The 57671-nt window shown below is 52.2% G+C and carries 43 protein-coding genes and 3 pseudogenes (1 of these 46 running past the window's edge); 27 read left to right on the top strand and 19 right to left on the bottom strand.

What is annotated here, in order from left to right; translation table 11 throughout:
- The 8 genes and pseudogenes from asd to A7098_RS24270 form a co-directional block, all read left to right on the top strand.
- On the top strand, positions 1-969 hold the 3' portion of the coding sequence (asd, locus tag A7098_RS17825) for an aspartate-semialdehyde dehydrogenase (RefSeq protein WP_105281194.1). The gene continues 135 nt to the left of window position 1, outside the view; only the last 969 of its 1104 coding nucleotides appear in the window; its start codon lies beyond the left edge, outside the window; the stop codon is at positions 967-969.
- A 271-nt stretch (positions 970-1240) separates the two neighbouring features.
- On the top strand, positions 1241-3424 hold the full coding sequence (gene glgB, locus A7098_RS17820) for a 1,4-alpha-glucan branching enzyme (RefSeq protein WP_000116223.1): 2184 nt from the start codon (positions 1241-1243) through the stop codon (positions 3422-3424).
- Positions 3424-5397 (top strand): glycogen debranching protein GlgX, encoded by a 1974-nt coding sequence (glgX, locus tag A7098_RS17815; protein WP_000192584.1) that lies wholly within the window; start codon positions 3424-3426, stop codon positions 5395-5397. Before glgB ends, glgX begins: the two co-directional genes overlap by 1 nt.
- A gap of 17 nt (positions 5398-5414) precedes the next feature.
- Positions 5415-6710: a glucose-1-phosphate adenylyltransferase gene (gene glgC / locus A7098_RS17810; RefSeq protein WP_000624234.1), complete on the top strand. Its 1296-nt coding sequence runs from the start codon at positions 5415-5417 to the stop codon at positions 6708-6710.
- A complete protein-coding gene (glgA, locus tag A7098_RS17805) occupies positions 6710-8143 on the top strand; it encodes a glycogen synthase GlgA (protein ID WP_001197629.1) in 1434 nt (477 codons plus the stop codon). Before glgC ends, glgA begins: the two co-directional genes overlap by 1 nt.
- An 18-nt stretch (positions 8144-8161) precedes the next feature.
- Positions 8162-10609: a glycogen phosphorylase gene (gene glgP / locus A7098_RS17800; RefSeq protein WP_000993435.1), complete on the top strand. Its 2448-nt coding sequence runs from the start codon at positions 8162-8164 to the stop codon at positions 10607-10609.
- A 227-nt stretch (positions 10610-10836) separates the two neighbouring features.
- Positions 10837-11106, top strand: a pseudogene (locus A7098_RS24275) (phosphate ABC transporter substrate-binding protein); the annotation flags it as partial.
- A pseudogene (locus tag A7098_RS24270) lies at positions 11105-11377 on the top strand (hypothetical protein); the annotation flags it as partial. The pseudogenes A7098_RS24275 and A7098_RS24270, both read left to right, overlap by 2 nt.
- 164 nt (positions 11378-11541) lie before the next feature.
- On the opposite strand, the gene glpD reads toward A7098_RS24270, so the two are convergent.
- On the bottom strand, positions 11542-13047 hold the full coding sequence (glpD, locus tag A7098_RS17790) for a glycerol-3-phosphate dehydrogenase (RefSeq protein ID WP_105281193.1): 1506 nt from the start codon (positions 13045-13047) through the stop codon (positions 11542-11544).
- A 189-nt stretch (positions 13048-13236) separates the two neighbouring features.
- Here glpD and glpE point away from each other — a divergent pair, with 189 nt between their 5' ends.
- The 3 genes from glpE to A7098_RS17775 are packed head-to-tail and all read left to right on the top strand — an operon-like array spanning position 13237 to position 15213.
- Entirely contained in the window at positions 13237-13563 is a 327-nt protein-coding gene (gene glpE / locus A7098_RS17785) for a thiosulfate sulfurtransferase GlpE (protein ID WP_105281192.1), read from the top strand.
- A gap of 44 nt (positions 13564-13607) precedes the next feature.
- Positions 13608-14438: a rhomboid family intramembrane serine protease GlpG gene (gene glpG / locus A7098_RS17780; protein WP_000928723.1), complete on the top strand. Its 831-nt coding sequence runs from the start codon at positions 13608-13610 to the stop codon at positions 14436-14438.
- A gap of 16 nt (positions 14439-14454) precedes the next feature.
- A complete protein-coding gene (locus A7098_RS17775) occupies positions 14455-15213 on the top strand; it encodes a DeoR/GlpR family transcriptional regulator (protein WP_000815101.1) in 759 nt (252 codons plus the stop codon).
- On the opposite strand, the gene rtcR is transcribed toward A7098_RS17775, so the two are convergent.
- Entirely contained in the window at positions 15195-16793 is a 1599-nt protein-coding gene (gene rtcR, locus A7098_RS17770) for a DNA-binding transcriptional regulator RtcR (protein ID WP_105281191.1), read from the bottom strand. The two genes, A7098_RS17775 and rtcR, sit on opposite strands and share 19 nt — an antisense overlap.
- Positions 16794-16979: 186 nt before the next feature.
- On the opposite strand from rtcR, the gene rtcB reads away from it, so the two are divergent.
- Positions 16980-18206: an RNA-splicing ligase RtcB gene (gene rtcB / locus A7098_RS17765; RefSeq protein ID WP_001105509.1), complete on the top strand. Its 1227-nt coding sequence runs from the start codon at positions 16980-16982 to the stop codon at positions 18204-18206.
- Between the two features lie 3 nt (positions 18207-18209).
- The gene (gene rtcA, locus A7098_RS17760) at positions 18210-19226 is read left to right on the top strand and encodes an RNA 3'-terminal phosphate cyclase (protein ID WP_105281190.1); all 1017 of its coding nucleotides are present in this window, start codon (positions 18210-18212) and stop codon (positions 19224-19226) included.
- Between the two features lie 42 nt (positions 19227-19268).
- Here rtcA and malT read toward each other — a convergent pair whose 3' ends face one another.
- Positions 19269-21974 carry an HTH-type transcriptional regulator MalT gene (gene malT / locus A7098_RS17755; protein ID WP_032226671.1) on the bottom strand — a complete coding sequence of 902 codons (2706 nt, stop codon included), beginning with the start codon at positions 21972-21974 and terminating at the stop codon, positions 19269-19271.
- Between the two features lie 623 nt (positions 21975-22597).
- Here malT and malP point away from each other — a divergent pair.
- The gene (malP, locus tag A7098_RS17750) at positions 22598-24991 is read left to right on the top strand and encodes a maltodextrin phosphorylase (RefSeq protein ID WP_105281189.1); all 2394 of its coding nucleotides are present in this window, start codon (positions 22598-22600) and stop codon (positions 24989-24991) included.
- Between the two features lie 9 nt (positions 24992-25000).
- Positions 25001-27085, top strand: a complete 2085-nt coding sequence (gene malQ, locus A7098_RS17745) for a 4-alpha-glucanotransferase (protein WP_105281188.1) — start codon at positions 25001-25003, stop codon at positions 27083-27085.
- A 101-nt stretch (positions 27086-27186) separates the two neighbouring features.
- Here malQ and gntT read toward each other — a convergent pair whose 3' ends face one another.
- From gntT to gntX, 3 genes are all read right to left on the bottom strand, one after another.
- Entirely contained in the window at positions 27187-28503 is a 1317-nt protein-coding gene (gene gntT / locus A7098_RS17740) for a gluconate transporter (protein WP_001131744.1), read from the bottom strand.
- Between the two features lie 342 nt (positions 28504-28845).
- Entirely contained in the window at positions 28846-29421 is a 576-nt protein-coding gene (gene nfuA, locus A7098_RS17735; RefSeq protein WP_000619389.1) for a Fe-S biogenesis protein NfuA, read from the bottom strand.
- Between the two features lie 58 nt (positions 29422-29479).
- Complete coding sequence (gntX, locus tag A7098_RS17730) at positions 29480-30163, bottom strand: DNA utilization protein GntX (protein WP_010348483.1); 684 nt, start codon at positions 30161-30163, stop codon at positions 29480-29482.
- Positions 30164-30200: 37 nt separating this feature from the next.
- Here gntX and bioH point away from each other — a divergent pair, with 37 nt between their 5' ends.
- Positions 30201-30971, top strand: a complete 771-nt coding sequence (gene bioH, locus A7098_RS17725; protein WP_001060058.1) for a pimeloyl-ACP methyl ester esterase BioH — start codon at positions 30201-30203, stop codon at positions 30969-30971.
- A gap of 6 nt (positions 30972-30977) precedes the next feature.
- Here bioH and A7098_RS23990 read toward each other — a convergent pair.
- From A7098_RS23990 to greB, 7 genes and pseudogenes are all read right to left on the bottom strand, one after another.
- A pseudogene (locus tag A7098_RS23990) lies at positions 30978-31118 on the bottom strand (hypothetical protein); the annotation flags it as partial.
- 71 nt (positions 31119-31189) lie between these two features.
- Positions 31190-32083, bottom strand: a complete 894-nt coding sequence (gene rpnA, locus A7098_RS17720) for a recombination-promoting nuclease RpnA (protein WP_105281187.1) — start codon at positions 32081-32083, stop codon at positions 31190-31192.
- Positions 32084-32286: 203 nt separating this feature from the next.
- Positions 32287-32523 (bottom strand): [Fe-S]-dependent transcriptional repressor FeoC, encoded by a 237-nt coding sequence (gene feoC / locus A7098_RS17715; protein ID WP_000157593.1) that lies wholly within the window; start codon positions 32521-32523, stop codon positions 32287-32289.
- Between the two features lie 10 nt (positions 32524-32533).
- On the bottom strand, positions 32534-34855 hold the full coding sequence (feoB, locus tag A7098_RS17710) for a Fe(2+) transporter permease subunit FeoB (RefSeq protein WP_000737001.1): 2322 nt from the start codon (positions 34853-34855) through the stop codon (positions 32534-32536).
- Positions 34856-34871: 16 nt separating this feature from the next.
- Positions 34872-35099, bottom strand: coding sequence for a ferrous iron transporter A (feoA, locus tag A7098_RS17705; protein ID WP_001200455.1), 228 nt, complete (start codon positions 35097-35099; stop codon positions 34872-34874).
- A gap of 573 nt (positions 35100-35672) precedes the next feature.
- On the bottom strand, positions 35673-37994 hold the full coding sequence (locus A7098_RS17695; protein ID WP_105281186.1) for a Tex family protein: 2322 nt from the start codon (positions 37992-37994) through the stop codon (positions 35673-35675).
- Between the two features lie 96 nt (positions 37995-38090).
- Positions 38091-38567 (bottom strand): transcription elongation factor GreB, encoded by a 477-nt coding sequence (greB, locus tag A7098_RS17690; RefSeq protein WP_000856744.1) that lies wholly within the window; start codon positions 38565-38567, stop codon positions 38091-38093.
- Positions 38568-38794: 227 nt separating this feature from the next.
- On the opposite strand from greB, the gene ompR reads away from it, so the two are divergent.
- Positions 38795-39514 carry a two-component system response regulator OmpR gene (ompR, locus tag A7098_RS17680; RefSeq protein ID WP_001157751.1) on the top strand — a complete coding sequence of 240 codons (720 nt, stop codon included), beginning with the start codon at positions 38795-38797 and terminating at the stop codon, positions 39512-39514.
- Positions 39511-40863: a two-component system sensor histidine kinase EnvZ gene (gene envZ / locus A7098_RS17675; RefSeq protein ID WP_001253701.1), complete on the top strand. Its 1353-nt coding sequence runs from the start codon at positions 39511-39513 to the stop codon at positions 40861-40863. The genes ompR and envZ overlap by 4 nt, the downstream gene beginning before the upstream one ends.
- A 76-nt stretch (positions 40864-40939) precedes the next feature.
- Here the strand turns inward: envZ and pckA are convergent, their stop codons facing one another.
- Positions 40940-42562 carry a phosphoenolpyruvate carboxykinase (ATP) gene (gene pckA, locus A7098_RS17670; RefSeq protein ID WP_001309803.1) on the bottom strand — a complete coding sequence of 541 codons (1623 nt, stop codon included), beginning with the start codon at positions 42560-42562 and terminating at the stop codon, positions 40940-40942.
- 376 nt (positions 42563-42938) lie between these two features.
- On the opposite strand from pckA, the gene A7098_RS17660 reads away from it, so the two are divergent.
- Positions 42939-44663 carry a DUF4153 domain-containing protein gene (locus tag A7098_RS17660; RefSeq protein WP_105281185.1) on the top strand — a complete coding sequence of 575 codons (1725 nt, stop codon included), beginning with the start codon at positions 42939-42941 and terminating at the stop codon, positions 44661-44663.
- A gap of 143 nt (positions 44664-44806) precedes the next feature.
- On the opposite strand, the gene hslO is transcribed toward A7098_RS17660, so the two are convergent.
- The 4 genes from hslO to igaA all read right to left on the bottom strand — a co-directional run bounded on the left by hslO (position 44807) and on the right by igaA (position 48990).
- Positions 44807-45685, bottom strand: a complete 879-nt coding sequence (gene hslO / locus A7098_RS17655; RefSeq protein WP_024165248.1) for an Hsp33 family molecular chaperone HslO — start codon at positions 45683-45685, stop codon at positions 44807-44809.
- Positions 45686-45709: 24 nt separating this feature from the next.
- The gene (gene hslR / locus A7098_RS17650; protein ID WP_000660493.1) at positions 45710-46111 is read right to left on the bottom strand and encodes a ribosome-associated heat shock protein Hsp15; all 402 of its coding nucleotides are present in this window, start codon (positions 46109-46111) and stop codon (positions 45710-45712) included.
- A gap of 10 nt (positions 46112-46121) precedes the next feature.
- On the bottom strand, positions 46122-46790 hold the full coding sequence (gene yrfG / locus A7098_RS17645; RefSeq protein WP_001295168.1) for a GMP/IMP nucleotidase: 669 nt from the start codon (positions 46788-46790) through the stop codon (positions 46122-46124).
- A 64-nt stretch (positions 46791-46854) separates the two neighbouring features.
- Positions 46855-48990 carry an intracellular growth attenuator protein IgaA gene (gene igaA, locus A7098_RS17640; RefSeq protein WP_000104495.1) on the bottom strand — a complete coding sequence of 712 codons (2136 nt, stop codon included), beginning with the start codon at positions 48988-48990 and terminating at the stop codon, positions 46855-46857.
- A 321-nt stretch (positions 48991-49311) separates the two neighbouring features.
- On the opposite strand from igaA, the gene nudE reads away from it, so the two are divergent.
- Positions 49312-49872 (top strand): ADP compounds hydrolase NudE, encoded by a 561-nt coding sequence (gene nudE, locus A7098_RS17635; RefSeq protein ID WP_000045734.1) that lies wholly within the window; start codon positions 49312-49314, stop codon positions 49870-49872.
- Between the two features lie 166 nt (positions 49873-50038).
- Here nudE and mrcA read toward each other — a convergent pair whose 3' ends face one another.
- Positions 50039-52591: a peptidoglycan glycosyltransferase/peptidoglycan DD-transpeptidase MrcA gene (mrcA, locus tag A7098_RS17630; protein WP_016159535.1), complete on the bottom strand. Its 2553-nt coding sequence runs from the start codon at positions 52589-52591 to the stop codon at positions 50039-50041.
- Positions 52592-52710: 119 nt separating this feature from the next.
- Between mrcA and hofM the strand changes: the two genes are divergently transcribed.
- The 7 genes from hofM to A7098_RS17595 all read left to right on the top strand — a co-directional run.
- Positions 52711-53490, top strand: coding sequence for a DNA utilization protein HofM (gene hofM / locus A7098_RS17625; RefSeq protein WP_105281184.1), 780 nt, complete (start codon positions 52711-52713; stop codon positions 53488-53490).
- Positions 53490-54029, top strand: a complete 540-nt coding sequence (locus tag A7098_RS17620; RefSeq protein ID WP_105281183.1) for a PilN domain-containing protein — start codon at positions 53490-53492, stop codon at positions 54027-54029. Before hofM ends, A7098_RS17620 begins: the two co-directional genes overlap by 1 nt.
- Positions 54013-54453 carry a DNA utilization protein HofO gene (gene hofO, locus A7098_RS17615; protein WP_105281182.1) on the top strand — a complete coding sequence of 147 codons (441 nt, stop codon included), beginning with the start codon at positions 54013-54015 and terminating at the stop codon, positions 54451-54453. The genes A7098_RS17620 and hofO overlap by 17 nt, the downstream gene beginning before the upstream one ends.
- Entirely contained in the window at positions 54443-54847 is a 405-nt protein-coding gene (locus tag A7098_RS17610; protein ID WP_105281181.1) for a DUF2531 family protein, read from the top strand. Before hofO ends, A7098_RS17610 begins: the two co-directional genes overlap by 11 nt.
- Entirely contained in the window at positions 54759-55997 is a 1239-nt protein-coding gene (gene hofQ / locus A7098_RS17605; RefSeq protein WP_105281180.1) for a DNA uptake porin HofQ, read from the top strand. Before A7098_RS17610 ends, hofQ begins: the two co-directional genes overlap by 89 nt.
- A 400-nt stretch (positions 55998-56397) precedes the next feature.
- Positions 56398-56919 carry a shikimate kinase AroK gene (gene aroK, locus A7098_RS17600; protein ID WP_000818618.1) on the top strand — a complete coding sequence of 174 codons (522 nt, stop codon included), beginning with the start codon at positions 56398-56400 and terminating at the stop codon, positions 56917-56919.
- 56 nt (positions 56920-56975) lie between these two features.
- Positions 56976-57671 (top strand): 3-dehydroquinate synthase (locus A7098_RS17595; protein ID WP_105281179.1); only part of this gene is annotated, 696 nt, incomplete at its 3' end.

Genomic DNA, 57671 nt, shown 5'->3' with positions numbered 1-57671 from the left:
TCCTTTGGCGGTACTACCGGCACACTTCAGGATGCCTTTGATCTGGAGGCGCTGCAGGCCCTCGATATCATCGTAACCTGTCAGGGCGGCGATTATACCAACGAAATCTATCCAAAGCTCCGTGAGAACGGGTGGCAAGGTTACTGGATTGACGCAGCATCGTCTCTGCGCATGAAAGACGACGCCATCATCATCCTTGACCCAGTCAATCAGGACGTCATTACTGACGGATTAAATAAAGGCATCAGGACTTTTGTGGGCGGTAACTGTACCGTAAGCCTGATGTTGATGTCGTTAGGCGGTTTATTCGCCAATGATCTTGTTGATTGGGTTTCCGTTGCAACCTACCAGGCGGCTTCCGGCGGTGGTGCGCGACATATGCGGGAGTTGTTAACCCAGATGGGCCAACTGTATGGTCATGTGGCGGATGAACTCGCAACCCCGTCCTCTGCTATTCTCAATATTGAACGCAAAGTCACGACCTTAACCCGCAGCGGCGAGTTGCCGGTGGATAACTTTGGTGTTCCGCTGGCGGGTAGCCTGATTCCGTGGATCGACAAACAGCTTGATAACGGTCAGAGCCGCGAAGAATGGAAAGGGCAGGCGGAAACTAACAAGATCCTCAACACATCTTCTGTGATTCCGGTAGATGGTTTATGCGTGCGTGTCGGAGCATTGCGCTGCCATAGTCAGGCATTCACCATCAAATTGAAAAAAGATGTATCGATTCCGACCGTGGAAGAACTGCTGGCGGCTCACAATCCGTGGACGAAAGTCGTACCAAACGATCGGGAAATCACTATGCGTGAGCTAACCCCAGCAGCCGTTACTGGCACGCTGACCACGCCTGTAGGCCGCCTGCGTAAACTGAATATGGGGCCAGAATTTCTGTCAGCCTTTACCGTGGGTGACCAGTTGCTGTGGGGTGCAGCGGAGCCGCTGCGCCGGATGCTTCGTCAACTGGCGTAATCTTTATTCATTAAATCTGGGGCGCAATGCCGCCCCTTTTAGTGCGTAATACAGGAGTAAGCGCAGATGTTTCATGATTTACCGGGAGTTAGATAGAGCATTGGCTATTCTTTAAGGGTGGCAGAATACATGAGTATTCACTGCCTTACCTGAAGGGAGGACGACGCAGAGAGGATGCACAGAGTGCTGCGCCGTTCAGGTCAAAAAAATGTCACAACCAGATGTCAAAAATCAGTTGGATGGGGTGACACAATAAAACAGGAAGACAAGCATGTCCGTTCGTATCGATAGAGACGTGATAAACGCGCTAATTGCAGGCCATTTTGCAGACCCATTTTCCGTACTGGGAATGCATAAAACTACAGCAGGACTGGAAGTCCGTGCCCTTTTACCTGACGCCACCGATGTGTGGGTGATTGAACCAAAAACCGGACGCAAAGTCGCTAAACTGGAGTGTCTCGACTCTCGTGGATTCTTCAGCGGCGTCATTCCACGACGTAAGAATTTTTTCCGCTATCAGTTGGCTGTTGTCTGGCATGGTCAGCAGAATCTTATTGATGACCCTTACCGTTTTGGCCCTTTAATTCAGGAAATGGATGCCTGGCTGTTATCTGAAGGTACTCACCTGCGCCCGTATGAAACCTTAGGCGCACACGCAGATACCATGGATGGCGTTACCGGCACGCGTTTTTCTGTCTGGGCACCCAATGCCCGCCGAGTCTCGGTTGTTGGGCAATTCAACTACTGGGATGGTCGTCGTCATCCGATGCGCCTGCGTAAAGAGAGCGGCATCTGGGAACTGTTTATCCCTGGTGCGCACAACGGTCAGCTCTATAAATACGAAATGATTGATGCCAATGGCAATCTGCGTTTGAAGTCTGATCCTTATGCCTTTGAAGCACAGATGCGTCCGGAAACCGCTTCCCTTATTTGCGGACTGCCTGAAAAGGTCGTGCAGACCGAAGAGCGCAAAAAAGCGAATCAGTTTGATGCGCCAATCTCTATCTATGAAGTTCATCTGGGTTCCTGGCGTCGTCACACCGACAACAACTTCTGGTTAAGCTACCGCGAGCTGGCCGATCAACTGGTGCCTTACGCTAAATGGATGGGCTTTACCCATCTCGAACTGCTGCCAATTAACGAACATCCATTCGATGGTAGTTGGGGCTATCAACCGACGGGTCTGTACGCGCCAACTCGCCGTTTTGGTACTCGCGATGACTTCCGCTATTTCATTGATGCCGCACACGCAGCCGGTTTGAACGTTATTCTTGACTGGGTGCCGGGGCACTTCCCGACTGATGACTTTGCACTTGCCGAATTTGACGGAACAAATCTGTATGAACACAGCGATCCGCGCGAAGGCTATCATCAGGACTGGAACACGCTGATCTACAACTATGGTCGCCGTGAAGTCAGTAACTTCCTTGTCGGTAACGCGCTGTACTGGATTGAACGTTTTGGTATTGATGCGCTGCGTGTCGATGCGGTGGCGTCGATGATTTATCGCGACTACAGCCGTAAAGAGGGCGAGTGGATCCCCAACGAGTTTGGTGGACGCGAGAATCTGGAAGCGATTGAATTTTTACGCAATACCAACCGTATTATCGGTGAGCAAGTTCCTGGCGCGGTAACGATGGCGGAGGAGTCTACTGACTTCCCTGGCGTTTCTCGTCCGCAGGATATCGGCGGCCTCGGCTTCTGGTACAAGTGGAACCTCGGCTGGATGCACGACACCCTGGACTACATGAAGCTCGACCCGGTTTATCGTCAATACCATCACGATAAACTCACCTTCGGGATGCTCTACAACTACACTGAAAACTTCGTCCTGCCGTTGTCGCACGACGAAGTGGTGCACGGCAAAAAATCGATTCTCGACAGAATGCCGGGCGATGCATGGCAGAAGTTTGCCAATCTGCGAGCCTACTATGCCTGGATGTGGGCGTTCCCAGGCAAAAAACTGCTGTTCATGGGCAATGAATTTGCTCAAGGGCGTGAGTGGAACCACGACGCCAGCCTTGACTGGCACCTGCTGGAAGGCGGCGACAACTGGCACCACGGTGTCCAGCGTCTGGTGCGCGATCTGAACCACACTTATCGCTATCACAAAGCATTGCACGAGCTGGATTTTGACGCGTATGGCTTTGAATGGCTGGTGGTGGATGACCATGAACGTTCGGTGCTGATTTTTGTTCGCCGTGATAAAGAGGGTAATGAAATTATCGTTGCCAGTAACTTTACGCCGGTGCCGCGCCATGATTATCGCTTTGGCATTAATCAGCCGGGTAAATGGCGTGAAATCCTCAATACGGATTCCATGCACTATCACGGTAGCAATACCGGTAATGGCGGCGCAGTACACAGTGATGAGATCGCCAGCCACGGTCGCCAGCATTCATTAAGCCTTACGCTACCGCCGCTGGCCACTATCTGGCTGGTTCGGGAGGGATAATGACACAACTTGCCATTGGCAATCCCGCTCCTCTTGGCGCGCATTACGACGGCCAGGGCGTTAACTTCACGCTCTTCTCCGCTCATGCCGAACGGGTAGAGCTGTGTGTGTTTGACGCTCAGGGCATCGAACATCGGTATGATTTGCCAGGACGAAGTGGTGACATCTGGCACGGTTATCTGCCGGATGCGCGCCCGGGTTTGCGTTATGGTTACCGCGTTCATGGCCCATGGCAACCCGCCATGGGGCATCGCTTTAACCCGGCGAAGTTGTTGATTGATCCTTGCGCGCGGCAAATTGTCGGGGAATTTAAAGATAACCCGCTGCTGCACGCCGGGCATAGTGATCCTGACTATCGCGACAACGCTGCTATTGCGCCGAAATGCGTAGTGGTCGTGGATCACTATGACTGGGAAGATGATGCCCCGCCGCGCACGTCGTGGGGCAGTACCATCATTTATGAAGCCCATGTCAAAGGCTTAACCTACTTGCACCCGGAGATCCCGGTCGAGATCCGTGGAACCTATAAAGCCCTGGGGCATCCGGTGATGATCAACTATTTAAAACAGTTGGGCATTACCGCACTGGAACTGCTGCCGATCGCGCAATTTGCCAGTGAGCCGCGCTTGCAACGAATGGGGTTGAGTAACTACTGGGGTTACAACCCGGTGGCGCTGTTTGCACTGCATCCGGCGTATGCATGCTCGCCCGACACGGCGTTGGATGAGTTCCGCGATGCAGTCAAAGCCCTGCACAAAGCGGGCATTGAGGTCATTCTCGACATCGTTCTCAACCACAGTGCGGAACTGGATCTCGACGGCCCGTTATTCTCCCTGCGCGGGATCGATAACCGTAGCTATTATTGGATAAGAGAAGACGGCGATTATCACAACTGGACTGGTTGCGGCAATACGCTCAATTTGAGCCATCCAGCTGTGGTGGAGTACGCCAGCGCCTGTCTACGCTATTGGGTGGAAACTTGTCATGTTGATGGCTTCCGCTTCGATCTCGCTACAGTCATGGGGCGAACGCCGGAGTTTCGTCAGGATGCGCCTCTGTTTACGGCTATTCAGAATTGCCCGGTACTTTCGCAAGTGAAGCTGATTGCCGAACCGTGGGATATCGCGCCTGGCGGCTATCAGGTGGGGAATTTCCCGCCGTTGTTTGCCGAGTGGAACGATCATTTCCGCGATGCCGCCCGGCGCTTCTGGCTGCACTATAACCTGTCGCTGGGGGAATTTGCCGGACGTTTTGCTGCTTCCAGCGATGTTTTTAAACGTAATGGCCGTCTGCCGAGTGCTGCGATTAATCTGGTCACAGCGCATGACGGTTTTACGCTTCGCGACTGCGTTTGTTTTAACCATAAACACAATGAAGCAAACGGAGAAGAAAATCGCGACGGAACCAACAATAATTACAGTAACAATCATGGTAAAGAAGGGTTAGGCGGTACTCTTGATCTGGTTGAACGGCGGCGCGACAGCATTCACGCCCTGTTAACAACGTTGTTGCTCTCCCAGGGTACGCCGATGTTACTGGCCGGTGACGAACACGGTCACAGCCAGCATGGCAATAACAATGCTTACTGTCAGGATAACCAACTAACGTGGTTGGACTGGTCGCAAGCAAGCAGTGGCTTAACCGCGTTTACCGCCGCGTTAATCCATCTGCGCAAGCGCATTCCTGCTTTGGCAGAGGATCGCTGGTGGGAAGAAGGCGACGGCAATGTCCGTTGGCTGAATCGATATGCTCAATCTTTAAGCTCGGATGAGTGGCAGAACGGGCCAAAGCAGCTGCAAATTTTGCTTTCGGATCGTTTCTTGATCGCAATAAACGCCACGCTTGAGGTAACAGAGATTGTTTTACCTGCTGGGGAGTGGCGTGCCATTCCCCCATTCGCTGGAGAGGATAACCCAGTGATTACGGCTGTCTGGCCGGGACCTGCACACGGACTGTGTGTGTTCCAGAGATGATAAAAAAGGAGTTAGTCATGATTAGTTTAGAGAAGAACGATCACTTAATGTTGGCGCGCCAGCTGCCATTGAAGTCTGTTGCCCTGATTCTGGCGGGGGGACGTGGTACTCGCCTGAAGGATTTAACCAATAAACGAGCAAAGCCTGCCGTACACTTCGGCGGCAAGTTCCGTATTATCGATTTTGCACTGTCCAACTGTATCAACTCCGGTATCCGTCGTATGGGCGTGATCACCCAGTACCAGTCTCACACTCTGGTACAGCATATTCAGCGCGGCTGGTCGTTCTTCAATGAAGAAATGAACGAGTTTGTCGATCTGCTGCCAGCGCAGCAGAGAATGAAAGGGGAGAACTGGTATCGCGGTACGGCAGATGCCGTTACCCAAAACCTCGACATTATCCGCCGTTATAAAGCGGAGTACGTAGTGATCCTGGCGGGTGACCATATCTACAAGCAAGACTACTCGCGTATGCTTATCGACCACGTCGAAAAAGGCGCACGTTGCACCGTTGCTTGTATGCCTGTACCGATTGAAGAAGCCTCTGCATTTGGCGTTATGGCGGTTGATGGAAACGATAAAATTATCGAATTTGTTGAAAAACCGGCTAACCCGCCGTCAATGCCAAACGATCCGAGCAAATCTTTAGCGAGTATGGGGATCTACGTCTTTGATGCAGAGTACCTGTATGAATTGCTGGAAGAAGACGATCGTGATGAAAACTCCAGCCACGACTTTGGTAAGGATTTGATTCCAAAAATTACCGAAGCAGGCCTCGCCTATGCGCATCCATTCCCGCTCTCTTGTGTACAGTCCGACCCGGACGCCGAGCCGTACTGGCGTGATGTTGGGACACTGGAGGCTTACTGGAAAGCGAACCTGGATCTGGCTTCTGTCGTGCCGGAACTGGATATGTACGATCGCAACTGGCCGATTCGCACCTACAATGAATCATTGCCGCCAGCGAAATTCGTTCAGGATCGCTCCGGTAGCCATGGGATGACCCTTAACTCACTGGTTTCCGGCGGTTGTGTGATCTCTGGTTCGGTGGTGGTGCAGTCCGTTCTGTTCTCACGCGTTCGCGTGAATTCATTCTGCAACATTGATTCCGCCGTATTGCTGCCGGAAGTATGGGTAGGTCGCTCGTGCCGTCTGCGTCGCTGCGTCATTGACCGCGCTTGTGTCATTCCGGAAGGAATGGTGATTGGTGAGGATGCAGAAGAGGATGCACGTCGTTTCTATCGTTCAGAAGAAGGCATTGTGCTGGTTACTCGCGAAATGCTACGGAAGTTAGGGTACAAACAGGAGCGATAATGCAGGTTTTACATGTATGTTCAGAGATGTTCCCGCTGCTTAAAACCGGCGGTCTGGCTGATGTTATTGGGGCATTACCCGCAGCACAAATCGCAGACGGCGTTGACGCTCGCGTACTGTTGCCTGCATTTCCCGATATTCGCCGTGGCGTGACCGATGCAAAGGTGGTATCTCGCCGTGATACCTTTGCCGGACATTTCACGCTGCTGTTTGGGCATTACAACGGGGTTGGCATTTACCTGATTGATGCACCGCATCTCTACGATCGTCCCGGAAGCCCGTATCACGATACCAACTTATTTGCTTACACCGACAACGTATTGCGTTTTGCACTGCTCGGATGGGTTGGAGCGGAGATGGCGAGCGGGCTTGACCCATTCTGGCGCCCCGATGTTGTGCACGCGCACGACTGGCATGCGGGTCTTGCGCCTGCGTATCTGGCGGCACACGGGCGTCCGGCGAAGTCGGTGTTTACTGTGCACAACCTGGCCTATCAAGGCATGTTTTATGCACATCACATGAATGACATCCAATTGCCATGGTCATTCTTTAATGTTCACGGGCTGGAATTCAACGGGCAAATCTCTTTCCTGAAGGCCGGATTGTATTACGCCGACCACATTACAGCGGTTAGTCCGACCTACGCTCGTGAGATCACTGAACCACAGTTTGCCTACGGTATGGAAGGTTTACTCCAGCAGCGTCATCGTGAAGGACGACTTTCCGGCGTACTGAACGGCGTGGACGAGAAAATATGGAGTCCAGAGACGGACTTACTTTTAGCCTCGCGTTACACCCGCGATTCATTGGAGGATAAAGCGGAGAATAAGCGCCAGTTGCAAATCGCAATGGGGCTTAAGGTTGACGATAAAGTGCCGCTTTTTGCAGTGGTGAGCCGTCTGACCAGCCAGAAAGGACTGGATTTGGTGCTGGAAGCCTTACCGGGTCTTCTGGAACAGGGCGGACAACTGGCACTGCTCGGCGCGGGCGATCCGGTATTGCAGGAAGGTTTTCTTGCTGCAGCGGCGGAGCATCCCGGCAAGGTTGGTGTACAGATTGGTTATCACGAAGCATTTTCGCATCGCATTATGGGCGGCGCGGACGTCATTCTGGTTCCCAGTCGTTTTGAACCGTGCGGCTTAACGCAACTTTATGGATTGAAGTACGGCACGCTGCCACTGGTGCGGCGTACCGGTGGGCTTGCTGATACGGTTTCTGACTGTTCTCTTGAGAACCTTGCAGATGGCGTCGCCAGTGGGTTTGTCTTTGAAGATAGTAATGCCTGGTCGCTGTTACGGGCTATTCGACGCGCTTTTGTTCTGTGGTCTCGCCCTTCACTGTGGCGGTTTGTGCAACGTCAGGCTATGGCAATGGATTTTAGCTGGCAGGTCGCGGCGAAGTCGTACCGTGAGCTTTACTATCGCTTGAAATAGTTTTCAGGAAACGCCTATATGAATGCTCCGTTTACATATTCATCGCCCACGCTAAGCGTAGAAGCTCTTAAGCACTCTATCGCTTACAAGCTGATGTTTACGATTGGAAAGGATCCGGTCGTCGCCAATAAACATGAATGGCTGAACGCAACGTTATTTGCTGTGCGCGATCGTCTCGTGGAACGCTGGTTACGTTCGAATCGTGCCCAGCTGTCGCAAGAAACTCGCCAGGTTTACTACCTGTCGATGGAGTTTTTGATTGGCCGTACTCTCTCCAACGCCATGCTGTCGTTAGGTATTTATGACGATGTCCAGGGTGCGCTGGAGTCGATGGGATTAAATCTCGAAGAGTTGATTGATGAAGAAAATGACCCGGGTCTCGGTAACGGTGGCCTGGGGCGTCTGGCCGCCTGCTTCCTGGATTCGCTGGCGACGTTAGGGTTGCCGGGGCGCGGTTACGGCATCCGTTATGACTATGGTATGTTCAAACAGAACATCGTTAACGGCAGTCAGAAAGAGTCTCCGGACTACTGGCTGGAGTACGGCAATCCGTGGGAATTTAAACGCCACAATACGCGCTACAAAGTGCGTTTTGGCGGCCGTATTCAGCAAGAAGGTAAGAAAACGCGCTGGATTGAAACCGAAGAGATTCTGGCCGTGGCTTACGACCAAATCATCCCCGGTTATGATACTGACGCGACCAACACTTTGCGTCTGTGGAGTGCTCAAGCCAGTAGCGAAATTAATCTTGGTAAATTTAACCAGGGTGACTACTTCGCGGCAGTGGAAGATAAAAACCACTCTGAGAACGTATCCCGCGTACTGTACCCGGATGACTCCACCTATTCCGGACGTGAACTGCGTTTGCGTCAGGAATATTTCCTGGTATCTTCGACCATTCAGGACATTTTAAGTCGCCATTATCAGTTGCATAAAACCTACGATAATCTGGCGGATAAAATCGCGATTCACCTCAACGACACCCATCCGGTGCTGTCGATTCCTGAGCTGATGCGTCTGCTGATCGATGAGCACAAATTTAGCTGGGACGACGCTTTTGAAGTGTGCTGCGAGGTCTTCTCCTACACCAACCACACGCTGATGAGCGAGGCGCTGGAAACCTGGCCGGTCGATATGCTGGGTAAAATTCTGCCGCGCCATTTGCAGATTATCTTTGAAATCAACGACTATTTCCTGAAAACCTTGCAGGAGCAGTATCCGAACGATACCGACCTGCTGGGACGGGCGTCGATCATTGATGAATCGAATGGGCGTCGTGTGCGCATGGCCTGGCTGGCTGTTGTGGTCAGTCACAAAGTTAACGGCGTATCGGAGCTGCACTCTAATCTGATGGTGCAATCGCTGTTTGCTGACTTTGCGAAGATCTTCCCTGGACGTTTCACCAACGTTACCAATGGTGTGACTCCGCGTCGCTGGCTGGCGGTGGCGAATCCGTCGCTTTCAGGCGTGCTGGATCAACACCTCGGTCGTAACTGGCGTACCGATCTGAGTCAATTAAACGAGTTGCAACAGCATTGTGATTTTCCGATGGTCAATCATGCTGTTCATCAGGCGAAACTGGAGAACAAAAAGCGTCTGGCGGAGTACATCGCCCAACAATTGAATGTGGTGGTGAATCCGAAGGCGCTGTTTGATGTGCAAATCAAACGTATTCACGAATACAAACGTCAATTGATGAATGTGTTGCACGTGATCACCCGCTATAACCGCATCAAGGCCGATCCAGATGCGAAGTGGGTTCCACGAGTGAATATCTTTGGCGGTAAGGCGGCTTCGGCCTATTACATGGCGAAGCACATTATCCATTTGATCAATGACGTAGCGAAAGTGATCAACAACGATCCACAGATTGGCGATAAGCTGAAAGTGGTGTTTATCCCGAACTACAGCGTCAGCCTGGCGCAGCTGATCATTCCGGCAGCCGATCTTTCCGAACAGATTTCGCTGGCGGGGACGGAAGCTTCCGGCACTAGTAACATGAAGTTTGCACTTAACGGCGCGCTGACTATCGGTACGCTGGACGGTGCGAACGTCGAGATGCTGGATCATGTCGGTGCGGATAATATCTTTATCTTTGGTAACACTGCGGAAGAAGTGGAAGAACTGCGTCGTCAGGGCTACAAACCGCGTGAATACTACGAGAAAGACGAAGAACTGCATCAGGTGCTGACGCAAATCGGCAGCGGCGTGTTCAGTCCGGAAGATCCGGGACGCTACCGCGATCTGGTTGATTCGCTGATCAACTTTGGCGATCACTACCAGGTGCTGGCGGATTATCGCAGCTATGTCGATTGTCAGGATAAAGTTGACGAACTGTACGAACGTCCGGAAGAGTGGACAGCCAAAGCGATGCTGAACATCGCAAATATGGGCTATTTCTCTTCTGACCGGACTATTAAAGAGTACGCCGATCTTATCTGGCATATTGATCCGGTGAGATTGTAATTTCGCCAAAAATAGAACGGGGCCAAAAGGTCCCGTTTTTTTTCGCCTTTATTTCGGAAAAGTGTCCAGCGGGGGCGAAGATAGTGGAGGAGTATAATTTCGCCATTCAGAAAGAATGGACAGAATGATGCAAAACAAAAAATGGATTTTGATCTCGCTGGTAATGACTTTTTTCGGTATTCCCATACTGGCGCAATTTTTGGCAGCGGTTATTGCCACGCTGGGTGCGACTCGATGGCGCGACGGCAGCATAACCCATTTATGCTTCTGCCTTTTATGCGTTAAACGTTATATCGGAAGATTTTCACGTCTGAGAATATCTGGATAACTCTCGTACGCCAGAAGCGTATAACAAAATCGTTAAGGGCGATGCTGATATTATTTTCGTGGCGCAACCTTCCGGTGGGCAGAAAAAACGGGCAGAGGAATCGGGCGTCACTTTGATATACACCCCCTTTGCCCGCGAAGCATTTTTTTTCATCGTCAATACGGATAATTATTTTTTATATTGCGCCAGAGAAATCAGCTTTGCTGGAAAATATCCGTAATTTCTTTCTGAGTGTTGTTTGGTGCCCCCTGAATTTTTCGCCATTTTGGCTCCAGCCGTGGACTGAGTTAGTCGGTTCGATAAGTGCACAGCTTGGTTTTGCGCTGGGATATTACTGCCAGTGGCGTAGCAAAAATAGAAGCCAGAGGTGGAAGTGGGGCGGGTGGGGAATGTGCCTGAGTTTTGTTACGTTGGGTATGATGGTGTGGGCTTTGCGATAATTCCCTGAATCCAAAAGTTATTGAGATTGAAATTTGACCACAGATTGTTGGCAAAGTGCGCTTTGTTCATGCCGGATGCGGCGTGAACGCCTTATCAGGCAGTTTTTGTGTTTATCATCAGTCTCAGGTCAGATTGAAATCTGACCTGACCACCTTACGTTAAATCACGACGCCAGCGACAATTTCTGCTGCGTATACTCGACCAGCCACTGACTTACACGAGACTGTTGCTCCGCATTCAGCCACATGCCTTGTTTCGTGCGACGCCACAGGGCATCGTCGGCGCGGCGTACCCATTCGTGGTCGACCAGATATTTCAGCTCCGCTTCGTAGAACTCATGGCCGAAATCTTCCCCAAGATCGCTTATCGTCTCTGCATTGCCGAGCAGCAGCTCGCTGTTGCTGCCGTAAGTGCGTGCGTAATGACGTGCCAGCGATTCCGTAATGAACGGATAGCGGCGGCGCAGGCGGGCGGCATAATCGTCGCGGTCGCCTTCGATGGCGCCACCTGGTAACACGCTCTCTTTTGTCCATGCCGGACCAATGCCCTGATAATACGGCGTCAGTTTTTCCAGCGCATGTTCCGCCAGTTTACGATAGGTCGTCAGCTTGCCGCCAAATACTGACAACAGCGGCGCTTTGCCGTTTTCATCATGGATATCAAGCGTGTAATCACGAGTAATAGCCTGCGGTGAGTCGGACTCATCATCACACAGCGGGCGCACGCCCGAGTAGGTCCAGACAATATCGTCACGGCTTAGCTGTTTATTAAAGTGCGCGTTATACACTTTCAGCAGGTAATTGATTTCACTCTCTTCAATCTTCACTGCCTTCGGATCGCCTTTGTACTCCACATCGGTGGTGCCGATGATGGAAAACTCGTCCATCCACGGGATCACGAACACAATACGTTTATCTTCGTTTTGCAGAATGTAGGCTTGCTTCTGGGTATGCACACGCGGCACCACAATATGGCTGCCTTTGATCAGGCGAATGCCATAAGGCGAAGGCAGATGCATCCCGTCGTCGAAGAACTGTTTCACCCACGGGCCGGTAGCATTAACCAGGCCGCGCGCCTGCCAGGTGTATTTTTTGCCGGTATCGATATCTTCCGCTTCCACAATCCACAGGCCGTTTTCGCGGCGGGCAGAAGTAGCACGAGTACGGGTAAGCACTTCGCCGCCTTTACGCACCACCATCTGGGCGTTGGCTAATACCAGACGGGCGTCGTCTACCCAACAGTCGGAATATTCGAATCCGCGCTTAATTTCCGGTTTTAACACTGAGTTTGCGCTAAAACGCAAACCGGTAGATCCCGGCAGGCTGGTGCGTTTACCCAGATGATCGTACATAAACAGACCAATCCGAATCATCCACGCCGGGCGCAGATGCGGACGATGCGGCAGGCGAAAACGCATCGGGAAGGCGATATGCGGGGCCATTTTCAGTAGCACTTCACGTTCAGCCAGCGCCTCGCTGACCAGGCGGAATTCATAGTGCTCAAGGTAGCGCAGGCCACCGTGAATGAGTTTTGAACTGGCGGAAGATGTCGCGCAAGCGAGATCCTGCGCCTCCAGCATCAGCACGGATAAACCGCGTCCAGCGGCGTCTGCCGCGATACCAGCACCATTGATGCCGCCACCTATCACAATCAGATCTTTGGTTTCCATGCTGCCCTCATTCACTTTCGTTAAAGCTCATAAATGTTCGTTATCGAACATATTAGCAAAGAATCGCGCTTTGGGTAACATTGAAAAAACATTTTAGAGTGATATGTATAACATTATGGCGTTTATCTGCCGCTTCGACGTAAACTGTGCGGTAAATTTGCCCACTTGTTTGTAAAGAAAGAGAGACGCATGGATCAGTTCGAATGTATTAACGTTGCCGACGCACACCAGAAGTTGCAGGAAAAAGAGGCGGTACTGGTCGATATTCGCGATCCACAAAGTTTCGCAATGGGACATGCGGCGCAGGCTTTCCATTTGACTAACGACACGTTGGGCGCGTTTATGCGTGAAAATGACTTCGATACGCCGGTCATGGTGATGTGTTACCACGGTAATAGCAGCAAAGGCGCGGCGCAGTATCTGCTGCAACAGGGCTACGATGTGGTCTATAGCATTGATGGTGGCTTTGAAGCCTGGCAGCGTCAGTTTCCCGCAGAGGTGGCGTACAGCGCGTAACGCTTTATACTGTCCCCTTTTGTGTGGAATAAGCGACAGCAACGATGTTGATGATTACCTCTTTTGCTAACCCCCGCGTGGCGCAGGCGTTTGTTGATTACATGGCGACGCAGGGGGTTATCCTCACGATTCAACAACATAACCAAAGCGATGTCTGGCTGGCGGATGAGTCCCAGGCCGAGCGCGTGCGGGCGGAGCTGGCGCGTTTTCTCGAAAACCCGGCAGATCCGCGTTATCTGGCGGCGAGCTGGCAAGCGGGCCATACCGGCAGTGGCCTGCATTATCGCCGTTATCCTTTCTTTGCTGCCTTGCGTGAACGCGCGGGGCCGGTAACCTGGGTGATGATGATCGCCTGCGTGGTGGTGTTTATCGCCATGCAAATTCTCGGCGATCAGGAAGTGATGTTATGGCTGGCCTGGCCATTCGATCCAACACTGAAATTTGAGTTCTGGCGTTACTTCACCCATGCGTTGATGCACTTCTCGCTGATGCATATCCTTTTTAACCTGCTCTGGTGGTGGTATCTCGGCGGCGCGGTGGAAAAACGTCTCGGTAGCGGTAAGCTGATTGTCATTACTCTCATTAGTGCCCTGTTAAGTGGCTATGTGCAGCAAAAATTTAGCGGGCCGTGGTTTGGCGGGCTTTCTGGCGTGGTGTATGCGCTGATGGGCTATGTCTGGCTACGCGGCGAGCGCGATCCGCAAAGTGGCATTTACCTGCAACGTGGGTTAATTATCTTTGCGCTGATCTGGATTGTCGCCGGATGGTTTGATTTGTTTGGGATGTCGATGGCGAACGGAGCACACATCGCCGGGTTAGCCGTGGGTTTAGCGATGGCTTTTGTTGATTCGCTCAATGCGCGAAAACGAAAATAATTCCAGGGATTTATAAATGAAACAAACACAACGTCACAACGGTATTATTGAACTGGTTAAACAGCAGGGTTATGTCAGCACCGAGGAGCTGGTAGAGCATTTCTCCGTCAGCCCGCAGACTATTCGCCGCGACCTCAACGAGCTGGCAGAGCAAAATCTGATCCTGCGCCATCATGGCGGTGCGGCGCTGCCTTCCAGTTCGGTTAACACGCCGTGGCACGATCGTAAAGCCACCCAGACCGAAGAAAAAGAGCGCATCGCCCGCAAAGTGGCGGAGCAAATCCCCAACGGTTCAACGCTGTTTATCGATATCGGCACCACGCCGGAAGCGGTGGCGCACGCGCTGCTCAATCACAGCAATTTGCGCATTGTCACCAATAATCTCAACGTCGCTAACACGCTGATGGTGAAAGAAGATTTCCGCATTATTCTCGCCGGTGGCGAATTACGCAGCCGCGATGGCGGGATCATTGGCGAAGCAACGCTCGATTTTATCTCCCAGTTCCGCCTCGACTTCGGCATTCTGGGGATCAGCGGCATTGACAGCGACGGCTCGTTGCTGGAGTTCGATTACCACGAAGTTCGCACCAAACGCGCCATTATTGAGAACTCGCGCCACGTCATGCTGGTTGTCGATCACTCGAAATTTGGCCGTAACGCGATGGTCAATATGGGCAGTATCAGCATGGTCGATGCCGTCTACACCGACACCATGCCCCCTGCGGGCGTGATGCAGGTGCTGACGGACCACCATATTCAACTGGAGCTGTGCTGATCCTGCACTGCTTCCCACGTCAGACCAAAACGCGCCAGGTATTTGCGTAGCCGATCTGCGTCATTGACGCTGGCTTTGCCCTGGCGCGAAACGTCAAAAAGCTGACGTCCGGCAGCAGAAAGCGACTTTGCCTGACGGCAGACAGCGATAACGTTTTCCAGTTGTATGCGGTCAAAGAGATCGATGTTTTCCATCTCCGCGCCCAGCAACGCTGTAAGCGCCGAAGGGCGGCTTTCCTGCCAGTTGTAGCGCAGACGGTTTATCTCATCTTCCACCACTTCCAGAGTGATGCGTCCGCTAGTGGCAAAGGTTGCCATGCGCGTAACGCTGGCAGAAAGCTCGCGAAAGTTACCGCGCCATGTCGCCTGGGGAGATGTCGCAAAGGTCAGCCAGGCACGCCGCGCTTCGGTGTTAAAACGCACGCTGTCACCGGTGAGTGAGGCGTGGCGCTCCACTTCATAATCCAGATTAGGCTCGATATCCTCCTGACGCTGGCGCAGTCCTGGTAGGGTGAAGGTCCAGAGATTGATCCGCGCGTACAGGTCTTCGCGAAATTTCCCTTCGGCAACCAACTGGCGCAAATCGCGCACCGTTCCGGCGATAAGCTGAAATTCACTGCTGACCAGACGATCGCTGCCAAACGGGTAAAAGGTTTTTTCTTCAATGGCTTTTAGCAGCATGGCTTGCTCGTCTGCGCCCAGTTCGCCAATCTCATCAAGAAACAACATTCCGCCGTTGGCGCTGCGTAATAATCCTTCACGAGATTCCCGCGCCCCGGTAAACGCGCCTTTCACATGACCAAACAGCGCCGACATGGCGGTATCGCCGCGTAGGGTGGCGCAGTTCACTTCTACAAACGCGCCGCTAAACTGATGCCGCGCCTGTTTTAATTCAAAAATGCGCCGCGCCAGAAACGATTTACCTGCGCCGGTCGGGCCGTTAAGCAGGATCGGCGCGCGGGATTTAATCGCTACTTTTTCGATCTGCTCAATCATGCGGTTGAAGTGGGGGTTACGCGTGGCAATGCCGGACTTAAGAAAATCAAGCGTTTGCTGGCGTTCCTCGGCAAAGCGGCTGGCGATGGCGTTATAACGGCTTAAATCGAGATCGATAATCGTCACTTCACCTGCGCCGCGCGGCTGTTCTTTTTTGCGCGGAGGTGAAGATTGTATCAACCGGGCGGGCAGGTAACGTGCTTCTGCCAGCAGAAACCAACAAATCTGCGCGACGTGGGTGCCGGTGGTGATGTGAATTAAATAGTCTTCTTTATCAGGTTGAAACGTGTAATGACGGGCGAAATCATGCAGGCAGGCGTAAACCTCTTCGAAATCCCACGGGTTATGCAGTTCTATCTCAAAGCCCACCACTTCTGTTTCTGGCGAAACGCTGGCGATATCGCGTTTAAGTGTTTCAAACAGCGAGCGTGAGCGGGCGTCGTGCAACAATTCCAGCCGGTCGATGACCAACGATTCTTGCTGACATAAACAGAGCGTCGGGCGCCATTTCGACCAGCGTTGACTGCCACGCCCGGCATAATCCAGTACGGTTCCGACAAAGCCAAAAGCCACTGTTTTACGCATCTTAGATATCCTTATAAAAGACGATATTTCATTATCGGGTAAGTGACTTTATAGAAAATCTCCGTTTACGGACTTTGTACTTTTAATTAAATAAAAACAATCAATTATAAATTTAATTTGCTGATTTTATTTTTTGGCACGACGGTTGCAATTATGGACAGCAAACAACGAAACGAGAAAAAAAAAATGAATTACGAATTACTGACCACTGAAAATGCCCCGGTAAAAATGTGGACCAAAGGCGTGCCGGTAGAAGCCGATGCGCGTCAGCAATTGATAAATACAGCGAAAATGCCGTTTATTTTCAGACATATTGCGGTAATGCCTGATGTGCACCTGGGAAAAGGTTCCACCATTGGTAGCGTGATCCCAACGAAAGGGGCGATTATCCCGGCGGCGGTAGGTGTGGATATTGGCTGTGGAATGAATGCGCTGCGTACCGCGTTAACGGCGGCGGATCTGCCTGAAAACCTGGCGGAGTTGCGCCAGTCGATTGAAACTGCCGTACCACACGGGCGTACTACCGGGCGTTGTAAACGTGATAAAGGCGCATGGGAAAATCCGCCTGTTAATGTCGATGCTAAATGGGCCGAGCTGGAAGCGGGTTATCAGTGGTTAACGCAAAAATATCCGCGTTTCCTGAACACTAATAACTACAAACACCTGGGAACGCTGGGAACCGGCAACCACTTTATTGAAATCTGCCTTGATGAGTCGGATCAGGTGTGGATTATGCTGCACTCCGGTTCACGCGGAATCGGTAACGCCATCGGAACTTACTTTATCGATCTGGCGCAAAAAGAGATGCAGGAACAGCTTGAAACGTTGCCGTCGCGTGACCTGGCGTACTTTATGGAAGGTACGGAATATTTTGACGATTACCTGAAAGCCGTGGCCTGGGCGCAGCTTTTTGCCAGCCTTAATCGAGATGCAATGATGGAAAACGTAGTAACGGCGTTGCAGAGCATCACGCAGAAAACGGTAAGACTGCCGCAAACTCTGGCGATGGAAGAGATCAACTGTCACCACAACTATGTGCAAAAAGAACAGCACTTTGGCGAAGAGATCTATGTGACGCGTAAAGGCGCGGTATCTGCGCGTGCCGGGCAGTACGGAATTATTCCTGGGTCGATGGGCGCGAAAAGCTTTATCGTCCGAGGGCTGGGAAATGAAGAATCATTTTGCTCATGCAGCCACGGTGCCGGGCGGGTAATGAGCCGTACCAAAGCAAAAAAATTGTTTAGTGTGGAAGATCAGATTCGTGCCACCGCGCATGTGGAATGCCGTAAAGATGCCGAAGTGATCGACGAAATCCCGATGGCGTATAAAGATATTGATGCGGTGATGGCGGCGCAAAGCGATCTGGTGGAAGTGGTTTACACCCTGCGTCAGGTAGTGTGCGTAAAAGGATAAATAATGAAAAGGATAATTGCGCTGGATGGCGCACAGGGTGAAGGCGGCGGGCAGATCCTGCGCTCGGCGCTGAGCCTGTCGATGATAACCGGTAAACCGTTCACCATCACCGGCATTCGTGCCGGGCGGGCGAAACCGGGGCTGTTGCGCCAGCATCTGACGGCGGTAAAAGCGGCGATGCAAATCAGCGATGCAACGGTTGAAGGTGTGGAGCTGGGATCGCAGCGCCTGGTCTTCCGGCCCGGCACCGTGCGCGGCGGCGATTACCGCTTTGCTATCGGCAGTGCCGGAAGTTGTATGCTGGTGCTGCAAACGGTGCTGCCCGCGCTGTGGTTTGCCGATGGGCCATCGCGTGTTGAAGTGAGCGGTGGCACCGATAACCCGTCGGCGCCGCCTGCCGATTTTATCTGCCGGGTGCTGGAACCGCTGCTGGCGCGGATGGGGATTCAGCAGCAAACAACGCTGTTGCGCCACGGTTTTTACCCTGCTGGTGGCGGTGTGGTGGCAACGGAAGTTACGCCGGTGGCATCGTTTAACACCTTGCAACTTGGTGAGCGCGGAAACATTGTGCATATGCGTGGAGAGGTGCTACTGGCTGGTGTGCCGCGCCATGTTGCTGAGCGTGAAATCGCTACGCTGGCGGGTAGTTTTTCACTGCATGAGCAGACTATTCATTCCTTGCCGCGCGAGCAGGGGCCAGGAAATACCGTCTCGCTGGAAGTCGAAAGTGAAAATATCACTGAACGCTTTTTTGTCGTCGGTGAAAAGCGCGTCAGTGCCGAAGTGGTCGCTGCCCAACTGGTGAAAGAGGTTAAACGCTACCTGGCAAGCCCGGCTGCGGTAGGGGAATATCTCGCAGACCAGTTGGTGCTGCCGATGGCGCTGGCAGGCGCGGGGGAATTTACGGTCGCCCATCCCTCATGCCATCTGCTGACCAATATCGCGGTGGTGGAGCGTTTCTTGCCAGTGCGGTTTACTCTGGCTGAAACAGATGGCGTAACGCGGGTTAGCGTTGAATGATGCAGAGAGGTAAGTCGGATCAGGTGCGTTATCCGACCAAACTCACACCCCATATCCCATCATTTTCAGCAGTTTCTGCGCGTGCTGTACCGCAGCCTGACGGTGAGCAACGCCGAGTTTTTGATACAGATTGCGGATATGCGTTTTGATGGTGGTTGCTGCCACTTCCAGTTCGCCCGCAATTTGTTCGTTACTGTAACCGGAGTAAATCAGCCCCAGTACCTGCCATTCGCGTTGGGTCAATGGGCTGGTGCGGATCAGTTCCGGCACTTCCGGGTGATTTAGCAGACGTTCGACAAAACTCTCGTCAAAGTGAGCGAACTTGTGTCGGTGATGTTGATTGATTTCCCGCAGGATACGCTGCGCGCGGTGCTGTTCCAGTTCCGGCAGCGTATTGAGTTGAATCAGCTGGCGTAACTGCTGCGCCATTGCTTCGCCTTCGATGACAAAATGACTGATAAATCCGGTGCGATTCGCCAGTTTTAATGCGTCCAGCAACACGCGCTGAGCGTCGCTTTTACGTCCGGCCTGCCAGTACAACTGATTGAGTAACAGCAGGTTGCGGTTTAGGTCGCTCATCAGCCGCAGACTGCGGGCATTTTCGTTGAGTTCTTCGAGGACAATTTCCGCAGGCTCAAACTCGCCCAGCAAAATTTGTGCACGGGCAATGTTGCGCCATTGGCCTTGCAGGAAGTGGTTGTTCGCAAACTCCGGTTTGGCCGTGTGACGCAACCAGTTGGCAGCGGCGGCTTTGTCGCCAGTCATTTGCCAGTAAATCACCCGAACTTTGTTGGCGTTAGAGATCCAGTCGCTGTGATATTTGCCATTCCCCAGCAGGTTTTCCAGGCGGTTAAGTTGGCTGCGGGCGTTATCCAGATCGCCACGAGCCAGCGAGCATTGAATTAACATTGCCAGGCACTGAAGCTGTTGCTGAGGCTGATAAGAAGATAAAACTTCGATCCCGCTACGCGCCGAGGCTTCGGCTTCATCCAGCCGTGCCCATGCCCATAACAGTTGCGCACGGATGCGTACCAGAAACTCATGCATCGGCAACTGTTCCAGATGCTGTTCGTTAATCAACTGGAACGCTTTTTCCTGCGTTTCCCACGCAGTTTGCAGGAACCCCTGGGCAAACAGAATTTCGCTTTGCTGGATTAAACTCCACAAGGCGTAGTGCCAGACATCATGCTGGCGCGCCATTTGCTCGGTTTGCTGCATAAGCGCCAGCGAGCGGGTTAGTTCACCTTTACAGTGCAACACTTCGCCAAGTACAGAGGTCGCGACAATGCGGCTGTAGAACCAGCCCGGAGGCAGTTCTTCCAGTGCCAGTTTTGCCAGTCGTTCGGCTTCTTCCGGATTACCATCGTTAATGGCGACCTGGGCGCGCAGAGCGTTAAATTCTGCGTGCATGGTGCCTTCCCTGATACCCTGGATCTCGTGTTCGGCTCGTGCCAGCAGGGTATTTACTTCACCGTAGCGATGCTGACTTTGCATCAACCAGGCCTGCAACAACACTAGTTGTGGATTTTCCAACAGGCTGTCCCACGGCAGGGCTTTAAGCGACTCTTCCAGCAGCGACAGTTCGCTGTGGTTGAACAAACTCCAGGCGTGATTCAGCAGAATATCGCGTAGCATCAAAGCGTCGCCTGCCGCCAGCGCATGATGAATGGCTTCGCTGGGAAAACCTTGCGCCATCCAGCTTTCTGCGGCGGCGCGGTGGATTTCCGGCAATTCCGCCGCCAGTTCCCACTGGCAGCGTTGGCGCAGGAAGTTGCCAAACAGCGGGTGATAGCTGAACCATTCGCCAGTATCATCCATCCGTTGCAAAAACAGCCCCTGACGCTCAATCTCCTCAAGACGCATTTGCCCGTTTTCTTCGCCGGTCACGCGGGTGATTAGCGCATCATTCATCGAGCGCAAAATGGCGCTTTTTAGCAGGAAATGACGAGTGGCCAGATCAACGTTATCTAACACCTCATCGACCAGATAATCAGAAAGATGACTGGCATTGATGCCCGCCAGACGACGCGCTGATTTATGAGCTGAGTGGGTATTTTGCTTTGCTGAAAGCGCAATTAGCTGCAACGCCGTCGCCCAGCCGGACACGTCATCGCAAATCCGGCTGCTTTCTGCGGCTTCAATCGGCGATGACAGACGGCAATCAAAGAACTGTTTCGCTTCCTGATGGGTAAATGTCAGTTGCTGGCTGCCAATTTCCAATAGTTGGTCACGCACGCGCAGATTGGCAATGCCCAACTGCGGAAGGTTGCGTGACAGCACCACCAGAGTAAGATTTTCTGGTTGATGGCGAATGAAGAAGCGCATTGATTCGTGGATCACCGGATTGGTGATCAAATGGTAATCATCGATTACCAGGTAAAGTGGACTATGCCATTCCGCCAGTTCGATGAAAAGCTGGGCAAATAGTGACGTCAGACTGGCATATTGCCGTTTTTGCGTCATTGTTTCACTGATGGCGCAGTGACCGCTGGTTGCCTGTTGCACGGCGGCGATTAGATAGCTGGCGAAACGTTCTTGCTGGTTATCGCCTTCATCAAGCGAGTACCAGCCCAAATCGTTTTTTCCTGCCGCCCATTGGGATATGAGCGTTGTCTTTCCGTAACCCGCAGGACTTGTGATTAGCACCAGCCTGAAGTTGTTCGCGCCGGAAAGTTTAGCCAACAGGCGCTCACGAACCACAGTATGGTCGAGTCGAACCGGACGACTTAATTTTGACGGAATCAGCATAGTTAATCACTTCACTGTGGAAATTGAGGAAATATTATTTTTTTTGCGCTTCGTAATTAATAGTTATAAGTTCGGTCAGAAAACTGTGCAATGCAAGCGATGACGATTTTTTATGTGTCTGAATTTGCACTCTGTCACAATTCCAAATCTTTATTAATACTCCGTCTTAAAACAACGCAAATGCAGCGTGGATACTGGATTTTAGGGTGTTTTCTTTCAGTTCAAAAGCCTTATTAAAGCAACGATACCGCCTTAATTCCTGATGAAAGGTCTATCTAAAAACTTGATCTTAATAAATCTATTAAGAGTGAGATGACCCTCAATTGATATTTCATTGCTGAAACTATTTCGCCGCTTTACTTAATTTATAGAGTTACTTTCCGCTTTTTGATAATACACAACGGCCATTTCTTACTGTTAATAGCAGGATTTCTGCGCTCTCTGGCACTGAGCTGATACTTTTGCAGTTGATTGCACTACCTTTAAGTGGTCGTGATCACATTTTCTTGCTCATCCCCGTCACTCCTCCCCGCCTAATCCCCCGTAGGATGAGGAAGGTCAACATGGAGCCTGGCAAACTAACGATAACGTTGTGTTTAATATCTAAGAAAACTGGAACTCCTATGTCACAACCCATTTTTAATGAAAAGCAATTTCAGGAAGCCCTGTCACGCCAGTGGCAGCGTTATGGTTTAACTTCTGCGGCTGAGATGACCCCTCGCCAGTGGTGGTTGGCAGTGAGTGAAGCCCTGGCGGAAATGCTGCGAGCCCAGCCTTTCGTTAAACCGGCGGCGAATCAGCGCCATGTTAACTACATCTCAATGGAGTTTTTGATTGGGCGTCTGACGGGCAACAACCTGTTAAACCTCGGCTGGTATCAGGCTGTTCAGGATTCACTGAAACCTTATGACATCAACCTGACTGACCTGTTAGAAGAAGAGATTGATCCGGCGCTGGGTAACGGTGGCCTGGGGCGTCTGGCTGCGTGTTTCCTCGACTCAATGGCGACTGTCGGGCAGTCTGCCACTGGTTATGGTCTTAACTATCAGTATGGTTTATTCCGTCAATCCTTTGTCGATGGTAAACAGTCTGAAGCGCCAGACGACTGGCATCGCGGTAGCTACCCGTGGTTTAGTCATAACGAAGCTCTGGATGTGCAGGTGGGCATCGGCGGCAAAGTGACGAAAGAGGGGCGCTGGGAACCGGAATTTACCATTACCGGGCAAGCGTGGGATCTTCCAGTGTTGGGCTACCACAACGGTGTAGCACAGCCGCTGCGTTTGTGGCAGGCGACTCATGCTCATCCGTTCAATCTCACCAAATTTAATGACGGTGACTTCCTGCGTGCCGAACAACAAGGCATCAACGCTGAAAAACTGACCAAAGTCCTCTATCCAAACGACAACCACACTGCGGGTAAAAAGCTGCGCCTGATGCAGCAATACTTCCAGTGCGCCTGTTCGGTGGCGGATATTCTGCGTCGCCATCATCTGGCGGGGCGTAAACTGCACGAACTGGCAGAGTATGAAGTTATTCAACTGAACGATACCCACCCGACTATCGCTATTCCAGAACTGCTGCGCGTGCTGATCGATGAGCACCAGATGAGCTGGGATGACGCCTGGGCAATCACCAGCAAAACTTTCGCTTACACCAACCATACTTTGATGCCAGAAGCTCTGGAATGCTGGGATGAGAAACTGGTAAAAGCCCTGCTGCCGCGCCATATGCAGATAATCAACGAAATCAACAACCGCTTTAAGAAACTGGTGGAAAAAACCTGGCCGGGCGATAAAGCGGTGTGGGCAAAGCTGGCAGTTGTGTATGACAAACAGGTTCGCATGGCCAATATGTGTGTGGTAAGCGGCTTTGCGGTGAACGGTGTGGCAGCGTTGCACTCGGATCTGGTAGTGAAAGACTTGTTCCCTGAATACCATCAGCTGTGGCCGAACAAATTCCATAACGTCACTAACGGCATTACCCCACGTCGCTGGATCAAACAGTGCAACCCGGCACTGGCGGCGCTGCTGGATAAATCACTGAAGAAAGAGTGGGTTAACGATCTGGATCAACTGATCCATCTGGAAAAATTCGCCGATGACGCGAAATTCCGTCAGCAATATCGCGAGATCAAACAGGCGAATAAGGTTCGTCTGGCGGAGTTTGTGAAAGCCCGTACCGGTATTGAGATCAATCCGCAGGCGATTTTTGATATTCAGATCAAACGTCTGCATGAGTACAAACGCCAGCACCTGAATCTGCTGCATATTCTGGCGCTGTATAAAGAAATTCGCGAGAACCCGAAGGCCGACCGCGTACCGCGCGTATTCCTGTTCGGCGCGAAAGCGGCGCCGGGCTACTACCTGGCGAAGAATATTATCTTTGCGATCAATAAAGTGGCTGATGTGATCAACAACGATCCGCAGGTTGGCGACAAACTGAAGGTGGTGTTCCTGCCGGATTATTGTGTCTCAGCAGCGGAAAAACTGATCCCAGCGGCGGATATCTCCGAGCAGATCTCCACGGCAGGGAAAGAAGCTTCCGGCACTGGCAACATGAAACTGGCGCTCAACGGCGCGTTAACCGTGGGTACGCTGGATGGTGCGAACGTTGAAATTGCCGAAAAGGTCGGTGAAGAGAACATCTTTATTTTTGGTCATACCGTGGAACAAGTGAAGGCAATTCTGGCCAAAGGCTACGACCCGGTGAAATGGCGGAAGAAAGATAAGGTTCTGGACGCCGTATTGAAAGAGCTGGAAAGCGGTAAATACAGCGACGGTGATAAACATGCCTTCGACCAGATGCTGCACAGTATCGGCAAACAGGGCGGCGATCCGTATCTGGTGATGGCGGATTTCGCAGCCTATGTAGAGGCACAAAAGCAGGTGGATGTGCTGTACCGCGACCAGGAGGCCTGGACTCGCGCGGCGATCTTCAATACCGCCCGCTGCGGTATGTTTAGCTCGGATCGCTCTATTCGCGATTATCAGGCTCGTATCTGGCAGGCAAAACGCTAAGGAAGCTCGATGGAAAGCAAACGTCTGGATAATGCCGCGCTGGCGGCGGGGATCAGCCCCAATTACATCAATGCCCACGGTAAACCGCAGTCGATTAGCGCCGAAACCAAACGGCGTTTGCTTGACGCGATGCATCGAAGTACCGCCACGAAAGTGGCGGTAACGCCAGTCCCGAATGTCATGGTTTATACCAGCGGCAAAAAAATGTCGATGGCGGTAGAAGGCAGCGGCGAATATAGCTGGCTGCTGACCACCGAAGAAGGAACGCAGTACAAAGGCCATGTAACGGGGGGCAAAGCGTTCAATCTACCGACGAAGCTGCCGGAAGGTTATCACACGCTGACGCTTACCCAGGACGACCAGCGCGCACATTGCCGGGTGATTGTCGCCCCGAAACGCTGTTACGAACCGCAGGCGTTGCTGAATAAACAAAAGCTGTGGGGTGCCTGCGTTCAGCTTTATACGCTGCGATCGGAAAAAAACTGGGGTATTGGGGATTTTGGCGATCTTAAAGCGATGCTGGTGGATGTGGCGAAACGCGGCGGGTCTTTCATCGGCCTGAACCCGATTCATGCGCTCTATCCGGCAAATCCGGAAAGTGCCAGCCCATATAGTCCGTCATCGCGCCGCTGGCTGAATGTGGTTTATATCGACGTTAACGCCGTCGAAGATTTCCATCTTAGCGAAGAGGCACAGGCCTGGTGGCAGATGCCGACCACGCAACAGACGCTGCAACAGGCGCGGGATGCTGACTGGGTCGATTACTCCACGGTTACTGCTTTAAAAATGACAGCATTGCGGATGGCGTGGAACGGTTTCGCGCAACGTGATGATGAGCAGATGGCGGCGTTTCGCCTGTTTGTTGCAGAGCAGGGCGATAGCTTGTTCTGGCAGGCAGCGTTTGACGCGCTACATGCACAGCAAGTTAAAGAGGACGAAATGCGCTGGGGTTGGCCAGCATGGCCGCAGGCGTACCAGAATGTGGATTCACCAGAAGTGCGTCAGTTCTGCGAAGAACATCGTGATGACGTCGATTTTTATCTCTGGTTGCAGTGGCTGGCTTACTGCCAGTTTGCCGCCTGCTGGGAGATAAGCCAGGGCTATGAAATGCCGATTGGCTTGTACCGTGATCTGGCGGTTGGCGTAGCGGAAGGTGGGGCAGAAACCTGGTGCGACCGTGAACTGTATTGCCTGAAAGCGTCGGTTGGCGCGCCGCCGGATATCCTCGGCCCGTTGGGGCAGAACTGGGGATTGCCGCCGATGGATCCGCATATCATCACCGCGCGCGCCTATGAACCTTTTATCGAACTACTGCGCGCGAACATGCAAAACTGCGGTGCGCTGCGTATCGACCATGTAATGTCGATGCTGCGTTTGTGGTGGATACCGTATGGCGAAACGGCGGATCAAGGGGCATATGTCCACTATCCGGTGGATGATCTGCTCGCTATTCTGGCGCTGGAAAGTAAACGCCATCGCTGCATGGTGATTGGCGAGGATCTTGGTACGGTGCCGGTAGAGATTGTCGGTAAGCTGCGCAGTAGCGGTGTTTACTCCTACAAAGTGCTCTATTTCGAAAGCGATCACGAGAAGACGTTCCGCGCACCAAAAGCGTATCCGGAGCAGTCGATGGCGGTCGCGGCAACACACGATCTGCCTACGCTGCGTGGTTACTGGGAGAGCGGGGATTTAACGCTGGGCAAAACACTGGGGCTGTACCCGGATGAAGTGGTGCTGCGTGGTTTGTATCAGGATCGCGAACTGGCGAAGCAAGGGCTGTTGGATGCGCTGCATAAATATGGCTGTCTGCCAAAACGTGCCGGGCATAAGGCATCACTAATGTCGATGACACCGACGCTTAATCGTGGCTTGCAACGTTATATCGCCGACAGTAACAGTGCCCTGTTAGGGCTACAGCCAGAAGATTGGCTGGATATGGCGGAACCTGTAAATATTCCTGGCACCAGTTACCAGTACAAAAACTGGCGACGCAAGCTTTCCGCAACGCTTGAGACGATGTTTGCCGATGATGGGGTGAACAAGTTGCTGAAGGATTTGGACAGACGGCGCAGGGCGGCAGCGAAGAAGAAGTAGAGTGCGGTTGATGCCGGATGCGATGCTTGATGCGTCTTATCCGGCCTACTCATTAGAGCAGCCGGATAAGGCATTCACGCCATATCCGGCAGTCAGTATTATCAAATCACCATATTCAGCAGCAGACAGCCTACCAGACCGCACACTGAGATAATGGTTTCCAGCATCGACCAGGATTTGATGGTCTCGCCGATAGTCAGGTTAAAGTACTCTTTGAACAGCCAGAAGCCCGGATCGTTCACGTGAGAGAAAATCACACTACCGGAACCAACCGCAATAACCATCAGCTCCGGGCTAACACCTGTCGTTGCAATCAGCGGTGCCGCGATACCACCCGCAGTGATTGCCGCAACGGTTGCAGAACCCAGCGCGATACGCAGCACTGCGGCAATAGACCACGCCATCAGCAGCGGAGAAATGTTGGTTTCGTGCATCATGGAAGCAATGTATTTGTCCACGCCGCTGTCTACCAGCACCTGCTTGAACGCACCGCCACCACCGATGATTAGCAGCATCATCGCGATGATTTTGATTGAAGAAACCAGCGTGTCGTTAATCTGATCCATCGAACGACCACGGTTCAGACCAAAGGTGAACATCGCGATCAGTACGGCAATCAGCGTTGCCATTACCGGGTCACCGAGGAACTCGGCTACCGGCAGGAAAGCGTGACCTTTAGGCAGGATCATTTCGGCAATCGCACGCATCGCCATCAGCACTACCGGCACCAGAGAGGTCCAGACGCTGACGCCAAAGCTCGGCATCTCTTCTTCGCTGAAGGTTTTCGCGCTGTACAGACCTTCCGGGATCGGCTTATCGATACCTTTCAACACGCGAGCGTAAACCGGACCGGCGAGAATCACGGTCGGGATTGCCAGAATAGTACCGTACAGCAGGGTTTTACCCATATCGGCCTGGAAGATGGTGGCAATCGCAGTCGGACCCGGATGCGGCGGCAGGAAGCCGTGGGTAACAGACAGTGCAGCCGCCATTGGTACACCAACATACAGCAGTGGGATATTTGCAGCAGCGGCGATGGTGAATACCAGCGGCAGCATCAGCACAAAGCCTACTTCATAGAACAGGGCAAAACCGACGGTAAAACCGGTTAATACCACTGCCCACTGGATGTGTTTTTTACCAAATTTGGCAATCAGCGTGGTGGCGATACGTTGTGCGCCGCCACAGTCTGCCAGCATTTTGCCCAGCATCGCACCAAACCCCATGATCAGGGCAAGGCTACCGAGCGTCCCGCCGACACCGGCTTTGATAGAGCCAATAACTTTATCCAGCGGCATCCCTTGCATTAATCCAACAGCAAGCGCCACGAGGACGAGAGCGATGAAGCCGTTCATTTTGAAGCGGATCATCAGGAGTAATAACAAGATTACACCGATAGCAACAATGACTAATGGCATGATTTACCTGGCCTTTAATTTGTTATGGGTAACGTCAGGTTTCTGACGACAAATCCTGGTTGTCCCAACTGGGAACAGAGATATAACGGCACCACGGCTGATGACCCCTAAAACGTATTAGTGTAGTCAGATGTTATGAGTGTGTTTGGTGCCCATGAGAATGATACGGGTAACATAATGCGCTTGAGAATCACCAGAGCGGGGTAAATTTAAATTATGAGAGGTTGGTCATATTATCGTGGGGAGACGAAGGGGATGGAGTAAAGCTGCGCCATAAGAACAACGAAAGCCCGATAAGACGCTTTAGCGTCGCATCGGGCAATCTACAAAAGAGGGGATAACTTAGTAGTAAGAGTGTTCGCCGCGCTGGTGTTCGGTGAGATCGCGCACACCTTTCAGCTCCGGGAATTCGTTCAGCAACTGCTTTTCGATCCCTTCTTTCAGCGTTACGTCGACCATGGAACAACCGTTACAGCCGCCGCCAAATTGTAGAATGGCGTAACCGTCTTCGGTGATTTCCATCAGCGAAACGCGACCACCGTGACCGGCAAGCTGCGGGTTAATCTGCGATTGCAGCATATACTCTACGCGCTCCATTAGCGGGGCATCGTCAGCCACTTTACGCATTTTGGCGTTCGGTGCTTTCAGCGTTAGCTGGGAACCCAGTTGGTCGGTAACAAAGTCGATCTCTGCATCTTCCAGGTATGGTGCGCTTAACTCATCAACATACGCGGTCAGCAGGTCAAATTTCAGGGCGGTGTCGGTGGCTTCCACAGCGTCAGGCGGACAATAAGAAACGCCACATTCAGCGTTAGGTGTGCCAGGGTTAATCACAAATACGCGGATTTGTGTCCCTTCTTCCTGGTTTGCCAGCAGTTTGGCAAAGTGCGCTTGTGCAGCATCGGAAATACGGATCATAGTAATGGCCTAATAGTTGACTATTTTAGTTGGTTATAATACGCCCATCATCGAGGCTCTACAAGGTTCGACAAAGGCACCAGACCTGGACAGTCGCCGCACCATTGCGTAAAAGCAACTGCGCAATCTCTGCGACGGTACTTCCGGTGGTAACGACATCATCCACAATCACCATATGGAGACCTTGCACGGGCAATTCAAGGCGAAAGGCATTTTTCAGGTTGCGCTTGCGCAGACGGGCGTTGAGAAAATGCTGGGGCGCAGTGGCTCTTGTTCGTGTGACGGCTTCGCTATCCCATTGGCAGTGCAACCAGCGTGATAACGGCTGACACAGCAAATCGCTCTGATTAAATCCCCGACGCCAGTGGCGATGCCGCCATAGCGGGACACTGACGATGCGATCCGGCAGATGTAATTCGCTGGTGCGACGGGCGTGTAAGACTTCCAACAGTAACAAACGTGCTAGCGCACTGGCGATTTCACTGCGGCGGGAAAACTTAAGCTGGTGGATGAGCGGGCTTAACGGCGGCGCATAATTGGCGATGGTTACCAGTCTTTGCCACGGCGGTGGTTTTTGCAGGCAACGACCACAGGGGAGATACGAGTGTGTAGCTGGTAATCCACATTGCGGGCATAGCATTTTATCTGTACGTGCGGCGCGGGAGCAGACCGAACAAATCCCCCAATGACCTAGCGCCAGCGGCATTCGGCATAGCCAGCATAATCCCGGTACTGTTAGCATATGTTCATCCTTGTAAGTGAAAAGAGAACAATAGCGGATGAATAACATCTGGTGGCAGACCAAAGGTCAGGGGAATGTTCATCTTGTGCTGCTGCACGGATGGGGACTGAATGCCGAAGTGTGGCGTTGCATTGACGAGGAACTTAGCTCGCATTTTACGTTACATCTTGTTGATCTGCCTGGCTTCGGGCGCAGTCAGGGATTTGGTGCGATGTCGCTTGCTGACATGGCTGATGTCGTGCTGCAACAGGCACCGGATAAAGCCATTTGGTTAGGCTGGAGCCTGGGCGGGCTGGTGGCAAGTCAGATTGCATTAGCCTATCCCGAGCGTGTTCAGGCGCTGGTCACTGTAGCATCGTCGCCATGTTTTAGTGCCCGTGATGGGTGGCCGGGGATAAAACCGGATGTGCTGGCGGGTTTCCAGCAGCAGCTAAGTGAAGATTTTCAGCGTACGGTGGAGCGTTTCCTTGCGTTGCAAACCATGGGGACAGAAACGGCGCGCCAGGATGCGCGGGCGCTGAAGAAAACCGTTCTGGCATTACCGATGCCGGAGGTTGACGTGCTCAATGGTGGGCTGGAAATCCTGAAAACGGTCGATCTTCGTTATCCGCTGCAAAATGTACCAATGCCGTTTTTGCGATTGTATGGTTATCTCGACGGTCTGGTGCCGCGCAAAGTAGTGCCGATGCTGGATGAACTCTGGCCGCACAGCGAATCATATATCTTCGCCAAAGCGGCTCATGCGCCGTTTATTTCGCATCCAGACGAGTTTTGTCAGCAGCTGGTAGCGTTGAAGCAGAGGGTGTAGGTGGCTTTAGAAATGGCGAGACAGAACTTCCTGACTCGCCGCAGCCAACTCTTCTTCTGACACCCCGGTAAAGCGCATGATATCTGCAAGAGGGACTCCGGATTACAGCATTCTTTTGGCGATATCCAGGGCTTCCAGGCGTCGGCCCAATAAATAACCAATCAGGTAACTAATAAGATATTCTCTTTCTGCATCTGTCATTAAAACCATCCTTTACGTTATTGATGATCTATTTCAGCAAGGTCTTCAACCGTCAGGCTGGTAAATCGCAGAACGTCCTCAAGAGAGACTCCGGCATCCAGCATGGTTTTGGCAATATTTAGGGCGTTGGTACGTATACCGTTCTGAAACCCTTCCTGCCGCAATCTTTCCGCAATAGTCATTAAACTCTCCTTGTGTTTCGGTGAACGTTCGGCAACGCCGTCGATAAAATCGTTAAAACGTACCGCATCGCCAGTTTGTAGTATGTAATTAAACAGCCCTTTGATTTGTCTGTCATTAGCGTACCCACTACTTAATAAGCAAGCCATTTGCTCTACCAGCCCCATCAGGTCGCGTTGACGAATATGTTTTTGAATTAACTCCAGCAGCGCCATGCGTCGGTGCTGCATGATTTCATCATCAGGCATGACGGTGATATCAATCAGCGGAAATGCCGAGGCATAAAGCTGCCTTGCCAGTTTGGGATCGGCGAAACAATCCAGCCAACACAGCGAATAGGGATAGGGGCTTTCAATGCCGTGGTAAAACAACAACGGTACGACCATCGGCAACGTTTTGTATCCTGCATCAAGGTGGTTTTGCATTGCGGCAATGGCATAACGCATCATGCGAAATGCGATCAGTCTGTTTGAGGTGCTTTGATGTTCAATCAGGCAATAGATATATCCTGGCCCTTGCTCCGTTTTCACCGACCACAGCACGTCGGAATAGCTTTCACGCAGATCGTCATCGATAAAGCTGCTCGACTCCAGCTTGAGGGTTTTCATATCACAGAGCGCGTGGATGGGTGCCGGTAAATGGAACGCAAGAAAATCGCGTGCCGTGTCCGGTTGGCGTAAAAAGAGTTTGAACAGCGCATCGTGTGGGGTGGAACTCTGTTTTTTGCTCATGGCGTTCCTTCACCTGTTTTTTTGAATGCCGAGACTTTACGCGCCACTCCACGGCTGTGCATCAGCAAGTTTTCATCCCTGCGAGACGCTTTCAGAGGAACTTACTCCATGCTGCAAGAGTTGCATTTTTATGGAAAGCCGCACGCAAAAAAGCCCGGTAGCTAATGCATACCGGGCTTTTCAAAACGAACGATGAAACAAGGTTAACGCAGCATCCACCACTCACGCAGACAGGCTTTTCCTTCCGGGCAGCTTTTACAACTGCCAGAGAGGCAGCCATCAGGTTCTTCCTGAATCCGTACCGCTTTGCCCATATTTTCCAGCTGTTGCAACATAGCGTTAATCATCGGCTGCGGGGTGTTCAGCGTCTGGCTGATCTGGGTCGCTTCCATACGACCCCGTAACGCCAGCAAATCACGCACCTGAATGAGCGAAGCCATTGCCGTGTCCTTAGTGGCAATCGCCAGTGGTGCTGGCTGCGCAGCAACTGCTTACCGTTTTGCGGCTTGCCAGTAGTTCGATATCGACTCGACTACGCGCGCGGCGCAGCAGGCCAATAACCACGATGTTAAACAGGACAACCGCCAGAATGCACACCAGGCTGTAAGTTGGGTGCTGGCTGTAGCTGGCGACCTGATAGAACAATGTTGCCAGCGAGTAAGCGATATTTAGCCCCCACAGGATGGAGAAGCCCATCCAGCCACGGCTTGATTCACGGGCAATGGCACCCATCACCGAAATGCAAGGTACATACAGCAGGACGAATATCAGATAGCTGTAAGCAGCCGCCGCGCTACCGAATTTCTCATCCATCACGCCCATTGCCCCAGTACCCATTTCGCCGTCGCCTTTGCTGGCTTCAATTGGGTTCATCAGTACGCTAAGGCTGAAGGTGTCTTTCAGGCTCTGCCAGGTTTCATCTACCGCGCTGAACAGCTCTTCACCGAGGTTAAATTCCGCCGGATTGAACTCTTCGTCCTGAATGTTTTCTGCGGTATAGAGGGTGTTGAGAGTACCCACCACCACTTCTTTCGCCATTGCGCCAGTAAACAGTCCAACCGTTGCCTGCCAGTTATCTTCATGCACGCCAATCGGCTTGAAGACTGGAGTGATCACGCGGCTGACAGAGGCCAGCGCCGAGTCGTTGATGTTATCGACGATTTTCCCACTCAGCGAGAAGCTGTTGAATGCGCTCAGGAAAATGCTGACGATGATAATCACTTTACCGGCGCGCAGAACGAAGCCTTTCAAACGCTGCCAGGTCTGGATAATCAGACTCTTAATGTGTGGTACGTGATAGACCGGTAGCTCCATGACAAACGGCGTCGCTTCACCGCGCATAATGGTGTATTTGAGCATCAGACCCGTCAGTACCGCCATCACAATACCGATGACATACAGTGAGAACACAGCCAGCGCGCCATTCTGCCCGAAGAACGCGGCAGCAAATACTGCGAAGATTGCCAGACGAGCACCGCAGGACATAAATGGCGCCATCATGATAGTCATCAGACGTTCACGCGGAGCATCAAGAGTGCGCGCACCCATCACCGACGGTACGTTACAACCGAAGCCAACGATCAACGGCACAAAGGATTTCCCTGGCAGACCCAACGCTTGCATCAGACGGTCCATCACAAATGCCGCTCTCGCCATATACCCGGAGTCCTCGAGGAAGGAGAGGAACAGGTACATCATGCCGATCTGCGGCACCAGTGGCAGAACGGTGTTAATACCGCCACCCAGCCCCTGGGCGAGGAAGATAGTCAGCCAGTCAGGGAAGTGGAGCGTGTAGCCAATCCACTGAATACCATGCACAAAGAGTGCCACGGAACCGACGTCAAACAGCGGCTGTAACGCCCCGCCGATGTTGATAGCCAGCAGGAACATCAGATACATCACAAAGAGGAAAATTGGCAGACCGAGGAATCGGTTGAGCACGATTTTATCTACTGCCGTGGTGAAACGGCTGGGTTCTGCCGTCAGGGTATTGCTCACCACATCGCAGATGGCAGCAATACACTGGTAACGCGCATCGGCAATGTGCAGCGCCGGATCGTCCATCTCATTACGCAGACGGGCGAGGGCTGCATCCAGATGCTGCGACGCTTCACCGGCGTAGGCGCGGCTGTAGATATCGCCTTCCAGCATTTGCAGACCCAGCCAGCGGCGATGTTTCAGCGGGATGTCAGAGGGCATTACTTTTGCCAGCGCGTCGGCTTCATTGATGAGCGGCTGGGCGTAATGCACCAGTTCTACATTCTCGTTGGCTTTATAGCGGTCAATTGCCAGTTTCAGGGCTTCAATACCGCGACCACGCGTGGAAACCAGCGGGATCACCGGGCAGCCAAGACGTGCCGACAGCGCATCAATTTCAATGCGAATATTTTGCTTCTCGGCAATGTCGAGCATGTTCAGCGCCACGATGCAGGGAATGCCGAGCTCCAGCAGTTGCAGCGTCAGGTACAGGTTACGCTCAAGGTTAGACGCATCCACCACGTTAATCAGCAGATCGGCGTCGCCACTCAAAATGTAGTGACAGGCGATTTGCTCATCAAGCGAAGTTTGCGATGAGATGGTGGTCAGAGAATAGGTGCCGGGCAGGTCAACCAGGGTGACCTGATGATCGGTGGTGGAGAACTGACCCTCTTTACGTTCGACGGTAACGCCAGCCCAGTTTCCTACACGCTGACGTGCGCCGGTGAGCTGGTTAAATAAGGTTGTCTTGCCAGAATTTGGATTACCAATTAAGCCAATGGTTAATTTTTTCATTGTTATTCTCACCGTATTAACAGGAAACCGCTTCCACTTCTAATAAGGCCAGATCTTTTTTGCGTAATACCAGGCTCACACGGCGAGTTTCGATATGAATGGGATCACCGAGTGGAGCGACGCGCACCACATTAAAAGAGGAGCCAGGTAACATGCCAAGAGAAAGCAGCTTCTGACGATATGCCGGGCTGATTTCACGGGAAAAGCCAGTGATTTTCCACGCAGTATCTGGAGTGTATTGCATAGGTGCCTACTTGTTTCTCATTAACTGGATAACTACCTCATGGGGCGTTTGACAGCGACATGAGACCAGATGATTTGCCAACGAAGGAGAGATGAAATAATCAACAGTACAATGATAATGAGAATGGTTTCTATCAGCAATACTTAAAATGTGTGCGAATGTTGGTTTAGATAATAATCTGACTCAATGTTGATGTGGCTCAAGGTTATATCTGGGTCAAAATAAAATTCGAGTGACGAATTATTAGGGCGGCTTGATGTTTAATTAAGGTTTTAATTGTTAACGATGTGATAAATATTAGCGGAATATATTGTGGTTTTGGCTGTGGAATAAAAATACCGGAGCCAGGCAAGTGCACGGACGGTCCCCTCGCCCCATCGGGGAGAGGGCTAGGGAGAGGGGGGAAAGTTGTGCCTGTTTTGACCCGTAAGCGAGTTTGTCAGCAATCTCAAATGCCGGAGATGTTCTCCGGCACTTTTATGTCAGTTAAGGTGTTTATTGCCAGATGCGGCGTGAACGCCTTATCTGGCCTACGAACCCGTGCAAAGCTGAACCGTAGGCCAGTCATAGTGTTTAACGCTTTTTACCCATTGCTGCTGCCAGCGCATCCATCATCGCACTGTTACCGGCTGTCTGCGCTTCACGACCGCGCGGTTTGGCTTCCGGGCGGTTGTTTTGCGGGCGATCGTTACCGCTGCCGCGACGGGCGTTGGTTTCACCTGGCTGCTCATCCAGACGCATGGTCAGGGCGATACGTTTACGCTGAAGATCCACTTCCAGCACTTTCACCTTCACAATGTCGCCCGCTTTCACCACGGTGTGCGGATCTTCCACAAACTTGTTCGACAATGAAGAGATGTGAACCAGGCCGTCCTGATGCACGCCAATATCGACAAACGCGCCAAAGTTGGTGACGTTGGTGACTGCGCCTTCAAGGATCATACCCGGTTGCAGGTCGTTCATCGTCTCGACGCCATCGGCAAACTGAGCGGTTTTAAATTCCGGACGCGGGTCGCGGCCCGGTTTTTCCAGCTCTTTGATGATGTCGGTTACCGTCGGCACACCGAATTTCTCATCGGTAAAGTCAGACGCTTTCAGGTTACGCAGTTCGCTGCTATTACCCATCAGATCTTTCAGTGCCTGCTGTGTTGCCGCCAGAATGCGTTCAACCACCGGATAGGCTTCCGGGTGAACGGTAGAAGCATCCAGCGGGTTATCGCCGTGGTTAATTCTCAGGAAGCCCGCGCATTGCTCGAAGGCTTTCGGCCCCAGACGGCTGACTTTTAACAGTTGCTGACGGTTCTGGAACTGACCGTTCTCGTCACGCCAGGCAACTATGTTTTGCGCCATCATGCGCGTCAGACCCGCCACGCGGGTTAACAGCGGAACAGAAGCGGTATTCAGATCAACACCAACGGCGTTTACGCAGTCTTCTACTACTGCGTCCAGTTTGCGAGCCAGCTGCGTCTGGCTGACATCATGCTGGTACTGACCTACGCCGATAGATTTCGGATCGATTTTCACCAGTTCTGCCAGCGGATCCTGCAAACGACGGGCAATAGATACCGCGCCACGCAGCGAAACATCCAGATCCGGGAACTCCTGCGCTGCCAGCTCGGAAGCCGAGTAAACCGATGCGCCTGCTTCGCTGACGATCACTTTCTGCGCGGTCACTTTCGGGAACTGCTTCTGCACGTCGAGATAGAAACGCTCGGTTTCGCGGGAAGCCGTACCGTTACCAATTGCCACCAGTTCAACGTTATGTTTTTCACACAAAGCGGCAACGGTCATCGCCGCTTTTGCGGCTTGCCCGGTGTGCGGATAAATGGTGTCGGTCGCCACCAGTTTGCCGGTTGCATCGACCACCGCGACTTTTACCCCGGTGCGCAGACCCGGATCGAGCCCCATCGTCGCACGCAGTCCGGCAGGGGCTGCCATCAGCAGATCGTGCAGGTTACGGGCAAAGACGTTAATCGCTTCATCTTCCGCACGTTCGCGCACGGTGCCCATCAGTTCGGTTTCCAGGTGCATCAGTACCTTGATGCGCCACGTCCAGCTCACCACGCCTTTACGCCAGCTATCCGCCGGGGCATTGTTCAGGCGCAGGCCGAGATGATCCATGATGATTTGCTCGCAATAGCTCTCTTTCGGCGGCTCATCGAACTGTGGATCGGCATTCAGCGAAAGCTGGAGTATGCCTTCGTTACGACCACGGAACATCGCCAGTGCGCGGTGAGAAGGCACCGTTGACAGCGGTTCGTGATGATCGAAATAGTCGCGGAATTTTGCCCCTTCCTCTTCTTTACCGCTCACCACCGTAGAAACCAAATGCGCGTTCTTCCACAGATAATCACGGACTTTCGCCAGGAGAGCGGCATCTTCGGCAAAACGTTCCATCAGAATGTAGCGCGCGCCGTCCAGCGCGGCTTTGGTATCTGCCACGCCTTTATCGGCATCAACATATTGTGCGGCGGCGACTTCCGGCGTATGTGACGGATCGTTCCACAGCAGGTCAGCCAACGGCTCAAGACCTGCTTCAATGGCGATTTGCCCACGGGTGCGACGTTTAGGTTTGTAGGGCAGATAGAGGTCTTCGAGTTCGGTTTTGCTTAAGGTGGCGTTGATGGCATTCGCCAGCTCATCGGTGAGTTTACCTTGCTCAGAAATGGACTTGAGGATCGCCTGACGTCTCTCTTCCAGCTCGCGCAGGTAGCTCAGACGCGTTTCCAGATTACGCAACTGCGTGTCATCCAGACCGCCGGTGATTTCCTTACGATAACGTGCGATAAACGGCACGGTATTCCCTTCGTCAAGCAGGCGAACGGCGGCTTCAACCTGTTCCGGGCGCGCCTGAATTTCACCCGCAATAATGCGGCAGAACGAATCATTCATCATGGTTTGAGTTCATCTTTTCGGATCAAAAATCAGGGGATAGTTATACGGACTGGCTGGCAAAAATGCCAGCCAAAGGCTGGAGGTTAAGACTCTTCCTTACGGTTTCACGTACTCGATGGCATTAACATACCAGCTCGCTTCCCCGGCAGGCGTATTCACCACCGCCAGATCGCCCACTTCTTTTTTCAGCAATGCGCGAGCCATCGGGGAATCGATAGAGATGTAATCTTTACGACCAAAAATTTCATCGTAGCCGACAATTCTAAAACGGTGAGTCACGCCATCGTCGTTTTCAATCTCTACCCAAGCGCCAAAGAAGACCTTGCCTTCCTGCTGCGGGGAATAATCGACGATTTTGAGATTTTCCATGCATTTAGTGAGATAGCGCACGCGACGGTCGATTTCACGCAGGCGCTTTTTATTATACTGATAGTCAGCATTTTCACTGCGGTCGCCCAGACTTGCAGCCCAGGTCACCTTTTTTGTGACCTCCGGGCGTTCTTCACGCCAGAGGTAATTTAGCTCTTGTTTGAGTTTTTCATACCCTTCCCGGGTAACCAGGGGCGTTTTCATCTCGTTGATTCCCTTTGTCTGTTTGATAATGCGCACATTGGGTATAACGTGATCATATCAACAGAATCAATAATGTTTCGCCGAATAAATTGTATACTTAAGCTGCTGTTTAATATGCTTTGTAACAATTTAGGCTGAAATTCATACCAGATTTTGCTGGTGACGAACGTAAGCTTTTTTAAGAATACACGCTTACAAATTGTTGCGAACCTTTGGGAGTACAAAGAATGCAAGAGAACTACAAGATTCTGGTGGTCGATGACGACATGCGCCTGCGCGCGCTGCTGGAGCGTTATCTCACCGAACAAGGCTTCCAGGTTCGAAGCGTCGCTAATGCAGAACAGATGGATCGCCTGCTGACTCGTGAATCTTTCCATCTTATGGTACTGGATTTGATGTTACCTGGTGAAGATGGCTTGTCGATTTGCCGACGTCTTCGTAGCCAGAGTAACCCGATGCCGATCATTATGGTGACGGCGAAAGGGGAAGAAGTAGACCGTATCGTTGGCCTGGAGATTGGCGCTGACGACTATATTCCAAAACCGTTTAACCCGCGCGAGCTGCTGGCTCGTATTCGTGCAGTGCTGCGTCGTCAGGCGAACGAACTGCCGGGCGCGCCGTCACAGGAAGAAGCAGTAATTGCTTTTGGTAAGTTCAAACTAAACCTCGGTACGCGTGAAATGTTCCGCGAAGATGAGCCGATGCCGCTCACCAGTGGTGAATTTGCGGTACTGAAGGCGCTGGTCAGCCATCCGCGTGAGCCGCTGTCCCGCGATAAGCTGATGAACCTTGCCCGTGGCCGTGAATATTCTGCAATGGAACGCTCCATCGACGTGCAGATCTCGCGTCTGCGCCGCATGGTGGAAGAAGATCCGGCACATCCACGTTACATTCAGACCGTCTGGGGTCTGGGCTACGTCTTCGTGCCGGACGGTTCTAAAGCATGAGGCGATTGCGCTTCTCGCCACGAAGTTCATTTGCCCGCACGTTATTGCTCATCGTCACCTTGCTGTTTGTCAGCCTGGTGACGACTTATCTGGTGGTGCTGAACTTCGCGATTTTGCCGAGCCTCCAGCAGTTTAATAAAGTCCTCGCTTACGAAGTGCGTATGCTGATGACCGACAAACTGCAACTGGAGGACGGCACGCAGTTGGTTGTGCCTCCCGCTTTCCGTCGGGAGATCTACCGTGAGCTGGGGATCTCTCTCTACTCCAATGAAGCCGCTGAAGAGGCCGGGCTGCGTTGGGCGCAACATTACGAATTCTTAAGCCATCAGATGGCGCAGCAGCTTGGCGGCCCGACGGAAGTCCGCGTCGAGGTCAACAAAAGCTCGCCTGTCGTCTGGCTGAAAACCTGGCTGTCGCCCAATATCTGGGTACGTGTGCCGCTGACCGAAATTCATCAGGGCGATTTCTCCCCGCTGTTCCGCTATACGCTGGCGATAATGCTGTTAGCAATAGGCGGCGCGTGGCTATTTATTCGTATTCAGAACAGACCCTTAGTCGATCTCGAACATGCTGCTTTGCAGGTGGGTAAGGGGATTATTCCGCCGCCGCTGCGTGAATATGGCGCTTCGGAGGTGCGTTCGGTTACCCGCGCCTTCAACCATATGGCGGCAGGCGTTAAGCAACTGGCAGATGATCGCACATTGCTGATGGCAGGGGTAAGCCACGACCTGCGCACGCCGCTGACGCGTATTCGCCTGGCGACTGAGATGATGAGCGAGCAGGATGGCTACCTGGCAGAATCGATCAATAAAGATATCGAAGAGTGCAACGCCATCATTGAGCAATTTATCGACTACTTGCGCACCGGGCAGGAGATGCCGATGGAACTGGCGGATCTTAACGCTGTGCTTGGTGAGGTGATTGCCGCCGAAAGTGGCTATGAGCGGGAAATTGATACCGCGCTTGAGCCGGGCAGCATTGAGGTGAAAATGCACCCTCTGTCGATCAAACGCGCGGTGGCGAATATGGTAGTGAACGCCGCCCGCTACGGCAATGGCTGGATTAAAGTCAGCAGTGGAACGGAGCCGAATCGCGCCTGGTTCCAGGTGGAAGATGACGGCCCAGGTATTGAACCGGAGCAGCGTAAGCACCTGTTCCAGCCGTTTGTCCGTGGTGACAGTGCGCGCACTATCAGTGGCACTGGCTTAGGGCTGGCGATTGTGCAGCGGATTATCGATAACCATAACGGGATGCTGGAACTTGGCACCAGCGAGCGGGGCGGGCTTTCCATTCGCGCCTGGCTGCCATTGCCGGTAACGCGGGCGCAGGGTGCGACAAAAGAAGGGTAAATAAAACGGGAGGCGAAGGTGCCTCCCGTTTTGCTTTCTATAAGATACTGGATAGATATTCTCCAGCTTCAAACCATTACAGCTTCGGACCAGCCGCTACCAGCGCAGCACCCGCAGGGGTGTCGGTATATTTATCGAAGTTGTCGATAAACAGTTTCGCCAGCGTTTCAGCTTTTTCCTGCCATTGTTCCGGAGAGGCGTAAGTGTTACGCGGATCGAGGATCTTCGTGTCAACGCCCGGCAGTTCTGTCGGGATCGCCAGGTTAAACATCGGCAGAGTGAAGGTTTCTGCGTTATCCAGCGAACCATTCAGAATAGCGTCGATAATGGCGCGGGTATCTTTAATGGAGATACGTTTGCCAGTGCCGTTCCAGCCGGTGTTAACCAGATACGCCTGCGCGCCCGCCGCCTGCATACGTTTCACCAGCACTTCTGCGTACTGAGTCGGGTGCAGCGACAGGAACGCCGCGCCGAAGCAGGCGGAGAAGGTTGGCGTCGGTTCGGTGATGCCGCGTTCAGTACCGGCCAGTTTGGCGGTGAAGCCAGAGAGGAAGTGGTACTGAGTTTGATCGGCAGTCAGACGAGAAACCGGCGGCAATACGCCGAAAGCATCTGCGGTCAGGAAGATAACTTTAGTTGCGTGGCCTGCTTTGGAGACCGGCTTAACGATGTTTTCGATGTGATAGATCGGATAAGAAACGCGGGTGTTCTCGGTTTTTGAACCATCGTCAAAGTCGATAGTGCCATCTTCACGCACGGTGACGTTTTCCAGCAGCGCATCGCGACGGATAGCGTTGTAGATTTCGGGTTCCGCTTCTTTCGACAGCTTGATGGTTTTCGCGTAGCAGCCGCCTTCGAAGTTAAACACGCCGTCATCGTCCCAGCCGTGTTCGTCATCGCCAATCAGACGGCGTTTCGGGTCGGTGGAAAGGGTGGTTTTACCCGTGCCAGAAAGGCCGAAGAACACTGCAACGTCGCCTTTCTCGCCAACGTTGGCGGAGCAGTGCATGGAGGCAATGCCTTTCAGCGGCAGCAGGTAGTTCATCATCGAGAACATCCCTTTCTTCATTTCGCCGCCGTACCAGGTGCCGCCAATTAACTGCATACGCTCAGTCAGGTTAAACGCGACGAAGTTTTCAGAGTTCAGACCCTGTTCTTTCCACTGCGGGTTAGTGCACTTCGCGCCGTTCATAACGATAAAGTCTGGTTTGAAACCTGCCAGCTCTTCATCGCTCGGGCGAATAAACATGTTCTTGACGAAATGCGCCTGCCAGGCCACTTCGGTGATGAACCGGACGGAAAGACGAGTATCCGGGTTAGCGCCACAGAATGCGTCTACAACAAACAGACGTTTGCCGGAAAGCTGTTTGGTTACCAGGCCTTTCAGATGTTGCCAGGTTTCAGGGGAGAGAGGTTTGTTGTCGTTCTTACCTTTGCCTTTGTCTGCCCACCAGAAGGTATCGCGAGTGGTATCGTCACGGACGATATACTTATCTTTTGGTGAACGGCCGGTGAAGATTCCGGTATCGACGGCAACGGCGCCCAGATTAGTTAACACCCCGCGCTCATAACCGGTCAGGCTCGGATCGAGCTCTTCCTGATACAGCAGGTCGTAGCTTGGGTTGTAAACGATATCATGTACGTCACTGATACCATAAGCCTCGAGTTCTTGCGGGGTCAAACCATTGTTAACGCGCATTTCACTGCTCCTTAGCCAATATGTATTGCCTGAATAGTAAAGTCTTTTTGGGGGTGTTAACCGCGACAAGGCTCATAGATTTACGTATCTGGAGAAATTCATATTTGACAAAACTCCGTGATTCCTGTCACGAAACGGTAGCTATTATCGCAGAAATAGCATTTTAGGTGTGGAAAATGTTCTTAAAAGGTTAAAACTTGGTTTATATGGCGAGAATGTTGCGAGTGTAATCGCATTCCTGAGTGAAATTGATGCAAATTCAACGAGTAAAGTATCGATTCACCACGCTAACTTTTTTTGATTACTTTCTGAGAAAAACAAATTAGTCCAGCCTGGATGCGATAATTACCTCTCCTTTTGATTCTGGATAACCAACATGGAAAACGTTGAGCTTTCACCCGCAACACGCAGGGGAATGGTTGTTACCGGATTACTCCAGGGATTAGTTTGCTACCTGCTGATCTCCTGGCTCGCTGGTAAAAATAACAGTTGGATAGTTTATGGCGTACCTGCGACCGTGGCGCTTTCATCCGTTTTGTTATTTTCTGTAGTGTCCTTCAAACAGAAGCGACTTTGGGGATGGCTGGCGATAGTGTTGATTGCCACTCTTGGGATGAGCGGCTGGCTGAAGTGGCAAATTGATGGCATGAGTCCCTGGAGAGCGGAAAAGGCGCTTTGGGATTTTGGGTGTTATCTGCTGCTGATGGGAATGATGTTGCTGCCGTGGATACAACAGAGTCTGCGTGAGCGTAATGACAGTACCCGCTATAGCTATTTTTACCAGTCGGTATGGCATAACGTACTTATATTATTGGTGATTTTTATCACCAATGGCCTGACGTGGCTGGTGCTTTTACTGTGGAGTGAGTTATTTAAACTCGTTGGCATCACGTTTTTCAAAACGCTCTTTTTTGCAACCGACTGGTTTATTTACCTTACGTCAGGTCTGGTTACCGCACTGGCGGTGATCCTCGCGCGGACACAGTTGCGTTTAATCGACTCCATTCAAAAGCTGTTCACGTTAATCGCCACGGGGTTGCTGCCGTTAGTATCATTGCTAACCCTGATGTTTATTATCACCCTGCCGTTTGCGGGCCTGAACGCGATTTCTCGCCACATTTCCGCTGCCGGGTTGCTTTTGACGCTGACCTTTTTGCAATTGCTCTTAATGTCCATTGTCGGCGATCCGCAAAAAGCGTCACTTCCCTGGACGGAGCCGTTGCGTTGCCTGATTCAAACCGCTCTGCTGGTCGCCCCATTGTATGTGTTCGTCGCCGCCTGGGCGTTATGGCTGCGGGTCGCGCAGTACGGCTGGACTGCCGAACGCTTGCATGGCGTGTTGGCTGTGGCGGTGTTACTGGTTTGGTCTCTGGGATATTTTGTCAGTATTGTCTGGCGTAAAGGGCAAAATCCCCTTGTTCTTCAGGGCAAAGTGAACCTTGCGGTTTCGTTATTGGTGCTGGTGATACTGGTGCTTCTTAATTCGCCGGTACTGGACAGTATGCGCATTAGCGTGAACAGTCATATGGCACGTTATCAGAGCGGCAAAAACACGCCAGACCAGGTAAGTATCTACATGCTCGAACAGAGCGGTCGCTATGGCCGTGCGGCGCTTGAGTCGCTGAAAAGCGATGCCGCGTATATGAAAGACCCGAAACGCAGACGGGATCTGCTGATGGCGTTTGATGGGAAGCAACATCTTCAGCAGCAGGTATCGGAAAAAGAATTAGCCGATAACGTGTTAATTGCCCCTGGTTCTGGCAAACCGGATGCGACATTCTGGTCGGCCTTAATCAAAGAACGCTATAACGTGATGACCTGTATTGAAAAGGATGCCTGCGTACTGGTCGAGAGAGATCTAAATAGTGATGGTCAGACGGAGCGGCTCCTGTTTGCCTTTAATGATGAAAGAGTCATCGTCTATGGCATTGACCCCACCGGGAAAGAATGGCAAGAGCTCACGATGAGTTTACTTCCGCGCGAAATAACGAAAGAGAAATTACTCACTGCCGCGAAGGAAAGAAAACTGGGAACGAAGCCTAAAACGTGGCGCAATCTTACGGTGGATGGTGAAACGCTGGAGGTGAATCTGAATGAGTGACAACACGCATCTGATTTTTGTCAGATGCGGCGCCTTAGCTGACCCACAATAACTTGCGATTTATACCGTAGGCCTGATAAACGCAGCGCATCAGGCAATTTCGTCATGAAATCCGGCAGAGTTATCTCTGCCGGAAAAACTAATTAATGAACCTGCGGATCTGCCGGTGACGCGTTGTTGCGGATCTCGGCAATATCCATCGCATTGAACAGATAGTGGTTACCGCAGTAATCACAATGCATGTCAATTTCGCCGTCTTCCGCCAGGATGCTATCCACTTCTTCATCCGGCAGCGTTTTCAGCGCATCGGCGCAACGTTCACGTGAGCAGGTGCATTTGAACTCCACATCCTGCGGATCGTAAACCGTCACCTCTTCTTCGTGGTACAAACGCCACAACACTTCATTTGCCGGCAAAGTCAGCAACTCTTCGGTTTTGATGGTTTCGGTTAGCGTCGCCAGGTGGTCGAAGTCGTCCTGCTGGGCATTTTGCGCAGGCATTACCTGTAACAACATACCGCCAGCGGCGGGCTTACCATCTACGTTGCCGGTGCGAATAAACAGGCGCGTCGGAAGCTGTTCAGAACGCATAAAGTAATCTTCCAGGCAGGCCGCCAGGGTATCACCTTCCAGACCAACCACGCCCTGATAGCGTTCGCCTTCGCTCGGGGTAATGGTGATCACCACATAACCATTACCGACCAGCGTTTTCAGGTCGGCATTTTCCGGAATTTCGCCCTGTACGCGCGCCACGCCGCGCATCTGCTGGTTGTTGTTACCGTTGATAACCGCCAGATTCATCGGACCGTCGCCTTGCAGCTGTACGGTGATATCACCATCAAACTTCAGCGTAGCGGTTAACAGGCTGGTCGCAACCAGCAGTTCTGCCAGCACGTTTTTAACGGGCTGCGGATAATCGTGATTCTCAAGGATCTGTTGCAGGGTTTCCGAAACGGTTACCAGTTCGCCGCGCACGGCAAAGTTTTCAAACAGATAGCGATGTAATTGGTCATGTTGCGGCATAATCATCTCTCTTGCAGGTGACAGTTATTCACTGTCGCCGTGTTTAAATCGTAACAGGTCGCGGCGCTCTTTTTTGTCCGGGCGTCGATCCGGGTGCGGCATGGTTAAGGCATTAAGTTTACGTGCCAGCGCCATTTTTTCGCGTTTCTCTACACTTTCCGCAGTCTCTTCATACAGCAAGACTGCCTCGCTGGCGGGGCGACGCTGTTCAGTAATCGCCTTTACAATCACCGTTCGTTCGTCATTTCCCTGGCGCAGAGTGAGCGTGGCATTCAGTTCGACGACTTTACTCGGCTTGCTGCGCTGCCCGTTGTAATGCACCTTACCGCCTTCGATCATTTCACGAGCCAGCGCGCGGGTTTTGTAAAAACGGGCGGCCCATAGCCATTTATCCAGTCGAACCTCAACAGCAGGTTTTTCTTTCATGGCGTCTCCTTCACATTAGCGAGGGGATCAGGCGGCGGTAGTCATTCAGTGACGGATGGCGCTGATACTGTTTCTCGGCAATCCCTGAGTCAGGATTAGTCACACCGAGGCAGTAACGAATACCAAATTGCGCGGCAGCATCGAGAATTGCTTCGCTGTCATCAATAAACAGCGTTCTTTCAGCTTTCAGACCCGTAGCTTCGGCCACCGCATGCCATAACCGCTGATCCTCTTTCGGATAACCAAATGTGTGGGTGGAAAGTAATAAATCAAGGTGTGCGTCAAGACCGGTATGCTCAAGTTTTACCGCCAGGTTGTGCGGATGTGCGTTGGTGAGCAAAATTCGCTGCTTACCGCTGGCTTTAAGTGCCTCAAGAAACGGAATAGTATCTTCACGCAGTACGGCGCGCGGTCCCATCTCGGTGGTCATCGCACAGATATCCAGACCCAGTTGTTCACTCCAGTAATCAAGACAGTACCAGTTTAGCGTATGCTGCACGTCGTGATATTGCTGGCGCATATATTCCATCGCTTCCTGTGGCGTGACCCCGTTTTTCGCGCCCCAGGTTTCAGGCACCAGCTTTTGCCAGAAATAGTTATCGAAGGCGAGGTCGAGCAACGTGCCGTCCATATCCAGCAGAACGGTATCTACGTCCTGCCAGGCAATGTTGATATGCATGAGGGAAATCTCCAGAGTGAAGCCATTTGCGCGACAGGGTAGCATAACCTGCCGCGCAAACGTGTTATTCGATAAGGCTTTCTGAAGGGGTGATCAGTTGTGGATTCAGGCAGCTTTCATAATAGGCCTGAATTTCCATCATGCGAGTACGATGACGGTGATAACGACGCCAGGCCTGTACGCCATTATAGATGGCACTGCCCAGCATCGTCAGCAACAGCAATGTCGTGCCCAGATAGCGCCACAGGCCGGAGCGATCCGGGATGGGGTGCAAGCCGATATGCTGCGTGCCGTTGGCATCGGTAAAAATATTGGTGACGATGCCTTCAGCGTTAAACGGTGTATGCATCAGCATTTGCGCCAGTTTCTGGAAAGCGTTCCACTGTTCTTGCGGCGGATAGTCGTAAAGTGATGCCGAAGGCCAGGGCTGATCAACAAAATCGCTGCCTTCGTCGCTGACAATCAGGAATCCTCCCGGTGCCGGGCTATTCAGTGATTGCGCGGCTCGCGCCGTTTCATGAGTAATGAATGGTGCTGTGGAGGTTTCCACCAGGTTATCGAGTGATTCCGCGCTCACCGGGCGGAGTAATACATTCACGCCGTCGAGTTTTCCAGCGTTAGCGCGTTTTACCAGTGCGTCCCAGTCCTTACTGTTGCCGAGATTCACCAGCGCATTTTTCAACCGAACACAATCATCTTTGGCAGCACAGAGATCGGCGGTTTTCAGCACGATGTCGCCAAAGTCATCGAGCAGTACCATGCCGGATTTCTGAATTGCTGAACGCAATGTGGCGCTGACGCGAGATTCATCATCCGGTTTCGGGTGCAACTGGCGGTTTACTGCCTCGGTCAGTGCCGTGGCCTTGTTGACCAGTTCAGATTCCGGTAATGGCAATGAACGGGCGTCATTCCAGATGATCTGCGAGCAGTCAAATGGCAAAAACGGTGAATTGGTTTTCGCGCTCCAGGTGCCAGAAGTGCGGATATTACACATCCCTGTACCGCTAAGACGTAAGGTATCGCCTACACGTACTCCGGCATCTGCCAGTTGTTTAACGCTGGTGGCTTCAATGGTCTGCGCGCCTTTCATCCACGAGAGGGTGAATTTCAGCGGCATATCCAGCGGAACCCAGAACAGCAGCATAAACAGCACCAGCAGAGAACCCGCCGCGATAATCGTACTGCGTAGCCAGTGTTGCAGCGGGAAGTTTTTCACTTCGTCATGCAGTGAAAGATAGCGTCCCTGACGTACCACGTGCCGATCAAGATAGATATCGATATCCGTTTGCTGCCCCAGATCCTGCGCAATATAAGGCTGCCAGTGCGCGGGATAGACCAGGTCGATAATACCGAGCGAAATATTGTTGATCTGTTCCTGATCGTTTTCGCCAAACAATCCCCAACGACGCGGCGTACCACGCAGACAGTGGATCTCCCGCAAGGATGATTTTGCCGGTGGCGCAAATAGCCCCCACAGACCTGCGCCCAACAGCAGTAACGCGCCGCCAGCCAGCCACGGGACAAATACATCCGGAGTAATCAGGCAGAAAAAGAACATCAGGAAGGAGGCGACAATCAGCAACGCTTCACGCAGCCCACGTGGGCGACTAAGCGCATACTCTTCGTGTGTTTCTTTGCGAATATTGAGCAGTTCGATTTGTTCGCTTTCTTCGCCGCGAATCGACGCCTGCGTTGACGGAACAGGCTGCAACGCATAGCCACGAGTTTCCTGAATGTACTCTTGCAGCGTATGACCGTTGAGAGAAATAACCAGCGGCAGCGAATCGGTATGGATCAGTTCAACGCTATTTTCATCGTTGATGTACTGCTCCCAGAACGGGGGCAGGTGGACTTCCACCGAATCGAGATAATAACGCCATTTGTTAGGATCGTCGGTTGAAATGCCATAACGCGTGATGGCATGTGTCAGCATCATGACGTTGTTGCTTTCCGCGTTCAGCGTCAGTGATACGGGGGCCGTGCTGGCGCCCGTCGGACCAGGAACCTGCAAAACCTGCGTCAGGCTGTCGAGATAATTTTCAACGGCGTTACGTTCTTCAGGCATGAGTTTGCGCGTTTGCGCATCAGCGAAGGCGTTAGTCCAGGGCAGTTGACGCCGTCTGGAGCGCACTTTTATCAGCCATCCCGCAAGTAGTGAGCAGGCCAGCAAAGCAGCTATAAAAATTACAATGGTGCTCATGCTTTCCCCATCTTACTTAATTTGTCAGGTGTGATTAGTCGCATCCTGGACACAATATAGGATCCTGCGGTTGGCTATCGGCAAGCGTGGAGTTGAACTTGAGCATCATTAAGCGCATCCCAGTAACCGGTGATCATAGCAAACCCTCTGAGGGCGGAATATCAGCAAATTCCTGGAGTTATTTCAACCTATTGACTTTTAATTTGATTTGAGAATGATTATTTATTAAGTTGCGTAAATGTAAATAACATGCAATTCACATTGCCGAATGCGTGTCCGATATCGCACAATAACTGCTGATTTCACAGCATAGATTCTACGATGAGCAAATCATTACAAAAACCCACCATTCTGAATGTTGAAACTGTAGCCCGTTCCCGATTGTTTACCATCGAAAGCGTGGATCTGGAGTTCAGCAACGGCGTGCGGCGTGTTTATGAACGAATGCGTCCAACCAACCGGGAAGCCGTGATGATTGTGCCGATTGTGGACGATCACCTGATTTTGATCCGCGAATACGCGGTGGGAACTGAATCCTACGAATTAGGTTTTTCGAAAGGATTAATTGATCCCGGTGAAAGTGTTTATGAAGCAGCAAACCGCGAACTCAAAGAAGAAGTGGGATTTGGCGCAAGGGATCTGACTTTTTTGAAGAAACTCAGCATGGCACCGTCTTACTTTTCCAGCAAAATGAATATCGTGGTGGCGCAAGATCTTTACCCTGAATCGCTGGAAGGCGATGAACCAGAGCCACTACCTCAGGTGCGCTGGCCACTGACGCATATGATGGATTTGCTCGAAGATCCTGACTTCAATGAAGCGCGTAATGTCAGCGCGTTGTTTCTGGTGCGCGAGTGGTTGAAGGGGCAGGGGCGGTTGTAAATACGTGGAGCTTGCCTGATGCGCTACGCTTATCAGGCCTACGTGGTTCCTGCAATGTATTGAGTTTCGACGATTTTGTTGGCTGGATAAGGCGTTCACGCCGCATCCAGCATGAACAACGCGCACTTTGTCTGCAAACTGAAAAGGCGCCGAAGCGCCTTTTTAATCAGAACAATTCCTGAGCCTCACCATTATCGATGATGGTTGTCCCTACCTCGCGTACCGCTTGCTGTGTAGGCTGCGTACCTTCGATGAAATACTCTTCGCGGCTGTTACCACCGTTGGCCAGTTGCCCGGTGCTGCGATCGATATTCACCGTCACAATACCCGGCGGCGGCGTCAGCGGTTGTTCCGGTACACCTTCCAGCACGGCTTTCATATAAGCATCCCAGGCTGGCTGGGCGCTCTTTGCACCACCTTCATAACCGGAGATCTGATCTTTTATCGCCCCGGAAGCCGTAGTGTGACCGAGATTACGGCGGTGATCATCAAAGCCAATCCATACCGAGGTCACAACGCCCGGACCGTAACCCGAAAACCACGCATCTTTCGAACTGTTGGTCGTCCCGGTTTTCCCGCCGATATCATGACGTTGCAAATCACGACCTGCGCGCCAGCCAGTGCCCTGCCAGCCAGGTTCACCAAAGATATTGGTGTTCAGGGCGCTCTTAATCAGGAACGCCAGCGGTGTGCTGATGACGTGTGGTGCGTATTCTGGCGCACCAGTCTTCGCCACTAATGCCTGATTAGCCTGCTCCAGTTGTGGCATTGGCACAGAAACATTCTGCTGTTCGCGAGAGATAGCCACGTCTTCAACGTCGCTGTTTTCCAGCACGTTTGATTTTTGCGTATCACCGTAAATCACCGGAATATCACATTCCGGGCAGGCTACTTTCGGTTTCGCTTCGAAAATCACGCCGCCCTGGTCGTTTTCAATTTTGCTGATAAACCAGGGGTCGACCAGGAATCCACCATTAGCCATTACTGCGTACCCGCGCGCCACCTGTAACGGCGTGAAGGAAGCGGAACCCAGTGCCAGCGATTCAGTGTGGACAATGTTTTGTGCCGGGAAGCCGAAGCGTTGCAAATACTCTGCGGCATAGTCCACGCCCATTGCTCGCATTGCGCGTACCATTACCACGTTTTTCGACTGGCCCAACCCCTGACGTAAACGGATTGGACCGGCGTACTGCGGCGGTGAGTTTTTCGGCTGCCAGTCAGAACCCGCGCCTGCGTCCCAGCGGGAAATTGGCACATCGTTCAGCATACTTGCCAGCGTCAGACCTTTATCCATCGCTGCGGTGTAGAGGAACGGCTTGATATTCGAACCCACCTGACGCAGTGCCTGGGTGGCGCGGTTAAACTTGCTCTGATTGAAATCAAAACCACCGACCAGCGCCATAACTGCGCCGTTTTGCGGATTGATCGATACCAGCGCCGAGTTCACTTCCGGCACCTGTGCCAGCCACCAGGCATCGCCCACCTGGCGAACCCAGATTTGCTGACCTGTTTGCACAACATCAGTCACTTTACGCGGCGTCGGTCCCTGCTGTGTATCGGAGCGATAAGGCCGTGCCCAGCGAATCCCTTCCATACGCAGCGTCACAGATGTTCCGTCCGCCAGCATTGCTGTTGCTTCCTGCGGGTTGGCGCGGGTGACTGCGGCAGGTAGCAGCGGACCATAGGTCGGCAGCGCCTTCAGCGTATCGGTAATCTTTTTGTCATCCCACGCTGATTCACCTACTTTCCACAGCACATTGGCCGGGCCGCGATAGCCGTGACGCATGTCGTAGTCCAGTACGTTATTACGCACGGCTTGCTGTGCGGCCTGCTGCACTTTGCGGGTAATGGTAGTGTAAATGCGATAGCCGTCTTCATAAGCGTTTTCGCCGTAACGGTTATACATCTCCTGACGTACCATTTCGGTGAGATACGGCGCTGAGAAGGCGATCTCCGGTGCGTGATAGTTGGCGTTAATCGCTTCGGTGCGTGTCTCATCGAGCTGCTGTTGGGTGATATACCCTTCGTCCAGCATTCGCGACAGCACGACGTTACGCCGCGCGACGGCTCGATCCATTGAATAGAGCGGGTTGAAGGTGGAAGGGGCTTTAGGCAGCCCGGCAATCACCGCCATTTCGTTCAGTGTCAATTGGTCGACGGTTTTACCGAAATAGACTTGTGCCGCAGCACCGACACCATAGGCGCGGTAACCGAGATAAATCTTGTTCAGATAAAGCTCGAGGATCTCGTCTTTCGTCAGCAACTGTTCAATACGAATCGCGAGGAAGACTTCCTTAATTTTACGCATTAGCGTGCGTTCTGGACTCAGGAAGAAGTTTCTCGCCAGTTGTTGGGTGATGGTGCTCGCCCCTTGCGATGCGTGACCGGAGAACAGCGCCACGCTTGCCGCACGGAAGATCCCCACTGGGTCAACGCCGTGATGCTCGTAGAAGCGGCTGTCTTCCGTCGCAATAAAGGCTTTCACCATCTCCGGCGGGATTTGATCCAATGTAACCGGAATACGACGTTTTTCACCGTATTGAGCAATCAGCTCGCCATCGGCGCTGTAAATCTGCATCGGAATTTGCAGGCGAACATCTTTTAATGTCGCCACATCCGGCAGTTGTGGCTCGATGTAGCGGTAGAGGCCATAAATCGAGCCTGCTCCCAGCAGAATGCAACAGACTGCAAGGATCAATAAATACTTTACGAACTTCACTGGAAATTTCCCATTTAGTTTCATTTGGGCAGTTTATAAACAAACGCGCGGTAGTATAAAGGCAAGCCAGACGCATTGATATACCCGTCAGAGTGACGGGGGATAAGGAGATCATCACAATGGCATTTAAGACCTGGCAAATTGGTTTGCATTTACAACAGCAAGAAGCGGTGGCGGTTGCTATCGTGCGTGGCGCGAAAGAATGCTTTTTGCAACGCTGGTGGCGTTTGCCGCTGGCGACCGACATTATCAAAGATGGGCGCATTATTGACGCGGAACGGCTGACTAAAACGTTGTTACCGTGGAGTCGTGAACTGCCACACCGTCATCACATTATGTTGGCATTTCCCGCTAGCCGAACGTTACAAAGGGCATTTCCGCGTCCGGCAATGTCCCTGGGCGAACGGGAGCAAATGGCCTGGTTGACAGGTACGATGGCTCGCGAGCTGGATATGGAACCGGACTCCCTGCGCTTTGATTACAGCGAAGATTCGCTAAGTCCCGCTTATAACGTGACCGCCGCGCAAAGCAAAGAGCTGGCAACGCTGCTTAGCCTGGCAGAAAGATTGCGTATTCACGTTAGTGCGATTACCCCAGACGCCTGCGCTTTGCAGCGATTCCTGCCTTTTTTACCTTCTCATCAGCAATGTCTGGCCTGGCGTGATAACGAACAGTGGTTATGGGCGACGCGTTATAGCTGGGGACGCAAACTGGCGGTGGGGATGACAAGCGCGAATGAACTGGCCGCGACGTTAGCCATTAATTCTGAAAGTCTCGCGATATGCGGCGAAGGCGGATTTGACCCCTGGAATGCGGTTTCTGTGCGTCAGCCGCCACTACCGCCACCAGGTGGAAACTTTGCTATCGCGCTGGGGCTGGCGCTTGGGGAGGGGTACTGATGAATCCGCCAATCAATTTTTTGCCCTGGCGAGAGCAACGCCGGACGGCCTTTCTTCGCTTCTGGTTGCTGATGTTCGTTGCTCCTCTGCTGCTGGCTGTCGGGATAACGCTCATGCTGCGTCTGACAAGCAACGCCGAAGCACGCGTAAACACCGTTTTGCTTCAGGCGGAACAACAACTCGCCCACAGCTTACAGATAACGAAACCACGTTTGCTGGAGCAACAGCAGTTACGCGAACAGCGTTTGCAACGGCAGCGCCAGCGAGAATTTACCCGCGACTGGCAATCTGCGCTGGAAGCACTGGCGGCGCTTTTACCCGAACATGCCTGGCTGACAACGATACGCTGGCAGCAGGGAACGCTGGAGGTAAAGGGACTTGCGACGAACATTACTGTGTTAAACGCACTGGAAAAAGCACTCCGCCAGGATACTTCTTTTCAACTCAACCAGCGTGGAGCCACGCAGCAAGATGCACAAGGACGCTGGCAATTTGAGTATCAGTTAACAAGGACGGTTAGCGATGAACACTCTCTTTGACTGGTGGTTCGCGACATCACTCCGTATCCGCCAGTTTTGCTGGGCAGTCTGGTTGCTGATGTTAGTTACGCTCATTTTTCTTTCCTCGGCACACCAGGAAGAGAGTGACGCATTAATTCGACTGCGGGCAAGTCATCACCAGCAATGGACTGCACTTTATCGCCTGGTAGACACCACTCCCATCAGCGAAGAAAAAACGCTGTCCTTTTCGCCACTGGATTTTCAGTTGCCCGGCGCGCAACTGCTTTACTGGCATCCATCCGCTCAGGGAGGCGAGTTGGCGTTGAAAACGTTCTGGGAAGCGGTGCCGTCGGCATTTACAGGGCTGGCAGAGCGCAACGTCAGCGTGAGCCGTTTTTCATTAAGCGTGGAAGGTGATGATCTTTTGTTCACGCTACAACTGGAGATGCCGCATGAGGGTTAAACGCGGGTTGTTGGCAGGTATTGCCTTGTGCCTTTTAACCGGTATGCGTGCCCCTTTTAAGCCGCCGGAAGATCTATGCCGGATTAGCGAACTTACCCAGTGGCGTTATCAGGGGATGGTAGGGCGAGGCGAGCGCGTTATTGGCGTAATAAAAGATGGGCAAAAAAAATGGCGACGGGTGGAGCAAAACGATGTGCTGGAGAATGGCTGGACAATTTTACAACTGACGCCAGAAACATTAACGCTGGGAACTGGAAAAAACTGCGAACCGCCACAGTGGTTGTGGCAACGGCAAGGAGATAAAAATGAAGCAATGGATAGCCGCACTACTGTTGATGATGATACCCAGCGTACAGGCGGCAAAGTCGCAAAAAGTGACGCTGATGGTGGATGACGTTCCGGTGGCTCAGGTGTTACAGGCGCTGGCTGAACAGGAGAAGTTAAACCTGGTGGTTTCGCCAGATGTCAATGGTACGGTGTCGTTACATCTCACTGACGTTCCCTGGAAACAGGCACTACAAACCGTAGTGAAAAGCGCCGGGCTGATAACGCGCCAGGAAGGCAACATTCTTTCAGTGCATTCCGTTGCCTGGCAGAATGACAATATCGCCCGTCAGGAGGCTGAACAGGCGCGGGTGCAGGCAAATCTGCCGCTGGAAAATCGCAATATTACTCTGCAATACGCCGACGCCGGAGAGCTGGCGAAAGCAGGAGAAAAGCTACTTAGCGCCAAAGGCAGCATGACTGTCGATAAACGTACTAATCGCCTTTTGCTGCGTGATAACAAAACGGCGTTAAGCGCACTGGAACAGTGGGTAGCGCAAATGGATTTGCCGGTCGGGCAGGTTGAATTGTCGGCGCACATTGTCACCATTAATGAAAAAAGTCTGCGCGAGTTAGGCGTGAAATGGACGCTGGCCGATGCGCAACAAACCGGCGGCGTTGGGCAAGTGACCACGCTCGGCGGCGATCTCTCTGTGGCAACGGCAACGACGCATATCGGTTTTAACATTGGGCGCATTAACGGGCGTTTACTGGATCTGGAGCTTTCCGCGCTCGAACAAAAACAGCAACTGGATATTATCGCCAGCCCGCGTCTGCTGGCCTCACATCTCCAGCCTGCCAGCATTAAACAGGGAAGCGAGATCCCGTATCAGGTTTCCAGTGGTGAAAGCGGCGCGACGTCGGTGGAATTTAAAGAGGCCGTACTGGGAATGGAAGTCACGCCCACGGTGTTACAAAAAGGTCGCATCCGACTGAAATTACACATCAGCCAGAACGTTCCGGGACAGGTGCTACAACAAGCTGATGGCGAAGTGCTGGCGATTGATAAGCAGGAGATCGAAACGCAGGTTGAAGTAAAAAGCGGAGAAACGCTGGCACTGGGTGGTATTTTTACCCGTAAAAATAAATCGGGTCAGGATAGCGTACCGCTGTTGGGCGACATCCCCTGGTTCGGGCAATTATTTCGTCATGACGGAAAAGAAGATGAACGACGCGAGTTAGTGGTATTTATCACGCCACGGTTGGTTTCCAGTGAGTAAACTGCCGCAAAAACGGCGATGTTTTCATGCTGAACATGTTTCATCTATTTGACGTGCGCAGGTATTTAGCATACAAGGAGTACCGATTTGAGAGTCGGTGCTCTTTGTTACCTGCGTTTTATGATGGTGATTTATCTTTCACGCGGCATTTTGCTGTCTTTTTTACGCTAATCTTACCCGGTGATTTATCGCCAGAGCGGTGATAGCAAGGCAGTGCACCTGCAGCGACCAGATATGCAGAGGGATGGGCAATTTATTCAGTTGCCAAACCCGCTGGAGTATTGAGATAATTTTCAGTCTGACTCTCGCAATATTTTATGAGGTTTCAGTTCATGTCCTGCGGCGCTCTCTGAGCGAAGCGGGTTTATCATTAACGAATAGTCTTAGTAGTACCGAAAAAATGGCAGAGAAACGCAATATCTTTCTGGTTGGGCCTATGGGTGCCGGAAAAAGCACTATTGGGCGCCAGTTAGCTCAACAACTCAATATGGAATTTTACGATTCCGATCAAGAGATTGAGAAACGAACCGGAGCTGATGTGGGCTGGGTTTTCGATTTAGAAGGCGAAGAAGGCTTCCGCGATCGCGAAGAAAAGGTCATCAATGAGTTGACCGAGAAACAGGGTATTGTGCTGGCTACTGGCGGCGGCTCTGTGAAATCCCGCGAAACGCGTAACCGTCTTTCCGCACGTGGCGTTGTCGTTTATCTTGAAACGACCATCGAAAAGCAACTTGCGCGCACGCAGCGTGATAAAAAACGCCCGTTGCTGCACGTTGAAACACCGCCGCGTGAAGTTCTGGAAGCATTGGCTAATGAACGCAATCCGCTGTATGAAGAGATTGCCGACGTGACCATTCGTACTGATGATCAAAGCGCCAAAGTGGTCGCAAACCAGATTATTCACATGCTGGAAAGCAACTAATTCTGGCTTTATATACACTCGTCTGCGGGTACAGTAATTAAGGTGGATGTCGCGTTATGGAGAGGATAGTCGTCACTCTCGGGGAACGTAGTTACCCAATTACCATCGCATCTGGTTTGTTTAACGAACCAGCTTCATTCTTACCGCTGAAATCGGGTGAGCAGGTGATGTTGGTCACCAACGAAACCCTGGCTCCTCTGTATCTCGATAAGGTTCGCAGCGTACTTGAACAGGCGGGTGTTAACGTCGATAGCGTTATCCTCCCTGACGGCGAGCAGTATAAAAGCCTGGCAGTACTCGACACCGTTTTTACGGCGTTGTTGCAAAAACCGCACGGTCGCGATACGACGCTGGTGGCGCTTGGCGGCGGCGTAGTAGGCGATCTTACCGGTTTTGCAGCGGCGAGCTATCAGCGCGGCGTTCGCTTCATTCAAGTCCCGACGACATTGCTGTCGCAGGTGGACTCTTCCGTTGGCGGAAAAACCGCAGTCAACCATCCCCTCGGTAAAAATATGATTGGCGCTTTTTATCAGCCAGCATCAGTGGTGGTGGATCTCGACTGTCTGAAAACGCTTCCTCCGAGAGAGTTAGCTTCGGGGCTGGCGGAAGTCATCAAATACGGCATTATTCTTGACGGTGAGTTTTTCAACTGGCTGGAAGATAATCTGGATGCGCTGCTCAATCTGGATGGTCCGGCAATGGCGTACTGTATTCGTCGTTGCTGTGAGCTGAAAGCAGAAGTTGTCGCTGGC

The organism is Escherichia sp. MOD1-EC7011 (assembly GCF_002965005.1).
Lineage (GTDB): Bacteria > Pseudomonadota > Gammaproteobacteria > Enterobacterales > Enterobacteriaceae > Escherichia > Escherichia ruysiae.
This window is presented reverse-complemented; position numbering and strand designations above follow the sequence as displayed.

What these genes read in the sequence shown, in the direction of transcription:
- glgB (WP_000116223.1), top strand. Translation starts at nt 1,241, where the DNA reads ATGTCCGTTCGTATCGATAGAGACGTGATAAACGCGCTAATTGCAGGC.
- glgX (WP_000192584.1), top strand. Translation starts at nt 3,424, where the DNA reads ATGACACAACTTGCCATTGGCAATCCCGCTCCTCTTGGCGCGCATTAC.
- glgC (WP_000624234.1), top strand. Translation starts at nt 5,415, where the DNA reads ATGATTAGTTTAGAGAAGAACGATCACTTAATGTTGGCGCGCCAGCTG.
- glgA (WP_001197629.1), top strand. Translation starts at nt 6,710, where the DNA reads ATGCAGGTTTTACATGTATGTTCAGAGATGTTCCCGCTGCTTAAAACC.
- glgP (WP_000993435.1), top strand. Translation starts at nt 8,162, where the DNA reads ATGAATGCTCCGTTTACATATTCATCGCCCACGCTAAGCGTAGAAGCT.
- glpD (WP_105281193.1), bottom strand. Translation starts at nt 13,047, where the DNA reads ATGGAAACCAAAGATCTGATTGTGATAGGTGGCGGCATCAATGGTGCT.
- glpE (WP_105281192.1), top strand. Translation starts at nt 13,237, where the DNA reads ATGGATCAGTTCGAATGTATTAACGTTGCCGACGCACACCAGAAGTTG.
- glpG (WP_000928723.1), top strand. Translation starts at nt 13,608, where the DNA reads ATGTTGATGATTACCTCTTTTGCTAACCCCCGCGTGGCGCAGGCGTTT.
- A7098_RS17775 (WP_000815101.1), top strand. Translation starts at nt 14,455, where the DNA reads ATGAAACAAACACAACGTCACAACGGTATTATTGAACTGGTTAAACAG.
- rtcR (WP_105281191.1), bottom strand. Translation starts at nt 16,793, where the DNA reads ATGCGTAAAACAGTGGCTTTTGGCTTTGTCGGAACCGTACTGGATTAT.
- rtcB (WP_001105509.1), top strand. Translation starts at nt 16,980, where the DNA reads ATGAATTACGAATTACTGACCACTGAAAATGCCCCGGTAAAAATGTGG.
- rtcA (WP_105281190.1), top strand. Translation starts at nt 18,210, where the DNA reads ATGAAAAGGATAATTGCGCTGGATGGCGCACAGGGTGAAGGCGGCGGG.
- malT (WP_032226671.1), bottom strand. Translation starts at nt 21,974, where the DNA reads ATGCTGATTCCGTCAAAATTAAGTCGTCCGGTTCGACTCGACCATACT.
- malP (WP_105281189.1), top strand. Translation starts at nt 22,598, where the DNA reads ATGTCACAACCCATTTTTAATGAAAAGCAATTTCAGGAAGCCCTGTCA.
- malQ (WP_105281188.1), top strand. Translation starts at nt 25,001, where the DNA reads ATGGAAAGCAAACGTCTGGATAATGCCGCGCTGGCGGCGGGGATCAGC.
- gntT (WP_001131744.1), bottom strand. Translation starts at nt 28,503, where the DNA reads ATGCCATTAGTCATTGTTGCTATCGGTGTAATCTTGTTATTACTCCTG.
- nfuA (WP_000619389.1), bottom strand. Translation starts at nt 29,421, where the DNA reads ATGATCCGTATTTCCGATGCTGCACAAGCGCACTTTGCCAAACTGCTG.
- gntX (WP_010348483.1), bottom strand. Translation starts at nt 30,163, where the DNA reads ATGCTAACAGTACCGGGATTATGCTGGCTATGCCGAATGCCGCTGGCG.
- bioH (WP_001060058.1), top strand. Translation starts at nt 30,201, where the DNA reads ATGAATAACATCTGGTGGCAGACCAAAGGTCAGGGGAATGTTCATCTT.
- rpnA (WP_105281187.1), bottom strand. Translation starts at nt 32,083, where the DNA reads ATGAGCAAAAAACAGAGTTCCACCCCACACGATGCGCTGTTCAAACTC.
- feoC (WP_000157593.1), bottom strand. Translation starts at nt 32,523, where the DNA reads ATGGCTTCGCTCATTCAGGTGCGTGATTTGCTGGCGTTACGGGGTCGT.
- feoB (WP_000737001.1), bottom strand. Translation starts at nt 34,855, where the DNA reads ATGAAAAAATTAACCATTGGCTTAATTGGTAATCCAAATTCTGGCAAG.
- feoA (WP_001200455.1), bottom strand. Translation starts at nt 35,099, where the DNA reads ATGCAATACACTCCAGATACTGCGTGGAAAATCACTGGCTTTTCCCGT.
- A7098_RS17695 (WP_105281186.1), bottom strand. Translation starts at nt 37,994, where the DNA reads ATGATGAATGATTCGTTCTGCCGCATTATTGCGGGTGAAATTCAGGCG.
- greB (WP_000856744.1), bottom strand. Translation starts at nt 38,567, where the DNA reads ATGAAAACGCCCCTGGTTACCCGGGAAGGGTATGAAAAACTCAAACAA.
- ompR (WP_001157751.1), top strand. Translation starts at nt 38,795, where the DNA reads ATGCAAGAGAACTACAAGATTCTGGTGGTCGATGACGACATGCGCCTG.
- envZ (WP_001253701.1), top strand. Translation starts at nt 39,511, where the DNA reads ATGAGGCGATTGCGCTTCTCGCCACGAAGTTCATTTGCCCGCACGTTA.
- pckA (WP_001309803.1), bottom strand. Translation starts at nt 42,562, where the DNA reads ATGCGCGTTAACAATGGTTTGACCCCGCAAGAACTCGAGGCTTATGGT.
- A7098_RS17660 (WP_105281185.1), top strand. Translation starts at nt 42,939, where the DNA reads ATGGAAAACGTTGAGCTTTCACCCGCAACACGCAGGGGAATGGTTGTT.
- hslO (WP_024165248.1), bottom strand. Translation starts at nt 45,685, where the DNA reads ATGCCGCAACATGACCAATTACATCGCTATCTGTTTGAAAACTTTGCC.
- hslR (WP_000660493.1), bottom strand. Translation starts at nt 46,111, where the DNA reads ATGAAAGAAAAACCTGCTGTTGAGGTTCGACTGGATAAATGGCTATGG.
- yrfG (WP_001295168.1), bottom strand. Translation starts at nt 46,790, where the DNA reads ATGCATATCAACATTGCCTGGCAGGACGTAGATACCGTTCTGCTGGAT.
- igaA (WP_000104495.1), bottom strand. Translation starts at nt 48,990, where the DNA reads ATGAGCACCATTGTAATTTTTATAGCTGCTTTGCTGGCCTGCTCACTA.
- nudE (WP_000045734.1), top strand. Translation starts at nt 49,312, where the DNA reads ATGAGCAAATCATTACAAAAACCCACCATTCTGAATGTTGAAACTGTA.
- hofM (WP_105281184.1), top strand. Translation starts at nt 52,711, where the DNA reads ATGGCATTTAAGACCTGGCAAATTGGTTTGCATTTACAACAGCAAGAA.
- A7098_RS17620 (WP_105281183.1), top strand. Translation starts at nt 53,490, where the DNA reads ATGAATCCGCCAATCAATTTTTTGCCCTGGCGAGAGCAACGCCGGACG.
- hofO (WP_105281182.1), top strand. Translation starts at nt 54,013, where the DNA reads ATGAACACTCTCTTTGACTGGTGGTTCGCGACATCACTCCGTATCCGC.
- A7098_RS17610 (WP_105281181.1), top strand. Translation starts at nt 54,443, where the DNA reads ATGAGGGTTAAACGCGGGTTGTTGGCAGGTATTGCCTTGTGCCTTTTA.
- hofQ (WP_105281180.1), top strand. Translation starts at nt 54,759, where the DNA reads ATGAAGCAATGGATAGCCGCACTACTGTTGATGATGATACCCAGCGTA.
- aroK (WP_000818618.1), top strand. Translation starts at nt 56,398, where the DNA reads ATGGCAGAGAAACGCAATATCTTTCTGGTTGGGCCTATGGGTGCCGGA.